Here is a 57,671-nt window from a genome sequence, read left to right on the forward strand (position 1 = left end):
AGATACTTACTTTCATGAGTTTGCATCCCCCCACTGCCCTCCTCAAACTCTTTTTCAAAAACCCCTCCGCTTATATTGTAGGTTCCAGATAATAAATAGGGCAAATTTTGGCCAGAAAACACAAGTTCCGCATTACCAGAAGACTTTACTTTTTCGGGAATATTTAAAGCTAAATTATCTCCTTTTAACTTCAGAAAAACAGGTATACGGTTACTGTCCATATATTCTAATTGGCCATCACCCTTAACTTGCCCACCCGCAAATTGAGTGGAAATATTTTGGAAAAACACTTTTGATTGAGAAAAAACTAAATTAGTCTTAATTCTATCAAAGGAGTGAATAAAATTTTTAAATTTTAAAAAAGCCTCATTGACTTGTGCCTGCCCCAGCACCTTAATTTTTTCGATACTTCCAGTGAGTGTGGCGCCTAATTCAAATTTACCACTTAGCTCTTCTAGGAAGGGAAATAGAAAGTGAAACAGCCTTAAGTCTGATTTTGAATTTACCTGAATATTTAATTTATCAAGCGTAAATTTTTCTCCAGTGATTTGAATTAAATTATCTTGTCCTTGTAAAACTAAATTTTTAAGATTTAAAGTTCCATTTTGAGCAATCAATTGAGTGGGCTCTTCAAGACTCAACTGAAGATCTCCTCTTTTTAAGTAAAACTTCTCGAAATAGATATCTCCATTTAAATCATTTAATTTGGCATTCGAAGCTGATAACTTCGTGTTACCAGTTAGAGAACTAAAATAGTCATTCTGAATACTCGTAGCCCCAATTAGAGGAAATAAATCAGTTACGTCAAAATTTGAAAACTCTGAATCAAAAATAAAGCTGGCCTTATCCTCTTTTATTGGGAATCGAGCCTTCATTAGTAATTTCCCAGCAAAAAAATTATTGTTAAAATCAATATAATTTTTATTTAGCAAGATACTTAATTGAGACGAATCAACTACTTTGTCCCCAATTAGCGAATCAAATATACTTATTTTAAAATCCATGTTGGGGCTTGTGACCTCCCCTTTGACGCCCATTGAAAACTTGAAAGAACCAGAAAACTGATTACTTATATTTTTAATAAACTGACTCTCTTCTAGTTTAAAAACATTACTTTCACCCTTCAAATCAAAAGTTTTGTTGCTATTGATACTTCCAAAGATTTTCAAATTTGATTTGTTTTTACTTAGACTTGTTCCGTCAAAATCAGCTGTCCCTTCTTTGGCATGAATGTTTATCTTTAGATTTTTAAATAGATCTTTAAAGATTACCACTTCTGAAAAATCGGCCATTAGAGAATAATTTAATTTCCAGAAATTGAGAGGGCCATTGAATTCGACTCTTCCGCTACCACTTCCCTCCAAATAAAATGGTATGGGAATTACTTGATCAAAAATTTGAGTTAAATCACTGATCCGAGACTTGCTAAAATCTACAAATCCTGAAATTCTTGAGTTAAGTAAATCTAAATCCAGATCTCCCTTAAAAATAGAGTCATGAATTCCCCCAGACACCTGTCTAAAAAACAAGGTTCCTTTGTCGTAATTTAGTAGGGTATTCAGATTTCCAAACCTATATTTTTCTAATTCAAAATTTTTACTTTGAACATTCATGTCAAAGACGGCAGAATGAGAATCCCCCTTAGTTTGTCCTTGCAAGGCTACTTGACCTTTGAATTCTAAATCAGCCAAGTTTTTAATATTTTTAAAATTAACATTTTTAGTGCTATACTTAATATCGAATCCTTTATCAAAATCAACTTCACCTGAAGACTCCCCTTGACTATCAAAAAGAACAATATCTGATTTAAAAATGATCTTTTGTGTGTTTAAATTAAAATCCCCGTTTGCTGAAAAATCTTCGATCTCGACAATTTTTGGAGTTTTATTTAAATGACTCGAACTCACAACCAAATGATTGCCAGTCACAGTTCCCTTACAGAACAAATTAAAGTTTTTAATATTTCCTTCACAACTTAAATTAGGTGAAAAATTAAGCCAAACCGGAATGTTTTTTAATTTTAATGACAGAAAAAGATTTTGCAAATCAATATGTTGTGCACTGATCTCTCCTTTAAACTCATGCGGACTTTCAATATTAAACTGACTTTTCTGGAGCGTCAATTTCCCAGAAGGATGTACTAACTCTATATTTGACAATTTAACAATATTATTTCTTATAACACCTTTTATACTTGCTGAACCAAAATCAAACTCGTCATATTTTAACTCATTTGTTTGAATAGCTAATTTACCATTTATATTTTTACTTCCAGAGAAATCAAATTCTCCATCTACCTTAAGATCTCCAGATAGCTCTTTTTTAAATTCAAAAAAATTAAACTGAGTTAAAAACTCTTTCCCTTTATGCAACTGAGTTTTGTTTTTAAAACTAATAGACCCCTCTGGGGAAATCAAAAGGCGTTGTATGTTTTTAAATTGTCCTTCAATACTGGCATCAACAATTTCACTTTCTAAATTAAACTGTCGAATGACTAAATTATTTTTTGTTAAGAGAAGATTCAGATCTAACTTGAATGGAACATTTGTATTTGACTTATAGTCTTTTATTTCATTTCTTAACAAAAGGGCGCGTAGAATAAATTTTTGGTTGATATAACTTGTTCTTATCAACCCATCTAGGATTTTAATTGACTTATTCTGTTTATCGAACTTAATTTCTAAAGAGATATTATCAAATTTAAATCTTTCAATGGGAACCTTAGACATCAAATTATAAAACTCATTCATTGGCAATTCTTTAGTGGCAGAGCTTTCCTGCAATAACGAATCTATATTTAGCTCTAGATTAATATTTTTTAGGGTTAAGAGATTAAAGCTTAATTTCCCTAAGATGAGTTGAAATAAATCGATCTGAAAATTTAACCTTTCGACCTTGGCGACTTGAATTACTTTTTCAAATTCCTTCTTTGAAATTATGGATATATTTAACACTTCTATATTCGGATCTAAAATATGAAAATCAAGTTTTTCAAACTTGATCTCAAACACATTATTACTTTTGGATATTCTATTCAACTCTTCCTTGGCAAACTCATTCACCAATGGGAAAAATAGAAATTTGAGCAGAAAATACAAACCCACAAAAATACTTAAAGGAGCGACAAAAAGCCAATAAACCTTTTTCATATTTTTTGCCATTCCTGAAACAGCACTTCCGCCGATCTGTAGTTTGGCCTTGAATTAATTAAAGATTCAAGAACCTCGAGTGCACTGTTTTTCTCTCCTAGATTCCAAAAACAAATGGCCCGACAATAGGTGGAAGAAGAAAATGTTTCAGGATCATCTGATAAGTTTTTTTCTATAATTGGAAGAATATGAAGAACCTCAAGAAACCGCTTGTTTTTCATTAATATCTCAACATATAGCCATACATTATTAAAATCAGCATGACTTCTTTTAAAAATTTTTAAAGCACATTCATAACTCTCTATGAATAGGCAGAGGATAACAAGATCCTGATATTCTTTAGAATACTTTTCAAGATCAGTTAATAAATTTTTCTCCAAAGCCTGTCTTGTTATTTCGACATCAGGATCATTCTTAGGTTTATTTATTGTTCCTTTTTTCTTTGTTTTATATTTTTCAAAAATGGCTTCAGCATCTTGTTGACTAAAACTATAGGAAATACGTTTAAGTTCGATATCTTTAGGGAAAATCTTTTCTAACCTTTTTAAAACCTCTTTGGCTGGCTCTATTAACTGCTGACTGCGAAACAATTCAAATTTATGTAATAGCTCTTCCCTTTTTTTATCATAGGTTTTTTTATGAAGTTCTTTGAGTTTTTTTCTAACTGTTTTTAGTTTTGGAAATATCTTGTCTGCAATTTTAGTTCTGGAGGCTTCTATCCAGTGCTGATCATTTTGAGCACTCCCCAAAGAAGATTTTATGATCTCTTCTAATTCTTCATCCAATTTCGGGTAAGATTTAATCAAGCCATAAATAAAATAAGCTCTATTCCAATAAAATTTTTTATTCTGAATATTGTGTTGATAGTACTGTAAAATTAAGTCCGAACGCCCTGACCTCATTAAAAATGACAAAAATTTATCATTATTTTTAGAATCCAATTTTTCATTATTAAGTACTATTTTTTGAAAAAGCAGATCCGCAATATCCTCTGGTCCTTTTTTTTCAATCAAAAATTGATTAATTTCTTCTTCAATATTCAAACTCAAAAATGACTCCAAGCCAGTTTCCTAAATTAAATAGCTTTTTTTGGCTATCTTCTATTTTGCAGAATTATCTTGGAGTTAATGAGACTTAATTTGCTGCGTTAATCAATATTAGACTAAGATTTAGCTAGGACCTCAATTACTTTTGACTGACTCGCTCAACATAATCTCCAGTTGTCGAATCCACCCGTAATAAATCACCCTCATTGATATGCAAAGGGACTTGCACGACGAGACCACTTTCAAGAGTGGCCGCCTTTGTCGCGCCTGTTACCCTATCACCCTTAATTCCAGGCTCTGTGAAAGCTACTTTTAAATTGACGGCCTTTGGCACATCAACGGCAACTGGACGATCGTTATAGATTAAAATAACGACTTTTAAATTTTCGTGAAGGTAATTAACATTTTCGCCGATATCTTCTGCTGTCATCATGATCTGTTCGTAATTGGTTTGATCCATGAAGTTATACCCATTGTCGTCTTTATAAAGAAAGGTCATTTCTTTATTCTCTACATTTGGGACTCCAAACTTTTCACCGGACTTAATTGTCATTTCTCGATTTTGACCAGTTAATAAATTTCTCATCTTAGTACGAGTAAATTGATTGCCTTTTCCCGGCTTAACATGCTGGAAATCAACAATCTGAAAAGGTTCATTTTCATATAAAATTCTTAACCCTTTTTTAAAATCTGAGGTTTCGTACATAGCGACTCGTCCTTACTGTGAAGTTTTTTGAGCCTGTCCCTAAAAGATCATCTACTTCGCTGGACTTTCAAAAAATTCGTTCCAACTTACATAAAGTAAGCCTCCACGATTCTATTGACGGAATCACGCCTTGTATCTGACCTTTTGGGGACAGGCTCTTTATTAATTTAATAACGCACCCTAACCGATTATAAACAAAAACCTGATTCGTCAAATAGTTCATTCATAGTCTAGTTAGACTTAAGTTTTTGCCGCGTCTAGACAGTTTTAAATGACTATTTATCATCCAGATCTTTTAAATTTTTAAATTTCTGACGATAAGTCATTAGAGCCACTCCTTAGGAGCAAACATGAAAATTTATTTTAGATTTCACCATCAAGTCATAGCTAATCCAACTTTAGATATATCCAAAACCTATACAGTGGGACGTGGACTTAATTGTGATATTCAAATCCCTATTAGCACCATCTCTCGTTTTCAAGGAGTCATTTATTTTCAAAATGGAAATTGGAATTTTAGAGACGAGACAAAAAGTCAGAAACCAGAGATCGTCTTAAGTGACACTGTCTGTGTGAATTTAAATAATGGGCTTGAGATTTTCTTAGATTCCTACTTAGGAAATGAAAAAACACGTATCAACGAACCTCTTTTAGAAAAATCAAACACAACTCCTCCTCGATTTTTATTAAAATTCCTTCAGCCTCAACCATCTTGGCGCTGGACAGTTTCATTTTTTCTTACTCTTTTGATAGTAATTTGTTCTGTATATTTCTATTTTCATTTAACAAGGCCCTATGATTCAAAGACACTTATGGGTCATGCCGAAAATAAAATTTTAAAATTTGAATTAAAAGTTAAAAAAGATGTTTTAGAGAAAATTAAAAAAGAAGCCGATCTCACCGAAGCCGATTTTAAAGAAACCGTCGGTTTTTGTACCGGCTTTTTAATTGAAAAAAATGTTCTATTAACTGCTCATCACTGTATTTCTCCGCCCCCAGGTATGTCCATAGAAAAAGATTTCATTCTTAAAACTTTTGATAACAGAGAAATTGTTCCGAAAAGAATTTTAGGTTTTGATTTTGTAAAAGACTATCTGTTTCTTGAAATCGAAGGATTTAACAATAACCCTTTCTTTAAATTCACTGAAAATGTGGAAATTGGGCAAAAAGTCTTTACTATTGGTAATGTTGCTGGTGAGGGGTTAGCGATCAGAGAAGGCATTATTTCTGGCGAGACTGAAGATCAAAACGATCCCTCAATTAAATACATTCGTTTTTCTGCTGCTGCCAGTCCTGGAAATAGCGGAGGACCTTTATTAAATGAAAAAGGTGAGGTGGTTGCCCTCGTTTCTAGAAAGAATATGGCAGAGAATTATAATGTAGGGATATCTTACAAAGATCTTAGAAATGGTTTTAATAATTTCGTTCTAAATCGAGATGTAAAGTCTGTTATTTTTGATTCAAAAGCCTCCGAAGGAAGTTCCAATGGGATTGAGGTGTTTTTGGCTAAAATTTTTAGACTTCCCTTGCTTGAAAAATTAGAAACAAAACCCTTACTTCAAACAGCTTTAAATAACTTTATCGTCAAAATTGAAGTCCCATTTGATTTCAAAGACTCTCAACAATTTTATTTTAACAAATTCCATGATGTTGCCACAAAGAAAATATTTGAATTAGGAACCTTAACACGCAAAGAAAACTTACCAGGACAAGATTGGGAAAATCAAACAACCAAAGACTTACCTTACATTATTCCGTCAGCGACAAGTGAAAATGGAGGTTTTTTTAAACTAATTAACAATCAATTTTTAGTTCCTAATTCTTTAGGTTTGATCGGCCATAGTGGTCAGTTTGGATATGAAACTACCTTGAACGAATGGAAAAAGGATAAGACCTATTATTACAGTGAGGGCTTAATGGCGACAAAAGGGATGCTCATTGAAAATCGAATTTCCAATACTCAAAAAGAAAATTACCTTGTCTATTCTTCCCTGAAAGACACAAAGGAATCCTTTGATATTTCTAAATTTTTTATGGCGAGTCCAGATTTTTCAATACTCTATTTAACTTCTGATTTTCCAATGAATCATCGAGAATCTATAATCTTGAAAACCATGAAAGATATTTTTATTGGTCCCGAAGGTGCCATTGTTTCATTAAGATTTTTCCCATTTTTAAGACCCAAAGCAAAAGCTGATTTTAAGATTAAAAACTTTCCCTCAGACATAAAAAAGATTAAAACTTACCAAGATAAAAATAATCGAAGCTGGGATTATTACGTTGCCGACTTCTATGATACTTTCTATATTGAGCTTTTTTGTATGAACAATCCAACGACAACCCATTGCTTGACCTTATTACAAGAGGGTTCGATCGATAAAATGAAAGATGAAATTGTTAAGAATTTTGTCCATTTTGAACTTAGTGAAAAATACCCTTTAGTCGACTTTTATAGTACCTCCGATTTGCAAAATGAAGAATTCCTTCAATTCTTAAATCATGCGGATCCGTTTAAAAATTATTCTTTTTCGAAAACCTCAAACCATCAACTTCTAGTAAAACTGACAAATTTTGACTATGATTTAAATCTGGGACCTGAAGCCGAAATCCTGAGCCTTCGATTTATCCCCGGAGTCTATCAAGAAAAGTCAGAAGATCGCGGAAAGTGGACGGCCTTGGGAGTTCAATTTATTAGAAAACATCATGAGAACAATCAATGGCATTATGAGCTGTGCACAGCAGGAATTCATTTTGAAGAATTAAAGTACAATGTGATGCTCCTTAAGGATCAATTAATTCAAAAATCAATTCGAAGTATGGCCAACGAGCTAGATTTAAAGAACAAAAATAAAAACAACAAAACACTGCTCCTTAAAGAAACGGTCTGGAAAAAAGATTTAGGTTTAGATCCCTCTCAGTGGAGAAAACAGGCCTATGGCACTTGTCAAACACTTGAAAAAGATCCCGAAAAACAAGATATTTACAAAACCGAAATGAAAGCACAGGCCTTTAAAGCAGAGTAGACTTTTAAACCACACTCTTAGACTCCAGTTCTGACCAACGATGATAAAGGGATTCAATTTCTTTTTCTAAAAATCCAATTTTAGAATAGTATTCATTAATTTTTTGACTATCCGACTGAGTCTCTGGATCATTAATTAATTTTTGCGTCTTTTGCAATTCCATTTCTTTAGACTGAATGACTGACTCCATTTTTTTAAACTCAATCTCTTCCTTATAACTCAAACCTTTTTTTTGAGGGCCTTTGGCTTTTTCAGTCGCTTCTATTTTTTCTGGTGATTCTAGAAAGTTCTGATCCTTATTTGTAAGTTGTTTATTCTGTAAGTACCAGCTTTCCCATTGGAAATAGTTACTGAATAATTCATATTTTTGATCCTCAATGGATAAAATTTGATTACAAACACGATCCATAAAGTACCGGTCATGGGAAACCAATACAATGCCACCTGGAAAGGAATCTAGTGATTGTTCTAGGGCCATAAGGCTTTCTAAATCTAAATCATTTGTGGGTTCATCAAGGAGCAACAATTGCGCTTCTGTTAACATCAGCTGTGCTAAGCGAAGTCTGCTTTTCTCGCCACCTGATAATTTTTCTGCAACCAAGTCCATTTGTTCATAGGAAAAACCAAATCTTTCCAAATAGGATTTAGCAAAAATATATTCCCCCTGATAATGAACATAGTCTCCTTGGGGACAAATATTTTTTAATAGTGAAATATCGTGTTTGATGGTGTCCTTGGATTGTTCAAAATAAGAAATATTTATATTTTCGGCAATATTCAGTTTTCCCGAATCCGGAACCAGCTCTTTCATGATCATTTTTAATAAAGTACTTTTCCCTGAACCATTTTTTCCCATAATGCCTAATCGTGATTTACTGGAAATTAAAAAATTAAAATCATTCCATATTTTTTGTTCCCCGTAAGAAAAATAAACATGGGTAAATTCAACTAATTTTTTGGGTCCTTTTTGTTCACCGAAATCAAAGTTAATATCTTTGATATTCACTTTGGCTTTTAGATCTTTGACCTCATCAGAAAGCACTTCATGACTCAAGATACGTGCTTTTTGCTTCGTCTGACGTGCCTGGGCACCGCGCCTCAGCCATTCGGTTTCGCGGGTCAAAGTATTTTTCTTCTTTTCAAGAGTGGATTTTTGCTGCTCGAACAACATGATTTTATTTTCCAAATGAGTGGCAAAATCAGTTTTAGAGTTTAAAAGGTAATTGGGGTTTTTCTTGTCCAGATCAAGAATCTGAGTGCAAGTTCGTTCCAAAAACAACCGGTCATGGGTGATCATTAAAAATGACAAATTTTGTTCAGTTAAAAAATCTTCTAACCAGAGAATAGAATCCACATCTAAATGATTTGTGGGCTCATCGAGGAATAAAAAATCAGGATTTTTGGCTAACTCTCTAGCTAAGGCCATCCTCTTTTGCATCCCTCCTGAAAACTCAGAAAACTTTCGTTCAGGATCTACATCTGACAAGCTTAATTTAGCTATCCACTCGAAAGCATGGGCATAGTCATCGGTCACTTGAAGAATGTTATCAAGCCAAGATTTACTTTCATCGAATTCAGGCTGTTGTTCCAAAAAACCAAAGGAGATTCCCGTCTTATGAACGATCTCTCCTTTATCAGGCTTAATTCTTTTTAATATAATTTTAAGCAAGGTTGACTTGCCCACTCCATTAGGACCGATCAAACCAATCTTATCATTTTCATTAATTCCAAAACTAATATTTTCAAAAAGAGTTCGGCCTCCAAAAGAGTGAGATAAATTTTGACAAGAGACAAGTAAGCTCATGATTCTCCTATATCGTCGTCTTCATTTAATTGCAAAAGAATTCGCTCTGCCAATATTTTGCTAAAACCTTTAAGCCGAGCTATCTCCTCAGCCGAAGCTATCCTTAGATCTTCGATGGAATCAAAATGAGTGAGCAAGATTTTTTTTCTTTTTTCCCCCAAGCCAACTACAAAATCGAGTTCACTTTCTAAGGTTTTTTCTTCTCTTAATTTACGATGAAAAGTGATAGCAAACCGATGTGCTTCATCCCTGATATTAATCAAAATATTTAAACCTTCTGAGTTTTTTCTAAAACTCACAGGATTTTGTCTTCCAGGAATAAAGACTCGCTCTTCTGATTGGGTTAAATTTTCCGCTCTGAAATCCGAATCGGTTCTGGCCTTGGCTAAACCCACCACTGGAATATGTTTTTTATTTAGCTCTTGTAAAATTTTGACAGCCTGGGACAGCTGCCCCTTCCCTCCGTCCACGACAATCAATTGAGGGTCTTCCCACTCGGTATGTTGAAAGCGACGGGAAATCACTTCGTACATAGAGGCAAAATCATTTTGCCCTTCCACGGTTTTTATTTTAAAACGTCGGTAGTTTTCCTTTGAGGGTGTTCCCTCTTCAAAAACTACTTGGGAAGCTACATTCTCACTTCCTTGAAAATTTGAAATATCATAACATTCTATGCGTTGAGGCCGAGAAACTAAACCCAACTTTTCCTTAATTTCATCCAGACCCAAATATTTTTCTTCATTTTTTTGAATTTCCTTTTCAAAATGAGATTTAGCATTTGCTGAACACATTTCCATCAACTGACGGCCCTTTTCATCCGTGGGAAAGCGAACCTTGATGACTCTGTCCGCTCTGGTTTCTAATACTTTAGCCAAGAGGACCATTAAATCCGTTCCAAAATCAGAACCTACAAGAACAATATCTGGAATGATATTTTCATCATAATATTGATTGATAAAAGAGACAAACCACTCCCTCTCGTCTTCATTGGGATCTTCTGGGTTGAGGGTTAAGAAATGAGATCTATTGCCAATAATATTTCCCTGTCGGATATGTAATGTTTCCACCACACAACCTCGCTCATCGCCGTGATAGGTGATCACATCTTGGTCCCTATCCGACTGGGCATTGATAACCGATTGCTTTTCTAAAACGCTTTTCATTGCCTTTATAGAATCCCTTAACTTCGCCGCTGGTTCAAATTTTTCTTCGTCGGCCAGGCTCATCATTTTTTCTGTTAAAGCTTTTATGACTTTTCTATTTTGCCCTTTCAAAAACAACAAAGCTCCTTCGATTTCTTGCCGGTACTCTGACTCAGAAATATAACCCACACAGGGTGCTGAACACCGTCCGATTTGATAGGTTAGACAAGGCCGTTTTCGACTTTTAAACATGCTATCTGAACAATCTCTGATTTTAAACGTACGATTTAAAAATCGAATGGTACCACTCACTGCGTAACCGCTGGTATAAGGTCCAAAGTAAATACTGGAATCTTTTTTGACTTTACGACTTAATAACAAACGGGGGTAATTCTCTTTCCAAGAAAGACGAATGTAGGGATAACTCTTGTCATCTCGTAACCGAATATTATATTTAGGTTTGTATTTTTTAATTAAAGAGGCTTCCAGTAAAAACGCCTCCACTTCGGTTTTTGTGATAATGTACTCAACAGCCCTGATGTTTTGAATTAAAATTTTCGTTTTTCCTGAATGATCCAGATTTTGAAAATAACTTCGTACTCGGTTTCTAAGAATTTTGGCCTTACCAACGTAGATCACCTTATCTACTTCATTTTTCATTAAGTAAACACCACTTTGAGTGGGAAAATCTTTTACTTTTTCTTTGATTTCATCAAAAATTTCACTCATAAGATTTATCAGCTCGACTCATCTGTACGGCCCAAATCATTAAGACTCAGTGATTCTCGTTGATTGAGATCTAGAATCTCTATCCGTTTTATTTCGTCACGAATTTTTGCAGCCTCTTCAAACTCAAGATTTTGAGCTAATTTTTTCATTTTTTGTTTTAATTTTTCTAAGTTCTTTTGTAATTCATTTGGCTTTTGCTTAAGTATTTCTGCTTTTTTATTTTCACTCATTAAATCATAAGTTCCCAAGGACCCGTCAAAAAGATTTCCAAGTCCTTCTCTGATTTTTTTCTTAATTGTTTCCGGGGTGATCCCATGGGTTTGATTGTATTTTTGTTGGATCATTCTTCTTCTTTGGGTTTCCGCCATGGCCTTCTTCATTGAATCTGTCATTCTATCTGCATAAAGTAAGACTCGACCCTCGGCATTTCTCGCTGCTCTTCCGATGGTTTGAATCAAGGATCTTTCTGAACGTAAGAATCCTTCTTTGTCTGCATCCGTAATGGCGACTAAACTGACTTCAGGAATATCCAATCCTTCACGTAATAAATTGATCCCTATAAGAACATCAAAAACTCCTAATCTTAAATCCCTTAGAATTTCCGTACGCTCGATGGTTTTGATTTCACTATGTAGGTACTTGACCTTAACACCTACCGATTCATAGTATTCAGTTAGATCTTCAGCAGATCGCTTGGTCAAAGTCGTGATTAAAACTCTCTCTTTCTTTGCCACCCTGATTTTAATTTCTTTTAATATATCATCGACCTGAAAACGCACAGGACGCACTTCAATTTCTGGATCCACCAATCCTGTAGGACGGATTATCTGCTCAATAATAATTCCTTGGGATTTTTCCAATTCATAATGAGAGGGGGTCGCCGAAACATAAACCACTTTATCCATTGTCTTTTCAAATTCGCTAAAATTTAAAGGACGATTATCTAGTGCTGATGGCAACCGAAATCCATGCTCCACCAATGTTAATTTTCTTTGTCTATCGCCTCGGTACATTCCACCAATTTGAGGAACGGTGACATGAGATTCATCGATAAAGGTGATAAAGTTATTTGGAAAATACTCAATCAAGGTCGGCGGCGGTTCGCCAGCTCCCCTGCCAGTAAGGTGTCGCGAGTAGTTTTCAATTCCAGAACAAAAACCCATGTGTTCGATCATTTCAATATCATAGTAGGTTCGCTGTTCCAGTCGTTGAGCTTCAAGAGGTTTGAGTTGTGACTTTAATTCCTGAAGACGCTCCCTGAGCTCGTCTTGAATTCTCACAATGGCCTTCTTTAAATTTTCCTCACTAGTTGCGTGATGACTTCCAGGATAAATTCCAATTTGGTCTAACTCTTCTAAGATTTTTCCTGTGAGGGGATCTACCCAAGAAATTTTTTCGACGTAGTCTCCAAAAAATTCAATTCGCAAAGCCCGCACATCTTCATAAGTTGGAAAAACTTCGACAATATCTCCTCGCACACGAATGGTGCCTCGATGAAAATCAATATTATTTCGTTGGTATTGAATGCGTATCAACTCTTTTAAAAAATCATCTCGTTTCAGTGCGGAGTTACTTACCACATGGACCATCAAATTTTCATAGGCTTCAGGACTGCCGAGGCCATAAATACAAGAAACAGAGCTCACGATAATGACGTCCCTGCGATCAAACAATGACCTGGTTGCTGAGTGTCGCATCCGATCAATTTGGTCGTTGATTGCCGAATCTTTTTCAATATAGGTGTCGGTCGAAGGTAAATAGGCCTCTGGTTGGTAATAATCATAGTAGCTGACAAAATATTCTACTGCATTTTCAGGAAAAAGTTCTTTAAACTCGCTGTAGAGCTGAGCTGCCAATGTTTTATTTGGAGCGAGAATGAGAGCTGGCTCATTTAATTGTTCGATCACATGGGCCATGGCAAAGGTCTTACCACTTCCTGTAACTCCTAAAAAGGTTTGATGTTGAATGCCCTTCTTAAAGTGCTCGATCATTTGTTCAATAGCCTTGGGCTGATCCCCGGCAGGCTTAAACGAAGAAATTAATTTGAAATTTTTTTTATACTTTTTATTCAGGCTCATTCTCTAAATTAAAATTTAGAGGTTTATTGAAAAAGTGCAAGGGATTTAAGAACCACCTGATAAATACCCCAACCTAGAGGTATTAAAACAAAAAGCCAGGAATAAACCAGTTGTGTTTTTTCAGACATCATTAACTCCTTATTTTTGATTCTCAGTCAGTGGTTTCACTAACATGTTGGCAATAAAACCAATCAATAGCACTATCAACATCACATACAATGTAAAAGAATAACTTTCAGCTAGAGGCACCCCTTGGGCCAACTGTCTTTCCTTGATATAAGTGATTAAAACAGGCCCCAAGATTCCGGCTGTTGACCAAGCTGTAAGTAATCTTCCATGGATGGCTCCTACGTTATAGAGCCCAAAAATATCCTTCAGATAGGCAGGGATCGTGGCAAAGCCCCCACCATACATGCTCAATATCAAACAGCAAGTGATCACAAACAACATCAATTGATGATTTTTTCCTAGTGTGGGTATCAAAGCGTATAACAATAAACCTAATCCAAAATAAATAGCGTAGGTTAATCTTCTTCCTAAACGATCAGAAAATGTCGACCACAAAAACCTTCCACTTAAATTGAAAATGCTCAAAAGCCCTACAAAACCGCCGGCGGCCGCAGGAGTCACCAACCCACCAAACATTTCCTGTATCAAGGGCGACGCCTGGGAAAGAAGAGCAATACCCGCCGTAACATTGGTACACAATACCACCCACAGCAACCAAAATTGTTTCGTACGAATTGCTTTTTCAACACTCACATTCAAAACACCCTTGGCTGTATCCATTTTATTTTCGTTGAGAGAGGACTTATTGACGACAGGCTTAAGCAACGCCGACTTAGGAATTTTAATATTCACCACACCAAAAGACATCATTACAAGGTAAATCGCACCCATGGCAACAAAGGTAGAAAGAACACCATTGGAGGATGCCGTTTTAAAATGATTCATTAACGTGATAGCTAAGGGAGAACCAATCATAGCTCCTCCACCAAAACCCATAATCGCTAGTCCCGTTGCCATTCCTGGCCTGTCAGGGAACCACTTCATCAATGTGGATACCGGGGAAATATAACCAAGGCCCAACCCGATACCACCCAGAATTCCATATCCCAAGTAAACCAACATAATCTGATGAAAATAAATTCCAATGGAGGAAAGAAAAAATCCTCCAGAAAAACAAAGTGTGGAAAGAAACATGGCTTTTCGAGGACCAACCTCTTCCAACCATTTACCAAATACAGCCGCCGACAAACCCAGCATCACAAAGGCCAGGGAAAAAATCCAAGTTACCGTCGAAAGTTTCCAATCAGCAGCATCGGCATGATCAACGCCAATTAATTGAGTCAAGGGAATATTAAAGACGCTGAAGGAATAGGCTTGGCCGATCGATAGATGAATGGCCAAAGCCGCTGGAGGAATCAACCATCGATTGAAATTATCTGGAGCCACAGTTTTTTCTTTTTCAAAATAAGACCACATGAACAAGATCCTTGAATAGAGGTTTAAGAGATAGAAAGCAATTCACCCGACCTCTTAACACAAAATCATCTGACAATATAGAAAAATTTTTTATGCTGCCTTTTCTTCAGCTTCCCAAATATCAAGCTGAATCTGTAGGTTCATCCACATTTTAGGACTGCTCTTAAGCACTTTACTAATAAGAACAGCAAATTCAGCACTCATGGCTCTTTTACCGCCTATGACCTCATTGAGTTTCGTTTGCAACGTAGACTTCTTTGACAATCCGCCCGATGCTTCAACCAGAAGTTCTGCAAAATAAGACTGACTATAGCCCAGCTCATCCAGCCACAGACTTTTTAGAATCTCTCCAGGATGAGAGGGCTTTCTTGTGGATCGTTTTTTAGGGTATTTCTCCATCAGTTCCTCCTAATGATAATCTTCAACTCTAACATCAAAGAATTCATTTTGTTCAAATCTAAAAGTAATTCTCCATCCTGAGGTTTTATGAATGTCTATCGCCCATTGCCCTTTACGTTTACCTAAAAGCGGGTGAAGTCGGACACTCGGTGGGAAGCCATTCATCTTTAGCTCTTCAAAATTCTCAACGGCCTCCATAACCTCAAGCAAATGAATAGCACGTTGCCAATACTGCTTGGGCAATCCCTTACAAGTTCCATTGTGGTAAAGGTCAGAGGCGATCTTGTTGCCAAAGTCCCTAATCATGTGGCCATCCTTTAAACCTCCTTGAAATATACTATATTACGGTAATGTAGTAAAGATAAATCTTGCGACAGTCGATGCCGGCCATGACGAAATCATCACGAGGCAGCCGCCTTGACTATAATCGCACTTTTAACAAAAAATGTCTTGAAAAGCCCCCTTTTTTAGACAATTATTGTACAAAAAAGGGGGCTTTTTTGTTCAGACAGCAGGAAGAATACATTCACGCATGGTTCAATAAAACTATAAGTCGTAAGCCTTTGATTCTTTCTATTTGCATTAAATAATCCCACAAAAATTATCGATGTTATTGAAGATATTTTGAATTTACAATTAAGTAAATCAAAACAGAAACTACTTTTTTTAGACGAAATCCAAGCAACCCCCGCAGCCCTGCCCTGCTTAAGATATTTTTATGAAGAAATTCCAGAGTTACCTGTTATTGCAGCTGGGTCTCTGCTCGAGTTTATGCTAAATGATCATAGTTACTCGATGCCTGTTGGGCGAATTGAATTTTTGCATATGGGGCCGATGAATTTTAATGAGTTTTTAATAGCAAAGAAAGAAACTTATTTTTTAGAAAAACTATCGAAAATTAGCTTTAATCAGTTAGATAAAATCTCTGATGATTTTCATAAAAAAGGACTAGAATTAATTCGTGAATTTTTATTTATTGGTGGTATGCCAGAAGCCGTAGCCAATTATATTGAAAATGGGGTTGATTCCGTTGCTCCAATCCATGCGCAAATCCTTCAAACCTGCCAGAATGATTTTGTTAAATATGCAAAAAAAACTCACCTTGATAAGATTCAAAAAGTATTTCGTTATTCATTTCTTAATCCATGTCAAAAAATTAAATATTCCAATATCTCAAAAGACGATCTGACGAGGAATGTAAAATTCAATTTACACCTTTTAGCTCAGGCAAAAGTAATAGCCAAAGTACTGCATTCCAACTGTTCTGGACTTCCACTAGAAGTAAGTGAAGATGACTCTATTTTTAAAATTTTAGCTCTCGATGTTGGCCTGATGAATCAGCTGCACGGCTTAATTTTGAAAAATTTTAAAAACTTTAACGAACAAGAAATAATTACAGAAGGCTTAATTGCAGAGCAGTTTGTAGGGCAGCATTTATTATATCGAAATCAACCCTATATGGAACCCAAACTTAATTACTGGTTGCGCGAAGGAAAAGAAAAAAATGCAGAAATTGATTTTATAATTGAAAAAGAAAATAACATCCTAGCCATTGAAGTCAAAGCTGGAGCTGCTGGAAAAATTAGATCTCTTCATCAATGGATGAAGGATATTCCCTATAAAAAGAAAAAAGCTATTCGCTTTAATTTATCTAAAGGAACCATTGAAAAGGTAAGCTATCAAATGGAAAAAGGGAACTTAGAATACTCACTTTTAACTCTTCCACTTTATTTGATCCAACATTTTATCGAATCATAAACCCATTCTTTCATTGAAAATAAATGTCTATTCAAACTGGATTAGTTGATTTTTTGTACCTTCAATCAGGCAAGTGTGATTTGTGTTTTTTTGAATATCTGAAGCCAGATTTTGGAAATATATATTCATTTCGTCTAAAAGCTCTCTTTGACTGACAACTTCACTGAGCGCTAGTGCTGCAACCTCTGGATCGTGAATGTGGCCAATTCTGTTCCATAATGTTTTAAGACCAGAGATTTGAATGCGGCTAATTAACGAATGTATCACACTTGCTCCAACAAGATAACTTGGATGATAGCCATCTTTATCAAAAGTTCGAAATAGATTATTATCGAAGAGGCGAAGAATATTTCCATTTAGGTTTTTACTTGCAATCTGAAGATCATGACAAAACAGAGTTCCTACTTTTTCAAATGGGATACCATCATGCCAAACCTCTTGAAGCTGAACCCATACAGCCAATCCTTCGTTAAGGATGGCATGGGGAAAATGCCCATGACCTTTCCACCACTCTCCGGGGTAGGAGGTATAAGAATGTACCAACTCGTGTAACAAATAAGACGGTGGAAGGTTTTGACCAACAAACACAAGATAATTGCCTCGTGAACCGCCTGATACGATTGGATTAAATTGAAAACCAACATTCTTTGCAGTTTTAAGATCGTTTAAAAAATACACGTCTTGAGTTTTTTCCTTCTTAATAGAAAAAAGAAAAGTAATCTTTTCGAACCAGTCCTGCATTTTTTTAGAATAAAAAGCTCGCATATCCGTAGTTAGCGGTTGGGCTGCAATCAATCTTCCTGAGTAAATCGAGGACTTACTCCATTCGTTTGAAAATTGAGACCATACCGGCTGGAGATCTAGGCCTATTCTACAATTGTTAGAGCTGCAAATATAAGCCAAATTTAGAAAATCAAAAAAACCAGAAGGACCATTACTGACCTGAAATTTTGAATTGATTTTTATTGAATTTCCAAAAGCATAATACCAAGGCAACTGGTGACAAATCGATAAAGAGTTTGGTTCCCAGAATTGGCGACAGAATCTTTTTATGTCGAAATTCTGATAGGAAAACTCGGCATTGATGTCAACCACTAACCTATCAGGCCCAGTTAAAATAGAGTCGGCGATAGCCCCAAGCGAAATCAAAATAAAGAAAAAAAATATTGCGATTTTTTTATTGAGACTCAATTTTACCTTCCGAGTGTTACGAGCTTACGACAATCATTTAATAGCTTCTAACCTTGTTTTTCGAAGTATGTTGAGTGGAGTTCCTGAATTGCAGTTGGTTCCTGATAAACCACATTCCCACATCACTGCATGTACAGGATTTTCCATCGTTGCTAAATTAATTTTTCCTGTTTGCCGGTCAATATGTAGTACTGTTTTAACAACCTCAACCCCTGCTAAAGCCTGATATTTACCGTTAGGTTGCAATTCAACTTGAAAGAAATTATTTTTCTGATCATCTGAATTCATCTCCAACCAGTTCCAACCAAGTGGAAAGTCAACCTTGCAGCCTTTTTTGGGTGGAATATTATTAACTATGAAAATAGCGGACTCAACACTTAGTTCCGCAAGTTCCAATTCAAAATCTAAACAATCTTGGCCAAAAAGTACATTTCGTTCCCTATTGGTCCATGAGTTGGCTTTTCCTTCCTCAGAAACAAAACTTTTATCCCCCGGCATTCTTAGATTGATTTGTTTAAATGCAATCATTGCGTTTGCATAAAAGTTCAGAGTATCTAACAAAGGACCTATTCTCATATTGGCGGGTGGAACTTCCATTGAAAAAGATGAATCTAGACTTAAAATCTGAACATAATCTGGGGGCAACGGAAAAGGATTATGATTCATTGATATTTCGGACCATTTCCACTTTTCAACATTTGACTTTACTTCAATGGTTGCCACTCCCTGATATTCAAAAATGGAATGAGCATTTATTTCTTGAGTGTTCGAAATTCGATAACTTAAAGTGTTACCCTCAACGTACTTACGGGTAATTACTTGCGCTTCAACAGTAAAATATTTAATTAACAAGAAAACTAAAACAAAGGCTTTCATAGAAAATGAGTACCTGATACCTTGAATCCCTGTCAAAATATTATCTTTTCTAACCTATTTTCATAGGAAAATAATTCATTCCAAAATACTGTTTTTACTTTACTGGCAAAAACCCCTAAATGAAGTATTATTTTTGACTCTATACTCGCATAGATAAATGCAAAAAGTTGGAGGTAGAAAGTTGGAGATTTATTGAAATGGTGAGCAAAGAAACGATTGTTTTTTTACGAAATTTTTTTGAATATAAAAATGGTATTCCTTCTCATCTGGTTAAATCTCATTCCAGCAGCTCAAATCTTGGAACTTCTAGGAAACAAAAAACCTTCAGTAAGTACGACCCCATCGAATCAGTATGGTGCTGGCCAAAATTCCACTACTGCCTCTCTCGAAGTAACCTATTAAAAGCAAAGTCTTCCATGAGGATCAAAGGTTTTTTCAGTCTCTGGGTATCGCTGTCAGATTGGAGGCTCTTGGCAAAAGCGAACTTATCCTGAACCTATGACCTCCGTATCTGGATACACTTGGCAAAGAAAATTTAAAGCTAATGTGGGCGATCGCTATAGTGGATATTGCGGTCACTATGAATTTGTTTTTCTGGGACAAAGATTAAAAACATTTCGAGATATTAAAAGGCTTTAAGCGTCAGAAGTGTTCTGAACGAAGGTTTTGTATTTTTAACTGCCCTTCTGTGTTATACAATTGTTCTACATTTAAAATGCGGTGTAACTACACATGAAGATAACAGACTTCAACCAGATAATGAAAGAATCATGGACAATTCGAATAATCGATCAGGGATAGAGGCTGCCCAAAATCTAATAAATGAGAACAAATTCAATATTGAAAATCTGGAACAAAAAGGCTTAGACGCATTAAGAAAAAAACAACTTAATGTGATTAACCCAAGTTTGACCATTCCCGAGGAGCCAAAATGAAAAAAATAATCTTTAGTTTTTTTATCTATACAACTCTATTGTACTGCACCTGTTTCGGCGACACATTTTGGGGATCTGACTTTTTAACGGTCAGCGAGGCTCAAAAGAAATGGGGAATTTCAACATTCGTAGGTGAGAAGTTTAGAAATGCTTCAGAAAAAGACAGGGGCCCCATGGCAACAGATGCAATCAAAAGAAAAGTATATGTGGGCACAGATATGCTCGCAGTTCGTAAAATTATGGGTACACCCAACAGCTATTTTTTCAGCGACACCATTTACGCTTATAAAATTACAGAGCCCGCAACAAATAAAGAATCATGGCAATTAATTTTTGTTCCCGACGATAAATTAGAGAAGGTTAAGGAAGTTAAAATTCGAAAAAAGTGTTGCTACAAATCTCCATTATAAATGTCAGCCAAAAAATCAGAAAAATAAAATTTTATGAAAATAACTAAAAAAATTCTCGCAAACAATTTGCATTAAGTTTTTTTGGTTTCTATTCTAGGAAATAAGGGAGTCCCATCACTCAAATGAAATTCTTTCATCACAAAATTTAAGGACTCTTCTTTATCCATTTGAGCTCCTAATAATTTTCTCGCACTTTCGGCAGAGTCAGGAATAAAGGCCGTCAACAATACCGTGATAAAGTTTAAATTTAACAAGGCCGTGTACATCACACGTTGAACACCTTGCGGGTCATCTTTCATTTTCCATGGCTCTTTTTGGTTGATGTACGAATTCAACTGCCTGACTCCTGACCAAATGGTATTCAGTGCTCGGTGATGTTCTCGCTCTTGCATCTCTTCTTTGACTTTGGCGTAAAAGTCCAATTTAAAATCCACAGCACCGCTGAGATTCACAGATTCTTTGGATTGAGTCTCGGGGGATTGAACATCGCTAGGTTTCACTATGGAGCCTAGACTTCGCAAGGAAAGCTTTACAACCCTCATTAATAAGTTGCCATATTCATTGGCTAGCTCATTGTTATGAGCCCTGATCACTTCATCTGTCGAGAAAGCTCCATCCTGTCCTGATGGAATGGCTTTTAATAAATAATACTTTAAAGAATCAATATGAAATTGTTCTAAACACTCTTCGGGAGAAACCCCATTCCCTGCCGTCTTGGACATACGTTTGCCATCGGAACCCAAGACCATGCCATGAACATAAACCTGCTTAGGAATTTCAAGACCGGCCGATTTCAACATGGATGGCCAAATCACCGAATGAAACCATGAAATATCTTTTCCTATGACGTGCATGCTGGCTGGCCAATTTTTTTGAGCTGAAATATCTTGAGAGTTCACATCTATAACAGCACCCGTATAATAATTTATAAGAGCATCAAACCAAGTGTAAACTACCATGTCTTTGTCACCAGGAACGGGGATTCCCCATCCTTGATTGGGTCGAGAAATAGAAAGATCCAAGAGCTTGTCGCCATCGAGACGGCTCAATAATTCACTCCGAATATTCGAAGGAAACAAGAACTCTGGATTATTTTTAATATATTCAGTGATCCAATCTTGGTATTTAGAAAGGCGAAAAAAATAACCATTTTCTTCCATAAACTGAAGATCGGTCTCGTGAACTGGGCACTTCCCATTTTTGGATTGGGTCTCTGTATAAAAAGCTTCGCAGGCAAGACAGTAATGACCACTATAGCGATCTAAATAAATATCCCCATTGGCTTTTAATTTTTCCCAAAACCAAGCGACAATTTGATAATGCCTTGGTTCAGTGGTTCTAATAAAATCATTATTTGAAATTTTTAAATCTGCACACAACTTCCTAAATTTCAGGACATTCTCGTCCACATAATTTTGGGTAGAGGAAGCCCCCGCTTGCTCGGCCGCTTTGCTTAACTTCTGTCCATTTTCATCAGTTCCCGTCAAAAAGAAAACGTCATTTCCCATCAATCGGTACCAACGAGCATAGCAGTCTGAAACAACTTTTTCATAGGCATGCCCTAAATGAGGAGCTCCATTGGGATAGTCAATTGCTGTGGTGATAAAGAATTTCTGCTTCATTCCGATTCCTTGTTACATGTAAAGATCTTAAGAATTTATCATGATGAATCTACAGACCTTCGCTTTAGGGGTCAAAGCATAATGCAAGATTGCTGACTGGTCTCTCAATTGCGATGTATAAAAAATATGTTGAAAATAATGACAGGCTATTTTTGATCAGAACACAGGCAGGCTTTGTCTTTGACTAATTATGAAAATCAGAGGTAATCCTAACTTTATGAAAAATCCCAAAATCATCCCGGCAAAACCATCTTCAACCTCTGCTTTAAATAGACTTAAACTCGCGGCCTATTCAGCTCAAAAAAGTGCCTACGCCCCCTACTCTGGATATTTTATTGGTTCTGCCCTCGAAGATGCTACTGGAAATGTCTTTTCAGGTTGCAATATAGAAAACTCTTCCTATGGAGGAACGGTTTGTGCTGAACGGGTGGCTATCTGGAAGGGGGTTTCTGAGGGCATGAAACTTCCCATTAAAACCTTGATGGTTGTTTCATCGACTAAAGACAAATGGCCACCTTGTGGGTTTTGCCGACAGATCATGGCAGAGTTCTGTGATCCAAAAACCATTATCTACTTTGGAAATAAAAATAAGGAATTTAAGAAAATGACTTTTGCAAAGTTATTGCCTGAGGCCTTTGGGAAAAATTTTCTCTAATTTCTGCCATTTGACTCGCTATCTTTAAACCAAATTCTTTTTTCCTGCGTTATCGAAGCTTCATAATCTTTCAAACAAGTCTTGGCTGTCAGAATATCAACCTTTATTGGCAGATTAGATTCCTCACACCTTTCCCTGAGTAAATTAAGTTCTCTTGAATCCAACTCAGGCTCGCAGTCAATCCAAAGATCGATATCAGAATATTTTTTATGCTTCCCACTCGCTCGGGACCCAAATACGAAGATACTAAATGTTTTTTTGAATTTCATGGAATCTTTTAAGATTTCCTTAAGTTCCGCTTCAGCATTGGGAGATAAACCAAAATTAGTTTTCATTTATTTTTTTTTGCAAGATTGAAAACAATTCTTTAGCTAAGGGTAAGAATACCTTTGCCAGTTCATAACTTTTTTTCGCCAGTTTTTCACCGTACTCATGACTGGTTTCATTCCTTGATTTTTGAAACTCTAACCAAGCTTCCACACTTGAGATCCAACCCAACCGTCCCATCTCTCTAAAAGTGGCTTTGGGAGACTCCGCTTCGACTTCATAGTTTTTCAATGTACGTTGAGCTAATTTCCACATTAATTCATAACAATATTCAAACCTTTGAATTGTCCCATCTCTTTCCAAATCCGACGGTTTTTTTATACTTAAGGCCAATTCTAGATGAGCGAGTGCCTCTTTTGAGGGATTTAAAGATAATTTCATTTAATCAATCCTTCTTCATAAAAACTAAATCCCCATTTCATTTCTGTCAATAGCTATAAACTCAATTGCTTTATCGAAACCATGACACTTCCTCTGGCTTTCCAAAGATCTTGGAACTGAGTTATCTTTAGTTGTTTATCCTTTCCCTGACGGGCCTCCCATGGATCCATTAAGAAAATGTAATCCTTATTGATACTCTTGACCAAGCCATAATGACCAGCATCTTCATCCCACCAAGTAACAAATATAACTCGTTGCTCATGAAGTTTTTCATTTAACATTTCAATTGAGGCTTCTTTAGCTAGCTCGACAAAAAATCCATAATCAGCAGCTAGCTCTGCAATTCTCTCTGGTTGAGTGTATCCTAAAGCGAGAGTTCCTAATTTTTCTGCGAAGTGAAGTTCACCTAAAGAAATTCCCTTAAAATAACGATACATACTTTCAAAACAAGCCGCTCCACAAGTAAACTCCAAACTTTGTGGAACCTGAGGAAGATCTAAAGCTTCCACTTTATTTTTTTCGTTCGTTAAAATAAAATACGTAGTGATAACAAAAAGCAATGAAATTAGAAAATCATATAGAACAAAATCTTGGTGAAACCATAGTGACTCCAAAGGCTGAATGGCTAAGGCTGATATTAATGTAGGAAATTCAGCTGTGGCTATATCCGTTTGAGCATAGAGTTCCATCGTTGAATAATAGGCCCCGAACATACCAACACCCGATAACGTAGCCAATAAGATTGAATAGAAATCCCAAGAGCGAGACCAGGACAAGGAAGTGGACATGCCCATTTGCAAAAAACCATAGAAAATAATCGCCAGGGAAGGAGTTAAAATAGTGATGACTCTATTTTCATCATGCATGCTTTTTTTAATAAAATAATAACCAAAACAAAGTAGAAAAATTCCAGATCCCAAAATAGAAACTCCTAAGAGCCAATTTTTTTCGTGCTGAATATTTGTTCCGTAAATCACAAGTAAAACAATTGAGACCAAGGAAAGTAATTTTGATCTAAGTGTCGAAACCTGCCCTACCAAGGAGCCTAACAAGATCAACATGGGAACATCTATGTTTGAAAGTACGGATACGGCCGAGGCCGACAACCAGTAATAACTTATTGAAAAAAATGATAAGGCCAAACCTGCAATGAGCGCACGTAGGAACTGGGTTTTGATTGATTTGGGAATCAACGAAATATGATGATTAAACGCCCAAGCAAAAACAAGTAGTAAACAAATAACTCCTCGAAAAATTAAACTTTCAGAAACGGGGATTCCTTGTAGGGCTAGACCCCTCATCGATAAACCCGTAGCTGTCAAACACACAATCATCACCGTAGACCATTTTAGAAATGAACTCTTCATTCTTATGGGATAACCCATTTTATTGATGAATAATATTGATCTATTTTCACCGAAATCATTTATTTTTACTAACCATTTAATTTGACTCAAATCCTTTATTTGAAATGAGGTGACGCTGCCGTGACTACTTTTTTAGTAACCAATGAAATCAAAAGGTCCAGGGCCTGGGTACGAATTCGGTATTTAGGCCAGACGGCAACAATTTTATAATCGGCATCCCAACCACGGGGAATATAGGTTTCTATTTCAGAGCGATGGCTGTAAGCCAGAAAATCAGGAATCAGCGTCCAAACCTGACTGTGCCGCATGGCCTTGATAGCCACATCATAACTATCGTACATATTTACGATTTTTGGTTGCATCCGCAATCTTTGAAAAGCGGGATGATTTTCGCAATTCTCGATACCTTGTGCGGCCAAGGCCGCAATATAAGGATATTTTTCTAGATCCTCGATCCGTCGCTCATGCAAAAAGGGATGTCTTTTGCTGAAAGCTATGACCAGCTTTCCTTGATGCAATTGTTCTTGCTCGTGGTGAGGGCCTGACTGGGGGGAAAAACAAATCCCCATATCAATCTCTCCAGTTCCCACTCTGGCCAAAACCTCGCCCGATCTGAGAGTCTGAAGGGTCGCAGTTAAGGCCGGATGGGCTTGTTGAATCCCCATCCATGTCGGAGTTAAGAATTCAGAACAAAGGGTATGAGTTGCGGCAAGACGGTAATGCCCTCGCATGGAAGAAATTTCTGAAGATAACTCTTCACGAAGGCGCCCTGCTTCTGCCAGCAGAAACTCCGCCCGGTCTAAGAGGAGCTTTCCATGTTGAGTGAGTTTAATTTGACGGCCTTGTTTTTCAAAGAGAGTTCTACCGAACTCGTCTTCAAGGGCTGCGATGCTGTGGCTGATGGCACTGGGGGATATATTCAGAAATCGCGCGGCCTGTCCTATGTGTTGGCGCCTTGCTGTTTCGACGAAATATTGAAGCTGATCCAATTTCATGAAGACTCCTTATTAAATATTCAATGGTCACATCCATTGAAGTCTTTTTACCAATCATTCTATTTTTTTCAACAGTTATTCTGAAAATAGATCAGTTTTATTCATATATAAATTAAGGTACACCTTTTTTAAGTCATCACAGTTGTTACGCCGATGACTCAAATCCAGAAAGAAGGTGATATGGATATTATATTTAAGAATCAAGTCGACTATAAAGAAGCTTATGGAATCCTCTGTGGCTCTCTGCCGAAAAGGAATCTTCACCAGGGCCTTTCTCCCACATTCTGTCAAATTTTAAAAGACGGAAAAACCACTCCTCATGACCATTTCGAACCAGAAATTTTTTTCATCATGAAAGGCTTCGGGAAAATGATCATTCAAAATAAAAACCAATTAGTGTCTAGCGGTGATTTAATACAGATCCCCCCCTTTGCGAATCATCAGCTGATCAATATGGGGGATGAAACTTTAGAATTTTTGTCAGTTTATAGCGAAGATTATGAGGTTCCTGAAATTCCAAAAAATGTTTTGTTAACCGTAGCTCCACCGACTCCCAATGGACCTCTGCATTTGGGACATATCAGTGGTCCTTATTTAGCAAGTGACATCGTCGCTCGCTATCACAAATCTCAATCTGTCTCTTTACATTCCCACTGTGGAACGGATGATCATCAAAATTATGTTCATGAAAAATCAAATAACTTAGGAGTCCCTGTGGATGTCTTTCAAAAAAACACCAGGAACCGAATTTTAAAGGGATTGAGCCATCTGCAAATTCAGTTTGATGACTTTATCGAACCAAAATCAAATCACGCTTACCAATTCCAAGTTTTAAATTTGGTTAACAGAGCCGTCTCAAAGGACGTGATTCAAAAAGAATTTATTTCCCTGCCCCATTGTTCAAATTGTGATATCACCCTTATCGATGCTTTGGTAAAAGGAAGCTGTCCTCACTGCCTTTCGGCCAGCAGCGGAGGCTGTGAAAATTGCGGCATCGTCGTTCCCCCTCATGAATTGCTTTCACCCAAATGCAATCGTTGTGGGCGGAGTGCTCAGACAAAAAACATTGAGGTTTACACTTTCAATCTCGGCCACTACCTTCCCTTGATTGAATCGGACCTTAATGCTCTTCCTTTGTCCCCAAAAATCAGAGAGCTCGTTGGAAAGGTTCAAAACTTAAAGGAGGCTAAGGTTTTAGTTTCTCATCCTTCGAACAGTCAACGGGGATTAAAATTTCCTGAGTCCGATCAAAACATTCATGTTTGGTTTGAAATGGCGGCCCAGTATGAATCCTTTTCTCTTGGCTCTTCAACGTGGGTTCACTTCTTTGGGTTTGATAATAGCTTTCATTATTTATTATTTATACCCTCATTGCTAAAGGCTTTGAATTCAAAAACTAAACTACCAAATGCAGTGGTCACCAATGAGTTTCTATTGCTCGACGGATTAAAATTTTCAACGAGCCGGGACCATGCGATCTGGGCTGATGAATTTGCGGGAAATACAGATCATTTACGATTTTATTTAAGCTACCTTCGTCCCTCACAACAAAGTTCAGATTTTTCACTGAGTGAATTTCAACTATTTTCTCAGAATTTAGAAAAGCTTTTGCAGACAGCTAGGCAACGAGCTATCCATTTAAGTCGAGAAACCCATCCTGACTTGTCTTCTTCAGTAGCCCTTGAGTGCCACCGCTTAAAAAGGGATTTAGATTATTTATTGAGCCTCAATCAATTAGACATCCGACAGGCTGCTCGGAGGATCTATCAGTTTTTGGATCACACCGTGAACTCTTTTGGATTGCCTCAGGATGATTTCTTAAGGCTTCAGTCATTGGCAAATCATTTAACTCCCTTTATGCCAACAGAAGCCGCCAGGCTGTTGCCTGAGATTTGGAAAGACCAATTCTCAGGGAGTCCAACCAACGAGAACGAAGAGCTGGGGCAAAGTCATAGCCCCGGGGAGACCTCTGTATGAAATCCATGGAGTTTGATATGGCTATCATTGGTGGCGGATGTATCGGAAGCAGCATTGCTGCCGAATTGAGCCGCAGGGGATTTCGAAATGCCGTTTTAATCGATCAAGGAAGATCTACACAAAGCGCAACTGCCAGTTCCGGTGGAATTCTCAGAGTTTTCCATGAAAACCTTGATCATATGGAGTTAGCATTAAATAATTTAACTCATTTAAAAACCTATCAAGAGGAAGAGATTCTTAAAGAAAAAAACCAATTCAATGGCAGCCTTTACTTTTTTGCTTCCCATCGATTAAAATCCTTCGAAAAAAATTTTCATTATCTTGAATCTAAAAATTACCCATTTGAAATATTGAATTCAGACACAGGCTCAGAAAGATTTCCTGATTTTCTGTGGTCAAAAAATCAGCTTGCGGTCTATGAGCCCCTGGGCTCTCATCTTTCGCCTTTGCAATTTGCAACTGATTTATTGAATTTCAGTCAGAATTCAGGACTTACCCTTGTTGATGATTTCTCTGTTGAAAGATTTTGTTTTTTTCGTGATCGTTATAAAATTTTTAGCAGTGATGCCGTGATAACGGCCAAGACCTTAATTTTAGCCGGTGGAGCGCGCCTGGTTCCGCAGATGAAAGATCTGGGAATTAGCGATACCTTGAGTATTGAATCACTCAAAATCTATCGTTCTTCAAAACCAAATACTGATTTTCAACTTCCAAATTATTTTGACAGAGAAAATTTAGAGTTTGCTCGATTAGGCCATGGTTCTGAAATTATTCTATCCCATCTCAAGTCTCAACGACTATTAAATGTTTCTTGGAATGAAAGTTCTTTTACCGAAATCACGGCCAATGACTGCTATTCTCCAAACCGTCAAGGAGCCGCTGGCTTTTTAATGGGACACCCTCGCTTGTTACTGGCCACTGGCTGGGGAGGCACCGCCTTCAAATTTGCATTAGAAATTGGCCATCGAATAGGAAATCTCTTTTATGTTTGAATCAAATCGAAAAACCATGGTGGTGATTGGGGCTGGACCGAAGGGCCTGGCGACAGCGGTGAAAGCCAAGGTCCTTGAAGAATTTGGACTCCCTGTTGACCGAGTTATTTTGATAGAAAAAAACAAGGTCGCTGCCAATTGGTCAGGTGATTTTGGCTACACTAATGGAGAAATGAAATTAGGAACCTCACCCGAAAAAGATGTCGTTTTCCCTATCGAAACAGATGTGGGAGATCCCATTTTAAATCAGCAGATTCGCCACCGACTTTTACAATTTACATGGACTTCATTTTTGGTTGAAACCAATTGTTTTTCTGACTGGGTCGATCGTGGCCGTCCGGCCCCTTGCCACTTACAATGGGCAGGCTACTTACGATGGGTCTCTGAAAAACTGGAGCCACAAGTAAAAATACTTGTAGGTGAAGTCACGGCCATTGACCTTAATCCCACGGGCACTCGGTGGGAGCTTCAACTAAAAAATTCTCACGAAAAGATAGAGGCCGATCGATTGATGCTCACGGGGCCAGGACAAACACGCAAGGACTTTCTAGCCGAAGCTAAGACGCAAGATTTGCCTTCTGTTTTTGATTTGGAATCTTTTTGGGAGGCCATCAAAAATAATCACTTTCCATCCTATGGCCCCATTGCCATTGTAGGAGCCGGTGAAAATGCCGCCTCTGCATTGCTAGCTCTTTCAAAATACGCTCCGAATTTGCGAGTGGACATTATTTCCCCCAAAGGATTTATTTCTACACGCGCAGAAAATTACTATGAAAATCAATTTTATAGTCAGCCAGAACGACATCACTGGAGCGCTCTGGAAATAAAGGACCGCATTGACTTTATCGAAAGAACGGATTTGGGTGTTTTTTCAGTCCATGCGATGAATCTACTCAATGAGCAAGTCAGGCACGCCATTATTCCCGGCCGGGTGGTGGGAATATCCCACCAAGAAGAAAACGTTGAGGTGAAGATCAAGCAGGCTCAACAGATCTCCCTAAGATGCTACAAAACGGTTATTCTGGCCAGTGGATTTGATCAAGTGGCCACTTTAAAAAGCTATTTGTCGGAACGGGCTCTTGAAGCTTTAAAGAAGGCTTTGGGCGGACCTCTGATCCAAAAAGACCTGATGATGAAAATTCAAAATGATTTATCTGTGGAAGGAATGACCCCTTCCCTGCATTTACCCATGCTGGCAGGTCTCAGCCAAGGACCTGGTTTTACCAACCTAAGCTGCCTGGGGAAATTGTCTGACCGCATTTTCTTACGAGCAAGCTCCGAACAAAGAAAGAAGGTTTCTCATGAGTCATAAAATTGGCTTCGCAACTTCCCAACAACAATCCCAGATTGAATCTCTGCGCCTGCAAGAATACGCTCAAGCCAAGGGCTATTCTGTCGATCTAACAACGCTTAAATGGAAAGCCTCTGATGAGGACAGTTTTGTGATGTACGCCCAAATTGGAGAGACCTTGGTTTCGACCATGCGAGGTGAAATCATCAATGATCAAAGCCTTCTCGAGAAAAAATTAGAATGTCCTTTGGATTTTAAAGCCAAACTAGAATGGCCCGTTTTGTTATTGAGCCGAGCCGCCACTTTGAAATCACACCAATCCATCGGAATGAATTTACTCCTACGATATTGGTTTTTAAAATTCGCTGATTTTCACCAAATACCCTTGGTCTTAGGAACCTTTGTTGACGGCTCCCCCAGACAAAATACTCTTTTGAAAATGGGTTATCAATTTTTTGAAAACAAACTCGGTTGGCAACAATCTACCTACCGCTCGCACCGCCCCGTTATCATTGCCGCTCTCAATATGAAAACCCATGGAGTACAGGCTCAAGATTTTTGTAAAGCCCAATTATCAACAGATGCACAACAATTTAATTTTAAGGGAAACTTCCCAGAACTTAGATATGTGAGGAATATATGAATCGCCATAGCAACCAAAAAGGTTCTTATCAATTTGAAAAATTAGAAAGCCGTACCATGGAGTCCCGCATGTTAGCCAAACGAGCCCAAATGCGACTAGATGGTTTTCCCGATCTCTTAAAACGACATGGCTATCCTGGAAAGGGAAAGATCCTTGAAGTAGGTACGGCTCAAGGAATCCGTGCCCGAATCATGGCTGAACAATTTCCTGACTCTAAGGTCGTAGCCATTGATCGGAGTCCCGAATTATTAATCCCCGCCATTGAGGAAAATAAAGATTTAACTAATTTAAAATTCAAACAAGCGGATATTTATGATTTACCCTTTCCTGATGAAAGTTTTGATTTTGTCTATGCCCGTTTGGTTTTCATGCATCTTGACAATCCCCTTTTGGCCTTAACAAAATTGAAACAAATTTTAAAACCAGGAGGTCGCCTTCTCATTGAAGACGCTGATCGAGATTGCATGTTTTTCGAACCAGCACCGCAAAGCTTTCCAGAATTTTGGCGTCAAATTCAAGAAGGACAGCGACGCCTAGGCGGAGATCCCAATGTGGGGCGAAAGCTTGGCCCCTTGCTCACTCAAAGTGGATTTAAAAACACTCTCATTGAAGTCCAGCCTATACTTGGAAAAGGTGCTGATATTGATTTTTTAGTTCAAACATTAATGCCCAGTTTGAACGTCTATCTTGATCCCAAAGACCGGGATTTTGGAAAATCCGCCATCGCCGATCTGGCTCTCCTTGCAAAAAATCCACTGGCCCAGTTCTATCACTTCTGGTTTGTCGTCAGTGGAGAGAAATAGGCTGGCCTCGTCGAATACAAAACTGCATGTAAGCAGCTTAACTCGTACAAGCAAATATCCAAACAACTGTCTTTTTATTCAACATTATCGTCGGAATATTTTTGAAAAAGCGATAGCCCTTGTTTCAACTTGAATTCCCACCTAAATCTTTGGTTTTTGTCCTCACTCCGAAGGACTCCAAAACGTTTTGATAAATATAAGTCGTGATAATGTTAAACTCCCTTCCCCAACTCACGATTCTTGAATAGATCCGAGTCTCCCAAAACTTATTCTCCCTCACCGCCGGAGGGGCACCGCGTGGCTGGGGACACTTCGCCGTTTTCTGGCCGCCCACCGGCACTGACCCATGCCCCGCGGGCTGGCCTTTTTCCCCTGGTTGAAGCGGAAAATCTCTAAGGATATTCTGGGCTATATGACCAGCGGTCACACGAAAAAAGTTCTGCAAGGACTCGCGGGTCTTCCCTCTTACCAGCAGATGAATATGGTTGGTATTGATGGCTTTCTCATAAATGGAAATCTTAAACCGACCGGCAGCTTTCTTTAAGATACCCTGAATCATCGGTTGGTGTTTAGTCAGCTTGCGGGCACCGCGCGCGTAATCACTGCGCAGAACTAAATGCAAGGGTTCCTTAACAGATAGGGGTCGTTTCCTGCGCTGACGAGCCTTAGGAGTCTGACCTCCGTGCTCTTTGTAATTTTTCAAACGTTTTGGAGTGATGAGCGTTCTGGGATTTTTCAAAGTATTAATCAGTGACTTTGAGTTTGCTTGTGATTTCTTCATGAGGCTTTGGCAATGCAAAATTCAAAAACCTGCGCGGTGCCCCTGGGGGAAAGCTGAGCCACCTGGAAAACCGAAAAACGGAGGCTACCCTGCCCGAAAAAGCTAAAGTCCTTATTTCAATCTGAGAACTTACTTAAACATGCCTCTTCGCTATTGCAAATGGACAGATTGAGTGAAAGCTTCTTGCAGTGCCAGTTCATTGAAGGATCCATATTCAATTCCAGCTTCATCGGTTTCAAGATCTGCGATGAGTTTCCAAGGCCGAAAGAAATTCTCTCGCTCATAGATTCTAAGCCTTGCGGCTCCATTAAGAGCTTCATAGTCTTTAAAGAGCTCTCCCTGAGGGGTCGTAAAAGGAAGCAGCATAAACTTTTCTTTTGGAGCAAAGGCATCGATGATGACTCTTTGATTTTTTTTATTAATGGCATCCACATGCCATTTGCCAAAATGAATATCTAATTTTATTTTGTCGCCATCAGGAAACCTAAATTTATAATCCCGACCGAGATGGGAAACTCCTAACGTAAAGCCTTCAAAAACTTCACCAATACCCTTAATGTTAGGCATCCCTCCACCACTAGCTAGTTTCGTCGTTGGAGAATCTTTAAAATTATTTGAAACAATCCACGCCCACCATTTAGGAAAAGAACGTCCCCAGTTTCGGTCCTGATAACCATGAGCTTTATCTAATTCAATTCTTTCTCCATTAAAATTTATCCAACCAGTCATTTCCATATTTGCTTGGGCTGGATACCAATATATATTTGAGATCTCTGGAATAAACATGGTCCATCCCATAGCATTGAAACTCCAGGTTTTTTTAGTTTGAATGGACCAACTCACGTGTTCACTGGTCTCTGAAATAATATCTCCATGAAAAGAAGTGGGGGTGATGAGATTACCTGAGCTTGCCTTGAAAATAATATCGTCTTCTTTTAACTTACCCACATTGGCAACGAATTGATTGGGAAGAAATCGCTCCTCAACAATTTTCCTTCCTGAAAAATTACCGGCATTCACAAAAACCTTAGAGGACTCACGAGTTCCTAATTTATCCCAAGGATTTACCAACCCATAACAGAAGTAAAAAGATTTTTTTGTTTTTGGATCTACGACCTTAAAATACCACCACTCATACCAGTCATTGTGATCTTTTTCATTCCATAACAATTGATTGTATTTATCCTGTGTAAAAGACCGACTGGCTATCGATTCCTCTGTTTTAGATTGAGCTTTTGCCGATAGCGATAGCCATATTGGTAGTTGTAAAGCACTTGATAAACTCGACACTAACATTAAAGAAATAACTATTTTCATGACCTCATTTTTAAGTTTATGAAAACAAAAGTAAATCAATCCTTAAGTGCCTATTGAGTATTTATACTACATCTAGACTTTTGGCTTAATTTGTACTGATTTCTGGAATGAAGAGATTCTTTTTTTTCTGGCCACTCACTTTCAATAATGCTGTAGAGGTCTCCTATTTCTAATTTTCGTATGATGACATACTCGGGGGGTGCTAGCCAAAGTTCTAAATTATTTCCTAAACTTATTCGTTTTCGATTATTGAAAGCCCATTCGTGCAAGGGATCGTTGGCATCAAGATAAATGTCAGCTTTTAATCCACTCGCAATTGAAATAAGGTTGAAATGTCCATAGGGGCGACGTTTAGATTCTATTCTAATAACTTCTTCTGGCGGACAATAGTATTTTTCTAAGGGAAAAAATGAAATTAATTTTAAAATCTCACTTGGAGATAAATGAATGACTATATCGATATCATGAGTGAGTCTTGGTTCTCCATAAAAGATGGAGGCTATAGATCCAGTTACGAAGTAAGGGATGTCAATTAATTCTAGTGGGGCGATAAACTCGGTGTAAAATTCAAGTGGTTGCATATAAAAATATTTTCCTTACTTCTGCTTGAACCTGCTCTTCACTCCAATCAGGATGAATGGCTCTTATTCCAGCAGTTTTCAAAACCCATGCAGCTTCTCTTAATTTATGGAATTCTTTCCATTTCTGAGCATATGACATTTTTGAATAAATCTCTAATTGAACGGATTCTTCTTTTTTATAATTTTTTATATTATTGATCATAAGAAATTAATTTTCCATTCCAGTTTCAAAAAGGCCCCAAACCATTATGCAGGAAAAGTTGGCCGTAGACAATTTAACTATGACTTATCTTGCATAACTTGCATAAAAAGATAAACAGGAGGGCCCTGAAATGACTCTGGGAGTTGCTTTTAAATAGTTAGTAAGAATTAAATCCAATTGGGAGGCCCTTACTTTCCCCCAAAATACATTCCCATGGGGATCGATCTCCCCGCTTGGCAATTTACTTGTCCTTAAGTTTTCAAACAAGCCGTATTGAAGCAAAATTGGCATCGCTTTGACTCCACCGAGAGACATAAAACGACGACGGACTTTATCTGGAATCATTGGATGAATTCGTACCACAATCGTGGGATCAGAATTTCCGCCGTTAAGACCATATGGAGTAAAATAATCCATCGTGATGGGAATAATGTTTACTTTTCTTATTCGTTGAAGTCTGCGAATAGGACCATTCAATTGAAAAGGGCCTTCGCGGACGGGAGAAGCGGCGTTGTCTCGTGCTGGTCTCATCCCCTGAGGAAATAGGATAACCGATCGGCTACCCGTGGTCCCGATGATATCCATCAATTTATCAATGGGATCAATTGGGTTGGGATTATTTCTATTCCCAACGACAACAACTCCTTTATTATTGTTCAAAGCTTGAATAAGCCCAGGGGCAATTTTATCTGGCAAGAAATTTCCAGCTGCCATAAATAATATGGCATTATCTAACTTCAATTTGGCTATTCCATGCATATCAATGGAAGCGTCTCCATGATTAGGAAAAATGATATTCACTGTATTTGGGTCATCCAAAGGAGGCAAATTTTCTTTACCAACAACGGAAACTCGCTCACCTTTTATCGCTCCTAACAAACGAACACCTCGATTTATAACCGCCGTGATAGGTACGCTTTTTTCGTCCGGTTGATGATTTAGAATATGGTTTTGAGCGAAACGAGCCGCAAGTGGTAGCATAGACATACCTAGTTTCTTTACTTGTTTTAGAATGGCTTCAACAAATACTTTTGAAATACTTTTGGTTCCCAATTTATCATAATGATGAATATCTGTGATTGTTGCTCTCACTTTTGCGATGAACTTATTAAATGGAGTGACTCTATAAATATCTTTGGCTTGACCATATTGATTTTTATTCTCCACATAGTCGTTTTTATATTTGATAATTTCATCGTAGGATTTTTTCAATAATTCTAAACGACGACCTTCGACAGGACTTGATCGTAAAAATTCTATTTCTTGCCGCAAAAGCTTTAAACCAACAGCTATTTCCAAGTCCTGTGATTTTTGGTCGTAATCTTCAAATTGGTCAATAAATTCACCACCTAAATGAACTCCCACATTGACAAGATTGTAAAGGCTTCGAAATTCAACCGATCTGCTATTGCTTAATTCAAAAGGAATGTCTTCTCCTTTGTCGAGTAGCTCTTTCTCATCTGATGATAAAAGCTCGGAACGACGATGAAATTCAGCCATAAAACCTTCCGCAGAATATCCATGCTGTTCCAAAAATTTTTTGTTTTCAAATAACTCCTTTTCCAAGACTGTAATTTCTGCCATGGCTTGTTGAATTCGTAATTCCAGGGCTCGATTTTGTTCCCGCAAGGTATCTAATGGGATGTCAAATGGAGAGGACAATTCCGGAGTAACTAAATAGTCCAGATTTATAGCAGTCTCATTTTTGGCCCAATTCGTGGAACTAAAAATCAATAAAGAAATGACTAAAAAGAATTTATTAAAAAATGCCATAAGTTAACTACCGATTGCGAAAATCATTCCATTTCAATGATAATCAATCGCAAGTGAAGTTCAAAAATCAGTTTACCCATGGTGAAAAGTGTAGAACATTTAAACAGACGACTTAATTTTTAACACCTTTGTTTGCCTATAAGTTTAAACAAATCTTATAACTCATTTGGTGCTGATACTTGGGGTGATAAATCCTATAAATTCGCTCGATCGATTTTGAGTTTGTTTGAAACATTCTTTGTAGCAAATTGAAACATGAAAGAAATTTATCTAAAGAATATACAAAAAATTCCGATCTTAGTATCATGATAAAGGATTTCTACATGAGTCGCCTTATTGTAGCTTCACGCTTTCTGACTTTGTGTGTTTTTATGTTCCTAGAAATCGGCTGTATGTTGAGTTCCAGCCTTGTAATCGAAAAAGGGGAATCAACTAATCCTGAGAATCAGTCTCCATCTTCTCCAATCTCCTATGATCCTGATATGATTGTAATTGGCCAACCGAATTGGTATGCCGTCCAACCAAACTTCACCTATGATCCAAAAGTGAACACTTTGTCCAGTCCAAGAGATATGGTTAAAATTGGAAATAAATATTTTGTAACTGATAACAACAACCATAGAATAATCGTATTTGAGAACTCAATTTCTGGCACTCCCTCAATTGTTCTTGGCCAACCGAATTTCAATTCTGGTATCATTAATAATAACAATGGCTTTCACGAAACTTCAGCAAGAGGATTTTTGAATCCAACTCAAATAACCTCAAATGGAACCCAACTCGCCGTAGCTGACGCGAATAATAACAGAGTACTCATCTGGAACTCCATACCAACTACCTCCTTTCAATCTGCTGACATCGTCATTGGACAGGTTGACTTTCAACAACGTCTTGGAAATCGAGGGGAATCAACTCCAAACGCAGGAACTCTTTGGGGTCCCACAGGGGTCATTTTTGTTGGTCAGAAATTGGTCATTGCTGATCAGTCTAACCATCGTCTTCTTATCTACAACTCAATACCCAATACCAATGGCGTCTCTGCCGATTTTGTTGTTGGACAAGCAGACTTCAACGCTAACTCTATCAATCGCACAGGAAGCACTACTGTCCCTTCAAATAAAAGTTTATATTTTCCATATTATTTAAGTAGTGATGGAACCAGATTGTTGGTTGGCGACGTTTATAACAATAGAGTCCTCATTTGGAATTCCTTGCCAAATAGTAATGATGCTCCTGCTGATGTTGTTATAGGACAAACATCATTTACAAGTAACACCGCCTCCACTTCACAATCAGGTCTCAACCGTCCAAGACATATGCTAATAGTAAATGGTTCCTTATATATAAGTGATACAAATAACAACCGAATTGTATACCATTCTACGATTCCATCGTCTCCTGGAGCTTCAGCCACTGCAATATTTGGACAGGCATTATTTACTCAGTCTTCAGCAAATAGAGGGCAACTTCTTCCGACTTCAAATACTTTTTCCTTACCAACTTTCCTTGCTTACATTGACGGCTCCCTATGGGTTTCAGACTCGATGAATTCTCGTCTTCTTAAGTTTTCAAATCCGCCCACTCCAGGTAATATTGCCGAAGGCGCCTTAGTCAGTGCAAGTGAGGTTTGGGGGCAACCTAGTATGACAACGGGATATCCAAACCAAGTTACATCTCCAAATAAAAATGGATTTGGCAGAGTTTCAGGGGTCTGTGCTTATGCTGATTGGCTTGTGGCTTCAGATGTAGCAAATCAACGTTTCTTGGTTTTTAATCGATCTGATATAACCTCTGGCGCTATTTCGGTCATTGGACAAATGGATTTTAATTCGAATCTCGCTAATCAGGGGGGTGCCTCACCTGCTGCAAATACATTGTCGGTAAATTCTTCTGGATTAGATCCTTCCTGCGCCTTTGACTCTAAGGGCAGATTGTATATTTCTGATAATGTAAATAATCGAGTTTTAGTTTGGAACCAAATTCCCTTAACCAACGGAGCTAATGCTGATTTTGCCTTTGGACAGACAAATTTTACAACATCAACGGCACAAGGCTGTACTGACTCTGGACTTAACAAACCGACAGGCCTTGTTGTCGTAAATGATAAATTGGTAGTGAACGATTATGGATATCATCGAAGTTTGATTTTTGACGTGTCACTAACCAACTTAAAAAGGTCAGCGGATTTGGTTATAGGAGCTCCAAATTTCACTTCTTGTTCAGGAGGAACCTCCTCTACGCTCTCCAAATATCCTTGGAGTGCAACTTGGGATGGAAACCGTCTTTATGTTGTCGAATATGGAAATAATAGAATCATGGTTTATAATTCCTTTCCTTCTTCTAACGGTAAAGCTGCTGACTTTGTTATTGGCCAACCAGACTTTACAAGTGTACTTTCCGGCACTTCAGCAAACAGATTCCTGAAAGGCACTTCCGGGGGGGTAAGAGGGAGTCCTACCGTTTTCAATGGTTTTCTGCTAACGCCTGATTATTATAATCAAAGACTGCTTGCTTTTGATATCAATCTATTAACCAACGGAATGAATGCGAGTTATGTTTTTTCTCAACCTGATTTAAATTCGGGGCTTCCGACAGTTTCACCTGGAAATAATTCCAACACTGCTTTTAACCAATTTTGGCTAATCATGGGCATTCATAATTTTCCAGATGATGACTATATTTGGATTTCAGATTCTATAAGACTTATTCGAGTAAAGAAATCCAAACTCTTTAATTATTCAAATTAACTGCACACATACTAGCAGCAGGGTCTTTCGTGCATACATAATCCTTCAGGGTTTTCATTTCGGTTTTCAGCGCTTTGGATTCTAATTCAAGCTCTTCAATTCTTTTTTTCAAGACATTATCAACTGAATGAAGCTGTTGAATTCCTTTTGCTAGGAGAGCCACCATTTGCGAGTATTTAACGCCCACAATTTTTCCAAGACTAGATTTCTGAGCAAAACGTTCATCGATTCTGATTGCCTCTTCAGCAATAAAACCAATTTCCTTATATCCATTCGATTTCAATTCATAAGCTACGGGTTGCAAACGAAGGATTTCTTCCAATCCGATATCAAGAGGTTGAATGTTTTTCTTAAATTTTTTAAGGGAAACACAAGCGTCCATGACTCCAGTTGTTCCGTCATAACAGACCGGAGCCGTTGTGCCTCCGTGAGTTCCAGGGAAACCGCCACTTATCGTCCCCGCATTTAAGTCAAGTTCTGTTCGTGGAGCGGTAGTCCCAATTCCGACTTTTCCGGCATTATCAATTATCATCCGATCAGTGCCATTCACATAAAAGTAAAGGTCGGCTTGTGGTTGATTGTTAGAGTGAATCCTTGCTCGAAGCGTTCCGTTAAAATCTTTCCATTGCAGGTCGCCGGGATCATTCGGGAAGGCTGCCAGCGCTTGGATAATAATACCATTTGCGCCAGAAGCATTCACGCGAATGTTACCATCGACTTCAAACTTTTCTGATGGCGTCGCCGTCCCAATACCGACGTTACCTGACTCATTGATGACCATTCGATCTATTGAAGCTGTGGCCCCGTTGGGTATCGTTTTAAATACGAGTTTTCCTCCATTGCTTGTGGCATCCCAAGTTTCAGTGGATTGAATGGCCATACTGGTTGGCGCTGCGTGGTTTGTAAATCCAACACCATTGTACCCACTTCCATAAAACCAGCCCAGATAGTCTCCGGCTTGAACGGCTGTGGGTGCTGCTTGTGTCCCGCGAGAACCTCTGACTTGTACGGCTCCTCCCCTAGGACCAACCTGCCCATATCTCGTAGCCGTTATCCCTCTTCCTGCTCCTTCCACAACTTCCAGAGCATCTTCTGGGGCTACGGTACCAATGCCGACTCTTTTCAAGGCTGGTTCCTCAAAAATACCCGAGTCCATCAACATCCCTGAAATTCCACTCCATTTTGCTAAATAATTCGTGGTTCCTGTCCCCGTTGAAATCCCATTACAAGAGCTTATCAATGCAATCGAGGGATTGGTGTCATCTATGGTAAATTTTTGAGTCACAAGAACAGGCGGACTAGGTTTACTCAAAGAGCCCGGGCCTACTTTAAATTGAATTTGCCATTGCCCCTGCCAGTCTCTGGGATTGGCTCCTCCTCCACTGGGCTTTAAATTTATCAATTTAACGGTGTCTACAATCAAATCTCTAGCTCCATAGAGAGGTTGATTATTACTAGCCAAAAGCAATGGAGAGCTCAATCCACCAGAGCAACCAGAGTAAAGATTTGTAACAGCAATGATTTCACTTCCCGTCGTGTTTGTACTATCAAAATGAAGAGCTGCAAAATTGGCTAAATTTGGATTGGTTACATTGTTTTGAAATTGGCAACTGCAATTTGAAGGTTTGGCAAATGTAGAAAGGAGAGTATTGGTAAAATCAGTAATCTCCATTTTTTGGGATAAATATTTTTGATCCTTGTACTGGAAAATGATCATTTCCGAAATAAACCCAATAATGATGGCTCCGATTCCTGTGGCTACAATCACTCCTGCCAGACTAAATCCTTTTGGTCTTCTCAATCCATCCCCCAATTAAAGTTTGATTGTTCTTACTTTTTAACTGCATAATTATGATTTCCACAAATTATTTTGACACAGCGATAAGCGTAGTTCTTGTCATTTTCTGAGTCAAATTGATTCAGTTTAGAAAAATCAATTTCATTTTTTGGATCGAAATTTAATATTCTAGCTTCATTTCAAGAAAACCACACTATTTGTGAAAGACTCAAATATTTAAAATTAAATATTAATTTTCATTTCAATCTACCTGAAGTTTCTTAACTTCTCAGAACTCGCGCGAAGAGCTCGGCAGAACTAGACCAAAATTTAAATATTTGTTTCCAAAACGTAAATCATCTGGCGTTTGTTTCAAAATGAAATTTTAATTAGTTGAAGCGAAGTATTAACATGAAATTAATGGCCATTGGCTAAGCCGAAATATTTTAAACTTTTTACTTTTCAAACGAGGATTTTATGAAATTAAAATTATTTTATTTATTATTTATTTCCTTATTTGCCCTAGTCAATTGCTCACAAAAAAAAGACAATGGAAGTGGTGGACCTGTTGAAACAGTGACCAAATATGACACTCTCATTCAAGCTTTGGCGGAAGCCACTATCCAAGCTAATTCTACAGAAGAAATCAATAGTTATAGATCCTGCGATGGCTCGGCGGGTGCTCTTCTTTGGAATGATTCACCCGTTTGGAAAAATGGAGTAAAATATGGATTTCTTTCTGGGGGATGGTCAGAACTATGGGTTCAAAATTCAGATTGTAATAATGGGTTCTTACTTAATGGCAATGATGTTCTGCGCACCACCACTTCTTCGCTCCTGACGCTGCCAAGTTCTGGGCAAATTAAAACTGATACTTTGGGTGGCGTCTACCAAGGCATCACTTTTGAAAATGGGGGCGTTAAAATCACAAGGTTAGGGGAATCGAGAACCGTCGAGATGTCCCCTTCAGCCTCAGCACTCCATAAGACCTATACGGATAAAGCTGGAAGTACACTTTTTGATTTTTATATTCAACTTGATTTGACGATAACGGGAACACAGTTAAATCGAATCTATAATGGATTGGGATCATCCTCTAGGACTATAAATGGAACAGTCTTGGTCTATGATGCAACTTCTAAATATATAGCTAATAACTTATTTAGTGCTGTTACCTGGGGTGATGAATCCTGCTGTTACCCAACGAACGGAATGATTTCAACTTCATTTTCCGGTGAAAATATCCCAGCAAATTCATCTGTTTTAACTTTTACGAACGAGTGTGGAATTGGCAATCTCACTTTTTCGAACAATTCATCAAACGAAAGAATAGAGCTAAAAAGTTGTCAGTAATCAGTTCGAACCAACGTAATACTCTCCAATGGCATCTAATCCATTTTGTTTATAGACAAAATAAAAAGCTTCTTTTGAAGAACTTGTCCATTCCAACGTTTTTCCTCTGGTGCTACAACCCATAGAACTCGAAGGTAACATTAGCTCTGTAGCGGTACCAGAACCATTAGCTCCACTCACAACAAATTTGTAAAGTTTAGCGTTGCTAGCACAATAATAAAATACGGTTTTATTATCTCCAGTCTTTTTAAAATTATAATTAAAAATACTATGCGGAAGGGCCGCAGCTATGGAATTGACCCGACTGCCAATTATGACATTATCACCAGCTCCTACAACACTTTGCCTGACAAAATCTACCTTGAGAATGGAGTTCGAACCTCTCCAGCTCATAAAAAGAGAATCTTCCCCAGGTATGAATCGATGAGGTATAGTTGTCGAATGCCAGCTTGGAAAATTATTATCACCGGTTAGAATAGTGCCACCGACATTTGAGATTCTTTCAGTCACGCCACTATATCCAGCACAGTCTCCATCTTTTCCCATGACATGTTGAACCAGGGAAGTAGACAAATTCGTAGAGGTGATAGGGTTCAAATCTGGAATGCTTGTTGGAAGTCGCAGGGCTTTCATATAGCACTGTTTATAAGACCCCAGTTGATTACCCTTTGAATCTGTGTTTGCATAACTCCAGTCATGGGTAGTCGCTAAAATAGTTTTATTTCCCGTCCTATAGTCAATACCAAAGGCTGGTATCACCGCAGGGTATGCAGATGAGAAATAAGGAGATCTTGAGACCGTCGAGATATCACAGTTCATACCATTGTTATTATTGCAGGACGATGTTGCATTTGATGATAAAAAAGTCTTTGAATTATTATAAGCCCCCAAAATCATTTGACCAAATCTATCTCCTGAAGCGTTTCGATAAAAACGTGCAATTCCATTTCTGGGTCCACCTGAGGATTGCGAAAAAATATCCCCATTATCAGGATCGACAACAAAACCTGTGCTCCAATCCCAATATTGAATTTTATATACAGAGCCAGACATTTTCATATCCCCAGCTTTGGTACTTGAATTAAAGGAATTCCCAATGGCTGAATTTGAAGTTCCCCATGAGTAAAAACCCGTTTGACAGACTAAATTCCCATCACCCGGATTTATATCACATTTTCCTTCACCTTCATTTCCCATAATGTGGCGGATTCTTTGTCCTGGTTCAATTTCCCTCATGGCATTTTCTCTGGTATCAAAAACAATGATCTTTTGGTTTCCACTGGCTCCCCAAACTCCAAAATGTTCTATCATATTAAATCTAGCGGCAAAGGGACTTCCCTCATTGCCAAATTTTCTAGACTGCCCTAGTATCGTCCTGATCTTGTTATTGACAATGGCTCGAACTCGACCTCTATCATAAAAATAGGAAATATTGTCATCGGTTAAATAATAATCAAGTATATCCACATAGCAATCAGAAGCACGAGTTTCATCAAAACACTGCCCTCGACCATCTCTAAAGACTTTTTCCCATGTATTTAGGCTCGCATTATACCGAAGCACACCATAAGCATCTTGCATCACATGTAAGGCGCCTTTTCTGCTTTGTAAATGACTTGCATACCCCCATTTTCCAATAGGATTAGGATAAATCGTATTGGATCCACGAGATTTTCCACTTCTTGGGTTAAAGGTGAGCCCCGAAGGAATGATGGATTTATTATCTGCTAAAGGGACTCCCCCTCTAACCGCGATGGACTCGATATAGCTATTTGAAGGATTGAATAAAAGACCTGGCACACTTCGTAAATTGGTTTCACTCAAATTAAAGTATGGGTCTTGTTTAGAATTGTAAGCGCCGACGCCGCAAAGTCTTATTGGATAAATTCGATTCACTAAATTACCCTTTAAATCTTTGTTTTTAAAAACGGTAATATAAGGAGCCTTCCCAACTTCAGACTGTACCTTCTTATCAAACAAAGGAGCCGATGAAAAATAAATATCCCCATTTGGTAATGGCCACATGAAAGTACTATAAGCATCTGTATTTAAAAAATCATAATATAAAGAAGGAATTCCCTTTGTGTTGGAGGTTGAAAAACAACCTTCACTTGTTAAATATTTAAACTGCCCATCGGCGTTCTTATCAAACCATCCAACCTTATCCGTACCAGAAACCAAACCACTATCTTTAAATCTCTCCAACCCAGGTTTGACTCCAACAAGGGTTGAAATCTTTCCATCTTTCTCGACTCGACGGATTCTGTTTTTTTCCAAAATTAAAAGTCTATCTTTATAATCCAATGCAATTCTTAAGGGCACAGTTTGCGCTTCACTGATATCCTGATCCTCACCGGGTTGAACATTTAACGATGGATTTCCTTTTTTAATATATACTTTGCTCTCGCCATCAGACGGATCAACAGAAAGAATTCCAAACTTGTCATCCCTGATGTAAACACGTCCCCAAGAGGTGACCACAATAGATCCAGGATTTGTTCTTTCGGTACCACCACCACCAGCGTATGAAAAAATAGCACTCTCTCCACTATTTCCAAGACTGTTATCCGTATTGCCTGCCACATTTCTAAACACTCCACTGTTCATAGGTGGGGTCGCTACGGAATTCACTAATCCAACATCATTGACAGCACGAACCCTCACACGAAAGTAGCCTCCCACAGGCAGATTGGCTCCGTTCCAAATATAACACCCTGAATACTTTTGATCATCTCCATCTGCAAAACAATTCCCATTTTGAACATTTATAATATTATCAGTGGTAACCGGTAAAAACGTTTCTTCGTCGATAGTATACTCTAAGACTATCCCTTTGGTTTCTTTAAGCTGACCTTTTCCATTTGGTAAGATTTTCCATTTTATAAAAACGCTTGAACCAGAAATAACACTCAGCTCTTCCCTTGATGGAGGGATCGACGGGCTCTTCGTATTTGCCGCAATCACTTCTCTGATTTCAGGGGGTTTCACAATCACTAAATTGATTGAAGTTTTATCTTTATTTTGAAGACCAGTACCATTTTCAATAACAGAAATATTTCCCGCCGAATCCTTTACCCAAACTCTTATTTCATGAGAATAAGGAACAAAACCAATAAAAATAGGGGCTTTGGTGACTTTTAAATTTTTTGAGGGCTCGATATCGACATTTGCAAAAATCTTCCAACATTCAGCATCCTCGGTAGGAGCCACTGAAGAATCCACTTTAATACAGTATTCAGTTACTGGACTGAAAGAATCCGAAGCTTCAAAAGACACGCCCATATAACTTCGATTTACTTCAATTTTAGTAAAACCCTGACCAAGATTTTGAGAAGTCTGATCATTAACAGATAAAGAATTTGCTAAAATGACTGGTGGCGAATTATCTACTGTAAAGTTGCCATCAGTCTCCTTGGTGTATCTGGTTCCAAAAGCATTTGTCGTTGTTAGTTTTATCTTGTAGGTATTAGATTCCCAACTTAATAAATCGCTGACTTCCCAATCATACTCCATGAGGCTCGCCCCCATGCTCGGAATCGAATCGGCGACAACTTCCCACGTCGCCCCATTCGTTCGACTAAACTCTATTTTCGTTGAATAAAGTCCTTCATCTTTTGCATCAACGGGTTCAAGGTACCATTTAATCTTGTGCGTTTTCCCACCCTTAACGTACTCTCCACCCAAAAATGATTTCATATTTAAACCAGGAACGTTTATTTCAGGATCAATAGGATTATTCAAACCAGGATCCCCCGTCACTGGTACTGATGGCATTAGTGAAAAAAGTTTCTCTGGGTCCCCGTCTTGGACCCGACTTGAGCAGGACATAAGTAATAGTAAAACACAGCTGCCTACGATTTTGTGTAACTTACAAGTTACCCTTTGATTAATGAAACTCATTATTCACCTGCCTTAAACGACAAGATAGATTTTACTTTTCCATCATCATCAATAAAACGAAGTCTGTTTTGATCTACAAAAAAGACTCTTCCCCACTCCGTTACAAAAAAATCTTTAATACGAACTTGGCAATTTCCTGAAGGCGTATCATTGGCACAGTAGCTGGCACCTGCGCCAAAATCAGAAAGAAGTGAGAGCCAACTCGATCCCGCTTCATTACTTGAAATTTTACTTAAAGTTCCCTGAAGAGCGTTCATCATAAAAATTTGCCCTGAACGATGAGAAGAGAAAATGACATTTCCCCAATGCCAAGGAGTAAAAGATTGGATCTGCTCTAGAAACTGTCCCTTGCCATCAAAGACAAGGCTCACCAAATCATTGCAAGTTTTAGATGCGCCAACACCGGTTGGAGCGCAAGCTCTTAAATATATTTTTTTAATCTCGCTAGTTTGAAAATCAAAAACAGCAGTAGAAACTCCATAGACCTCTAAATCTTTTAACGAGTCCCCATTTTCGGTAGTTAATTCTTCACCTTTACTGTTGACCGTTTTCATTGTCAGGGTGCTGATTCTTAGGCTTTCAGACCGATTTGGATTATAAAAACGAAGACTAAAAACATTCCCACTGGCAGGTTTTAATTGTTTCACCGGATCTTCACTAGAGAACATCAAGGACCCGTCTGGCAAAGAAGAAAAACTTCCAAACCATCGCAAGTTATCAGAATAGGTAATTTTTAAATCCGTAGCGGATTTATCATCAGAAGTTATTTGACTTCCGCCACCAATGAGATCGTCAAAGTGAGGACTAGCTGTTGATAAATTGGTTACTTTTGAAATAAGGACGTCTCCAGTTTGGGTTTTATCCATGACCCATAAATCCTCATTTGAATCCAAAGCTATACGAAGTGGATCATAAACCCGAGCTGTTGCCGTTCCCCCCGTCAGATGATTTCCTTGAGGGATTAATACCGAATAAGTGCCATTATTTAAATCAAAACGAAGAATTCCTTTTGGTGTGCCATTATGTTTTATATAGGCCACTCCAGCGGAGGTAACAACCAAAGATCCAGGATCCCCCATATTAAGAGCACTGTCTCCACTGGCGTATTTGGCAATGGTTCCAGAGGCCGAAGCATTTGAATTTAATGTTAAATCAGCATCAAAAGTAGGAGTCAGGGTGTGAGTATCAGGGTTCCAAAAAGAAGACCCGGAATGAGAAACTGAGCTTTGCGAAAGAACCACTTTGTCTTTACCTGCTAAACCATAGGTTGTCACGTCATCAACCGTGTTCGATGTCATTGTGGATACATTGCCTGATTGATCTTTTATCCACAAATAATAATTAAGACTTGCTTTGGCGGTAAATCCTAAAAAAACAGGAATGGATACAATTGTCATATCTTGTTGAGAATTTACAGAATACACAGGGTTAAAAGGCATTGTTGAAACCCAACAGGAATCATTCTGGTCGGGAGTTGTGGTTTCTAATTTAAGACATAAGTGACTCACTCTATTTAAATTATCACTGGCTGCATATAATTCTAACTCAATAAAACCATTTAGATTTGATTGCTTAATTCCAAAACCTTTTTTAGGTGAGGGTTGAGACGTGGCCAAACTTGGAGAAATGGAATCGATAGTAAAGTAACCGCTAGACTGTACTGTTCCAGATTGATTATCCAGTCGCTTACTCGTAACTCGAATTTTAAAATCAAGACCATTTAATAAAATAGGATTTCCGGAAGCATCCAACAAACAGTTTTTACCTTCAACATGAGGACAAATATTCCATTTGTAGGAAACAATTTCGTTATCATTTGACACTATTTTGTCGGCTATCAACTTCCAATCAGCATCTGATTCTCTTTTAAATTCCAACTTGCTGTAAACAGATTTAAATTTGGCATAAGAAATATGAGTTCTATATTTAACATAGTATGAATTTCCACCTTTTAAAAACTCATTATTATTTAAATTCAATAAATCAACAGAAATAACTCCATTTACATTAGGGTCGCCAAACTTATCGCCTCCCTCCGAAGTACAGGTTCTGCCGATGGAAGGATCTTCATAGCAATTTCCACCCGTTCCGCTTCCTCCGCTTCCAGGGACTGTTGAATTTGAATCAGAATTTTTTGGATTTTGAGTGGAGCTTCCATCTGAAAGTAAACCATCTTTAGGATCGCTAACACGAGAATCACAAGCACCAAAGAATAAGACTCCTGATAACAAGAAAAAAACATAAAAATAGAGTTTCTTCATTTTTACCTCCCCACGCAACGAACACTCAGTTCAGAGGTTTTTGGTTGAATCCTTCGATATCCATTTCCAATATTAATAACCCATGCCTTATCCACTTCCGCCGAAGAACTCGTTGCCGTCCATTCCTCACTTCCGACAGAAACATCGGGTAAAACGAATCTGAGTCCATTGTGATTTGCTAACATGTAGTCGTACATTGTAGGCAAACGCCAAAACACCCTGCCATTATTTTTTTGAGCTACTGGCAAGGTGGCAAGCCCAGCCTTACCAGATTGATTTGTCCCCGTACTCATAAATCCATATGTGGCCGAGGCATCATCAGCGATAAATCCATTAAAACCTTCAATACAAGCGCTGATAGGGTGCTTATTTAAATTATTCTGGTATCCGTCAGAAGAATCACATATATTTGCAGGGTCATCTTCACGAAATTTCTCATCAATGAGATTGCTATTGCTATTTCCAGAGGCCTTACACCAAGTAAGACCGATAGTTCCTGATACCTTGGAGCTCCATAATAATCCTGTAGAATTGTCTTTCCAAACTTCATAGTTAACTCCAGGAGAAATATTTTTTCGAGAAATTAACGTCCACTTTCCCTGTCCTGCATTTCCTTTTAAAATCCCATCCCAAGTGGTGTTTACACTCCCAAGAACAGTCCGACAGTTGGCTTCTTTAGCATCCATAGTTCCGTTATTTTGACCGCAACTGGTATCACCCCATGGGGTCACATTATCATTTAGTTTTCGATTAACTTTATTGCTATTAGAAATTTCTTCAGAGTCAGTAGCAATTTTAGGAATGAACCGATAACTTGTAGGAGCTGCCGACAACGGATTATAAGAGGCCTCAACCTCACTAAAGGGAGGCGATGGTGGCCGAGGTCCTGGTGGTTCTTGATAGACCATCCTCTTTATTCCGGGATCCCGATGGGCTCCAGAACCCCAGTAAAAACCTTCCGTAACAAAAGTTCCCATGACACCATATATTTGCTCACCGGCCTTGATGTTACTTGCTACCAAATAACCAGTTGATTGATCTTTGGTGGAAAAATTAAAAAAACAATTTCCAGAATTATCATCATCACAATTTTTAGCTCTTCCCCCGTAAGGCTGATCATAAACCCAATTTCCAATTTTACTTGGAAAACAGGCTACCTGGTTAATAGCATCATCAACCGCAGGATCTTCATTACAAGTTTTTACTCTGTAAACTATTTTATAGGTACTCGGATTGGCTGTATCTACTTTGACCCAACAGGCTGAAGTGAGAACCTGCCCAACGACACAATCAGCAGCTCTTCCACCATAGGCCGTGGTATGTAAATAATCTCCTTCTTTAACTTCGCAGTAGTTTTTCACAATAGAATTGACATCACATTTTTTAAAATCAACTTGATTTGGATAAAAATAATTATTACCACTTTGATACCAACAAGGCCCGGAAAAACTAGTCCCTGTTTCCGCTGTAGTTACCGGTGTGCAAACTTGGGATCTCCCTCCGTAGGGAGTCTGATAAGCGTTTTTATTATTTGTTTTTAAAATACAGGTAGAAGGATTTATCATTCCATTGACTAAATTTGATGAAACACACTGAGCTAACGATTGATTATCCAGATCTCCGCTCACTCCAAAAATGGATTTACCTTTGGCAATATTTGTTGCTACTAAATCTAAATCATTCAAAGTGACCGTTTTATTTTCATAAAAACCTACGGGCACAGTGACGCTTTTACTTCCTGTTGACCCAATAAGATTAGTTCCTATCTGAGTATGACCATTAAATTCAGAATCATAGGTATAACTTCCTTTTTGATTCACAATACACTCACCTGCGGCACTTGCACCCTCTATACATTTTTGAGAAGTGGTAGGAACAGGCACAACAACGGTGTTGTTATTTGAAGGTAAAACGTTGGCATCTCCGTTAACAGCGGCAGTTTCTTTTTTTTCAATTTGGTCTTTCTTTTCACAAGAAATTTGTAGAAGAAAGAAAATGGTTATTCCAATATATTTGTACGACCTATACATCGAACCCCCGCTGTCATCCCCCGGTTGATAAACTTATGGTTTCCGAGTTTAGTTGAAAAGGCCCATGCCTCTGCTTTATTTGAATTATTTATTGTGGCCGTCCATTCAAATAAACTTGAATTACCAGAAAGCGCTTTTCCCATGTCAGGTAAAACAAATCGAATCCCATTATACTCGGCCACTTCATAATCATAAACACTTGGTAACCGCCAACCTACAGCTGGTGTTGATAACGAAGAAAGACCACTTTTACCTTCTTCGGATGGATCCAATTCAGTAAACCCTGTCCCTTCATAGCAGGCACTTATCGCATTTCCAGAGGTGTTTTGATAAAGTGAATTATCGCAATAATCGTTTGGATCGTTTTCTTGGGCAATATTTCCAGTTATATTATTATTACCTGAAGCCTTACACCAATTCGCATTCGTTGAGATAAGAGAACTCCACAATAAGCCAGTATTTTCATCTAACCAAACTTCACGGCCTCTATTGGCAAGACTTTGGCCACGGCGAGAAACCAGTTTCCATTTAGATTGCCCCGCATTTCCACGATTGGTACCATCCCAAACAGCATTAATACCAAAAACGTTGGCACAGTCAGAAATTCGAGAACGCGTGGTCCAGGAGTTTCCACTGGCATCTTTGGCTCCAACACCGCAAGAAGCGTTTCCCCAACCGGATCGATCGACGCCAGAAATTTCGGTAGCATAGGTTCCATCATTATCCAATCTAGCCATAGGAACTTCGCGATACCCATCTGATAACCCTGCATCTTTATCGCTAATTCCTGAATAAACAAAGGTTTCGTCAGAAATAGCCAGAGGGTAGGCGTAAGAATCTCGATGGGCACCGGACTTCCAAGAACCTTCGCCTCTAAATTTGCCTTTGATACCAAAAATAGTGACACCAGCCTTAATAACACTAGGAATTAAATTGGGCTCCAAAACATTTTTTTCAACGGTCAACCAACAAAAACCATTCTTATTTTTTAAACAAAGCGCTTCTCTACCTCCATACTTTTGAAGGTATACATATCCTGCCGACTTACTAACAATGCTAGAAGGATCTTCAGAATTATTGCTATTGATTCGAACTCGACAATCTGAATTTGTTTGTGAATTCCAGGAACACCAGTTACTCAAAAGATTCGAAGTAACAAAACCTCTACTTACTGTATTTATTTGATCGGCCCAACACGAAGTAGAATTTTTGCTTTCATCTGTTTTACACAAATTTGACCTTCCTCCATAGGGTGAATCATAAACAAAAAGACTTGGTCTGGCCCAACACATTCCTCCTACAGGAATAGGTGTTAGTGAATTTTCCATAGAAGTAGCACACTGAGGAGAAACCGTTTTTTGGACTGGAGAAGTATAAACTTTTGATGCTGAATCAACCCAACATCCGTTCTGAGGAATGGTGCTATTGTTTAATGAGCACAGATTAAATCGCCCACCAAATAGAACATCATATATATACAAATCTTTTGAAAGGGCACACCCGCCTACCCCAAAAGTGATAGGATAATTTCCTATATCACAAGCATCCGATCGCGAAATATCTAGGGTGCCAACAACACCAAATAAATTAACATCTTTCTTAATATTCCCAGCAACTAAATTCGCATCTGAAAAATTAAGATGCGTCCCTCCAGGAAACCATCCCACTGGAATTAAATCTGATGATTTATCGCGAATCTCGATATCAGTTAAACGATCAGGCCCCCTCCCACCATTTTCAGCTGAATAAAAATACATGTTCGTGGAAAGTTTGCAAATTTCACTATTAAAACCGTTCACTATACAATTAATTATTTCTTTTCCTGCCGGAATATTCACAGTGCCGTCTTGATTCTCACCTATTTCCGTTGTCTGACCTGAATTTGCTTCAGGTAAAGAATCTGAAGTACTATTGTTCGGTGAGCAAGCACTCATTATGAAAATCAAGCCGATCAAAAAGCTGGATAAAGAAAACTGAATTAACTTTTCAAATAAAGTAATTTTCATTCTTCTTCCCCCTCTAAAAATTTGCAATCTCGTCTCAATTTACCTTAAATTGTCTCTTTAAGTTGCTGTCCCTCAACTATGATATCAATTTTTATTAACACTTTCTACAACTCTGAAATTATTGAAAAAAGAATGTTCAAAGGTCTGTATCAAAATGATTTTTCAAAGATCAATACGCCTCAGTTCCTGGCTATTTCCATTTCTACTTTACATAGGCTAGGTCAAGATAGGAAGGAATCCAATTGAAACGTATCAAATAGATCCATTAATTATGGATCTATAATTCAAGCCATTTTAAACAGGCTATTAATACGGGTTCTAAGATTAAAATTGAAGATTAAACATCAACTGATCTAAATCAGCTTTTCGAGAAAGACCCGAAGAATTGCGAACATTTAAAGATTGTTTTTCGTAGTAGATTCCTAACTCCCATGGTTTAATTCCAATAAAAGTATAGGAATAACCAAGCTTCAACATAGTATGACCTTTAATAACATTGGACCCGAGGGATTGCGATCCTACGGAAAAATCGACTTTATGAAACTCGTTAATATTATATGAAAAATGAAGACCTAAACCCATTTGCCCCACCTGAATCGCGGTGTTACTAAAAGGATGAGAAAAACTTCGATAGGAAGTTAATAGATTTGCAAGAATATTAAATTTTTTCTGATACAACAAATATCCAAAATTAGTATTAAAATCAAAATACTCTAGCTTTTCTTCACTTACCCCATATGGCAATGTGGTTGAAGACCCTACGCTGACTTGATATTTATTAGCCAAGAGTTTACTCCGAGCGTAAACCTGAGCTGCAAAAGAAGAACTACTTTTCTTGGTATTTCCATAATCCGCATTTTCAATCTGTAAAGATAGCGAGTCCATTCCCAGTGCGAAGTTGACATCAAAAGTCGAAGATATAAATGCCGCCAGTTTTAAAATATAAGATTTTTCAGAGGCAGATAGGGTTTTATTTTTATCAGTCAATGAATCTATTTTTTCTTTTAAGTTTACAATTTCTGTTTGAAGTCCCGATATAAATTTCTGATTTTTATCATATTCTGCATTCGCAGCCAAAATCTCAAACTTATAATCTCCCTTATGTTTAATAAGAATACTGCCAATAACTCTATCAGCATTATTTGTATTTGGAAGCTCATACAAACGCCATCGTTCACCTTTTCCTTTGTAATCAAAAAAAGAAGATGAAACAATTTCAGCATCCTCTGGCACTGAAATAACAATAGCTTTAGGTTTCTGTGGTCTTTCGATGCAATTTACTCCTACAGCAAAATTCGGCGAATTTTCCTTTTCGACCTTTAATTCAGGAAATGCGGATCCACATTGATGGTAGAAAATCTGAGTTTTATCAAATTTATGAGTCAATTTAATTCTTAACTTAACACCCATACTATCTTTGATTTCAATTTCATTTTCTAAAAAAGACGAAGTGAATTTTATATTTCTTCCCGACCAAGAAATTCTTCCGGTTTTAGCTGTAACTTCTTCAAGAGTTAATCTTGCAGGAACTTCCAATTCTACATAAAATGAAAATGCATTCAAGGGAACTCCTATATCTTTTGAAACCTCCTGAAAAAGTTCTTTTTCATTAATAACCTTAAAATCTTTCATGAGTTCTACGTCCAAGGGGTTTTTATTCTTTATTTTATAAAGTTCAATTTTAGCAAAAGAACTCAGCGGTGCATAACTAAAAAAAAATAGAATGACAAACCAAAGACTTTTCTTACACATTTTATCTCCCCATCTTAATTTAATAAGAATAACCAAGGCCGACACTGAGTTGCGAATTTCCCAAAATATACTTTCCGGAATTGTTATTGAAAGAATAATCAAATTGATGATACTGACCACCCCAATACAAGGTAGAAGACCATTTTTTTGAAAAAACTCTAACAATTCCAATCACCCCATCAAGAGATACCCCCGAATGAACTCTTAATTCGCCATGGCTTCGAACTGGTACCTGCAATCTATTTCTCCATATAAATGTTAAATATTTAGTCGCAAAGATATCAAAATGAAAACCAGCAGATAGGGTGTCAACACCTTCATTATTTATAGTGTAACCAGATTCATTTTGAACCATAAAAGGCATCGAATGAATTTGATATGAAAAAATAATTCTTGGTTTCCATTGATACTTTAAAAAAACAAAGTCCTCAGGCATCAAGTACTCACCACCAATATTTGTGTAAAACCACTTAACATGATTATTATTTAATACCAGTGAGTTTGAATTCATGTTGGAAGTAGGATGATTTTGATACTCCATTTTATATCTAAAATCTTTATTTATCTTGATGGTCGCTTCAACTAAAAAAGAGGGTCCGCCAAAGTTTCTAAAATCTACAGGCTCTATATTTTGAGGTGGTTTTTGCTGAAACACTAAATAATTAATACCTGAACCAAAATAAATACAGTAATCACAATCTGTACCTAAAAAATCTGTATTCACTTTTTTACTGGAGGTGTTGCTGACTGGTGATTTAGGAAGGACTTCAGCAGAGGAAAAACAAAACACCATTAAGAAAAAGGAAATTAATTTAGTCACATTTATATACTACAGCACTAGACTAAAAATGGTCAATTGGTAATTTATTTTACAAAAGCACTTCCATTTTACCTAGCTCACTCACTTTGACTTTATAAATAACTGTTTGGTTTTTACCAAGACTCAATTTAGCTTCAGGGAAAATAATTTTTTCTAGACCAATGATAATAGTTGTATTAACGACAGCATCCTGTTCATTTCCATACTGATTATAAAGCGTCACCTTTACTTCGTATTCGCCTGGAATAACTTGATTTGATGTCCAAATCTCAGCTCCAGGACCATATCTTGAGTCTAGAACAAATTCCCCAGACATCCCTTCATACTTTCGATTTTTAAAGTTAAAGAGTTTCCCTAATGGATTTTTTACTGTTAAATCAATGTCGTGCTTTTCTGTCTCCCACTTTGAAAAAATGAGCATATAGTTTTTAGTTTTCAATTCTTCATTTGTTTTTTTAAGCCTAAACAAATCTTGCTCTGACTTTTTAAGCTCTTTATTCATTTCTTCTAACTTCTGACTCAGTTCTTTCATTCTTTCAATCGGTTTGCCGTCTTCACCAATGACATTATTTTTTGCTTCTAAATCATTAATTATTTGTTTTAACTTTTTGTTTTCCTCTTCTGTTTTATCAAAAAAAGCCACCTTGCTTTTTAAAACTTTTATTTCATCTACTGAATTGTTTTTTTCTTTTTCCATATCACTTGTTTTTATTTTTAAAATATTTAGCTCTTTCTCGATTTTATCGAGTTCTTCTGAAGTTATTTTTCTATTTTGACTCACTTTTTTAGTCTCGCCATTTAAAGAACTTGAAATTGCCAACAGTTTTTCAGTTGAATTCCCGGTATTTTCTTTCGCTATTGAATACATTAAAACAAAAAAACCAAATAGCAATGTCATCAAATCAGAATAACTAACTAGCCATTTTTCATCGTGATGCATCTGGTGGTTTTTTTTTCTGTGACCTGAATAGTCAAATGGCATATCTATTTCTTTCTATTTGCTACTTTTTGGAAGTCATAAACTTCCAACGCAACTGTTTTATCGTTATCACCTATATGTTCATCTGGGGTTTCATCTTTGCCGTCTGAAGCATCCAATAGAACTATCTCTTTGATAACATCTTTAAACATTATTCTTTCCTTCAGGGGAAATTTACTTAACATGAAGTCATAGATATGAATTCTGGAGTATTTTTCTTTTATCAAATAAATAACATCAATTACAAATTCCCTCACTTTTTGTTCTTCTTCCGCTTGCCGAAGTGCCAAATCACTGAGTGGTAGAATGACAAAATTTGCACCTGCAATCCCCCAAAAAGTAGCAACTAATGCCGTGGCCATGGCCTTTCCAATTTGCTCCGTTCCACCCGCAGATCCCACTTGCTGCATCATTTCGATCATCCCCGTGGAGGCTCCTAAAAGACCTAATGCTGGAGGAAACTTTGAAATTGCATTCAAGGTTTTTGCATCATCAAAATATCTATCTGTAATAGAATCTTTTAAATTATGCAGGAGAGCCATCAATTGTTTTGTAGAAAGTTTTTTTTTAGAAAGAGCCACAAAGCACTCTTTGGTAAATGGATGACTAAATTCAAAATTTGACATATTAGATTGTTGAAAATAGGACTCAGTGGCTTCAACAAGCTCGATGGCCATTTGAAACTGGGTTCTATTTCTCTTTCTTCCCGATAGATAAACTCCAAAAATAATAAAATCAGCAAGATCGGCAAGCTTTTTAAAAGGATAGGATACCAACGTGATCCCAACCGTTCCAAAAATAACTATCATGAGGGCATGAAAATTTAAATATAAAGCAGGATTGACGGCTGGCTCTATAACACCAAAATACAAAACATAAAAAATGATCAACGAGCCTAAAAAAACGCTCGATCGGTTTGGCAAAACCATTTGAAATCCTCCCAGGATCTTGAGGGTCCATTCTGAAACTTTCCTCAGAAAACTCTCGGTGATTTTACAGCAATTATTAAGTCCAGAACTAAAATTAGCTCCGTTCTGGGCCATGGTCTTTGACTTCCTTAAAGATAAAATTAGCTTAGAAAAAATTCTATTTTTTTAAAATCTCAGATTGATTCAATTAAAATACGGTTAAAAACAACTATTATATCTCAAAATGGGAAATATTACCATTACTTAAGTAATCAACTTAACCTTCCGATAGTCCTGATAGGATTAATTTTGATTGATCCAGGAGGAACAATGAGAACGTTAATGAATAGTTTCCGCCATTTAGTGTTGGTTACCTACTTGCTTTCACTGGCATCTTGTGTTTTACCAAAAAACGAAAATCTGAGCCAAACCATCTTACAAGAGATGAACCAGGATACAGGAGCTTCAAAAGAATTTGCTGGATTGGCTTCAGCGCAAACAATTTCCTCCAATAAAGTGCAATTAAGTTGGGTGCCATCAACAAATCCTGATGTTATTGGTTATGCCGTTTATGATACCAGCTTAGCCTTTAATCCAAAATTAATTAAAACGGTAAAAGCACCAGCAGAGGGAGTGGCCATCACCAATTTATCTCCCCAGACTTTCTATTCATTTAGGGTGAATGCATTTAAAAAAGACC

Annotated in this window: 43 protein-coding genes (2 of these 43 cut by a window edge); 12 read left to right on the plus strand and 31 right to left on the minus strand. The window is 37.6% G+C overall.

Annotation, left to right across the window (positions count from 1 at the left end; all coding sequences use genetic code 11):
* From J0M15_05785 to efp, 3 genes are all read right to left on the minus strand, one after another.
* Positions 1–3,149, minus strand: the 5' portion of a protein-coding gene (locus J0M15_05785; GenBank protein ID MBN8536543.1) for a translocation/assembly module TamB domain-containing protein. Its footprint begins 808 nt before the window's first position; 3,149 of the gene's 3,957 nt are visible here — the first part of the coding sequence; it begins with the start codon at positions 3,147–3,149; its stop codon lies beyond the left edge, outside the window.
* Complete coding sequence (locus J0M15_05790) at positions 3,146–4,198, minus strand: hypothetical protein (protein MBN8536544.1); 1,053 nt, start codon at positions 4,196–4,198, stop codon at positions 3,146–3,148. Before J0M15_05790 ends, J0M15_05785 begins: the two co-directional genes overlap by 4 nt.
* A 136-nt stretch (positions 4,199–4,334) precedes the next feature.
* Positions 4,335–4,901 (minus strand): elongation factor P, encoded by a 567-nt coding sequence (gene efp / locus J0M15_05795; GenBank protein MBN8536545.1) that lies wholly within the window; start codon positions 4,899–4,901, stop codon positions 4,335–4,337.
* 350 nt (positions 4,902–5,251) lie between these two features.
* Here efp and J0M15_05800 point away from each other — a divergent pair, with 350 nt between their 5' ends.
* Positions 5,252–7,924, plus strand: coding sequence for a trypsin-like peptidase domain-containing protein (locus J0M15_05800; protein MBN8536546.1), 2,673 nt, complete (start codon positions 5,252–5,254; stop codon positions 7,922–7,924).
* 4 nt (positions 7,925–7,928) lie between these two features.
* On the opposite strand, the gene J0M15_05805 is transcribed toward J0M15_05800, so the two are convergent.
* From J0M15_05805 to J0M15_05835, 7 genes are all read right to left on the minus strand, one after another.
* Positions 7,929–9,728 (minus strand): ABC-F family ATP-binding cassette domain-containing protein, encoded by a 1,800-nt coding sequence (locus tag J0M15_05805; protein MBN8536547.1) that lies wholly within the window; start codon positions 9,726–9,728, stop codon positions 7,929–7,931.
* Positions 9,725–11,599 carry an excinuclease ABC subunit UvrC gene (uvrC, locus tag J0M15_05810; GenBank protein ID MBN8536548.1) on the minus strand — a complete coding sequence of 625 codons (1,875 nt, stop codon included), beginning with the start codon at positions 11,597–11,599 and terminating at the stop codon, positions 9,725–9,727. The genes J0M15_05805 and uvrC overlap by 4 nt, the downstream gene beginning before the upstream one ends.
* Positions 11,600–11,607: 8 nt before the next feature.
* The gene (gene uvrB, locus J0M15_05815; GenBank protein MBN8536549.1) at positions 11,608–13,677 is read right to left on the minus strand and encodes an excinuclease ABC subunit UvrB; all 2,070 of its coding nucleotides are present in this window, start codon (positions 13,675–13,677) and stop codon (positions 11,608–11,610) included.
* A gap of 23 nt (positions 13,678–13,700) precedes the next feature.
* Positions 13,701–13,808, minus strand: coding sequence for an oxalate:formate antiporter (locus J0M15_05820; GenBank protein MBN8536550.1), 108 nt, complete (start codon positions 13,806–13,808; stop codon positions 13,701–13,703).
* A gap of 7 nt (positions 13,809–13,815) precedes the next feature.
* Positions 13,816–15,162: an OFA family MFS transporter gene (locus tag J0M15_05825; protein ID MBN8536551.1), complete on the minus strand. Its 1,347-nt coding sequence runs from the start codon at positions 15,160–15,162 to the stop codon at positions 13,816–13,818.
* Positions 15,163–15,252: 90 nt separating this feature from the next.
* Positions 15,253–15,561 (minus strand): HigA family addiction module antidote protein, encoded by a 309-nt coding sequence (locus J0M15_05830; protein ID MBN8536552.1) that lies wholly within the window; start codon positions 15,559–15,561, stop codon positions 15,253–15,255.
* Between the two features lie 9 nt (positions 15,562–15,570).
* Positions 15,571–15,867: a type II toxin-antitoxin system RelE/ParE family toxin gene (locus J0M15_05835; protein MBN8536553.1), complete on the minus strand. Its 297-nt coding sequence runs from the start codon at positions 15,865–15,867 to the stop codon at positions 15,571–15,573.
* A gap of 318 nt (positions 15,868–16,185) precedes the next feature.
* On the opposite strand from J0M15_05835, the gene J0M15_05840 reads away from it, so the two are divergent.
* Positions 16,186–17,319 (plus strand): ATP-binding protein, encoded by a 1,134-nt coding sequence (locus J0M15_05840; GenBank protein ID MBN8536554.1) that lies wholly within the window; start codon positions 16,186–16,188, stop codon positions 17,317–17,319.
* 27 nt (positions 17,320–17,346) lie between these two features.
* Here J0M15_05840 and J0M15_05845 read toward each other — a convergent pair whose 3' ends face one another.
* Both J0M15_05845 and J0M15_05850 read right to left on the minus strand, forming a co-directional pair.
* Positions 17,347–18,510, minus strand: coding sequence for a hypothetical protein (locus J0M15_05845; protein ID MBN8536555.1), 1,164 nt, complete (start codon positions 18,508–18,510; stop codon positions 17,347–17,349).
* Between the two features lie 33 nt (positions 18,511–18,543).
* The gene (locus J0M15_05850) at positions 18,544–19,422 is read right to left on the minus strand and encodes a hypothetical protein (protein MBN8536556.1); all 879 of its coding nucleotides are present in this window, start codon (positions 19,420–19,422) and stop codon (positions 18,544–18,546) included.
* A gap of 895 nt (positions 19,423–20,317) precedes the next feature.
* Here J0M15_05850 and J0M15_05855 point away from each other — a divergent pair.
* A complete protein-coding gene (locus J0M15_05855) occupies positions 20,318–20,731 on the plus strand; it encodes a hypothetical protein (GenBank protein ID MBN8536557.1) in 414 nt (137 codons plus the stop codon).
* Between the two features lie 71 nt (positions 20,732–20,802).
* Here J0M15_05855 and J0M15_05860 read toward each other — a convergent pair whose 3' ends face one another.
* Positions 20,803–22,353, minus strand: coding sequence for a methionine--tRNA ligase (locus tag J0M15_05860; protein MBN8536558.1), 1,551 nt, complete (start codon positions 22,351–22,353; stop codon positions 20,803–20,805).
* 217 nt (positions 22,354–22,570) lie between these two features.
* Here J0M15_05860 and cdd point away from each other — a divergent pair, with 217 nt between their 5' ends.
* Positions 22,571–23,008 (plus strand): cytidine deaminase, encoded by a 438-nt coding sequence (gene cdd / locus J0M15_05865; protein ID MBN8536559.1) that lies wholly within the window; start codon positions 22,571–22,573, stop codon positions 23,006–23,008.
* Here the strand turns inward: cdd and J0M15_05870 are convergent.
* From J0M15_05870 to J0M15_05885, 4 genes are all read right to left on the minus strand, one after another.
* Entirely contained in the window at positions 23,005–23,343 is a 339-nt protein-coding gene (locus J0M15_05870) for a nucleotidyltransferase domain-containing protein (GenBank protein ID MBN8536560.1), read from the minus strand. The two genes, cdd and J0M15_05870, sit on opposite strands and share 4 nt — an antisense overlap.
* Positions 23,333–23,716, minus strand: coding sequence for a nucleotidyltransferase substrate binding protein (locus J0M15_05875; protein ID MBN8536561.1), 384 nt, complete (start codon positions 23,714–23,716; stop codon positions 23,333–23,335). The genes J0M15_05870 and J0M15_05875 overlap by 11 nt, the downstream gene beginning before the upstream one ends.
* Positions 23,717–23,769: 53 nt before the next feature.
* Positions 23,770–25,083, minus strand: coding sequence for a hypothetical protein (locus J0M15_05880; protein MBN8536562.1), 1,314 nt, complete (start codon positions 25,081–25,083; stop codon positions 23,770–23,772).
* A gap of 95 nt (positions 25,084–25,178) precedes the next feature.
* A complete protein-coding gene (locus tag J0M15_05885; protein ID MBN8536563.1) occupies positions 25,179–26,078 on the minus strand; it encodes a LysR family transcriptional regulator in 900 nt (299 codons plus the stop codon).
* A gap of 180 nt (positions 26,079–26,258) precedes the next feature.
* Between J0M15_05885 and J0M15_05890 the strand changes: the two genes are divergently transcribed.
* Genes J0M15_05890 through J0M15_05910 form a run of 5 tightly spaced genes read left to right on the plus strand, consistent with a single transcriptional unit; the run spans position 26,259 to position 31,784 of the window.
* Complete coding sequence (locus J0M15_05890) at positions 26,259–28,055, plus strand: class I tRNA ligase family protein (protein MBN8536564.1); 1,797 nt, start codon at positions 26,259–26,261, stop codon at positions 28,053–28,055.
* Positions 28,052–29,047 (plus strand): FAD-binding oxidoreductase, encoded by a 996-nt coding sequence (locus J0M15_05895; GenBank protein MBN8536565.1) that lies wholly within the window; start codon positions 28,052–28,054, stop codon positions 29,045–29,047. The genes J0M15_05890 and J0M15_05895 overlap by 4 nt, the downstream gene beginning before the upstream one ends.
* The gene (locus J0M15_05900) at positions 29,040–30,359 is read left to right on the plus strand and encodes a SidA/IucD/PvdA family monooxygenase (GenBank protein MBN8536566.1); all 1,320 of its coding nucleotides are present in this window, start codon (positions 29,040–29,042) and stop codon (positions 30,357–30,359) included. The genes J0M15_05895 and J0M15_05900 overlap by 8 nt, the downstream gene beginning before the upstream one ends.
* On the plus strand, positions 30,349–30,981 hold the full coding sequence (locus J0M15_05905) for a hypothetical protein (GenBank protein ID MBN8536567.1): 633 nt from the start codon (positions 30,349–30,351) through the stop codon (positions 30,979–30,981). The genes J0M15_05900 and J0M15_05905 overlap by 11 nt, the downstream gene beginning before the upstream one ends.
* Positions 30,978–31,784: a methyltransferase domain-containing protein gene (locus J0M15_05910; GenBank protein ID MBN8536568.1), complete on the plus strand. Its 807-nt coding sequence runs from the start codon at positions 30,978–30,980 to the stop codon at positions 31,782–31,784. Before J0M15_05905 ends, J0M15_05910 begins: the two co-directional genes overlap by 4 nt.
* A 124-nt stretch (positions 31,785–31,908) precedes the next feature.
* On the opposite strand, the gene J0M15_05915 is transcribed toward J0M15_05910, so the two are convergent.
* The 5 genes from J0M15_05915 to J0M15_05935 form a co-directional block, all read right to left on the minus strand.
* Positions 31,909–32,565 (minus strand): transposase, encoded by a 657-nt coding sequence (locus tag J0M15_05915; protein ID MBN8536569.1) that lies wholly within the window; start codon positions 32,563–32,565, stop codon positions 31,909–31,911.
* 150 nt (positions 32,566–32,715) lie between these two features.
* Positions 32,716–33,882, minus strand: a complete 1,167-nt coding sequence (locus J0M15_05920; protein ID MBN8536570.1) for a hypothetical protein — start codon at positions 33,880–33,882, stop codon at positions 32,716–32,718.
* Between the two features lie 50 nt (positions 33,883–33,932).
* Positions 33,933–34,463, minus strand: a complete 531-nt coding sequence (locus J0M15_05925; GenBank protein MBN8536571.1) for a hypothetical protein — start codon at positions 34,461–34,463, stop codon at positions 33,933–33,935.
* Positions 34,450–34,665, minus strand: coding sequence for a hypothetical protein (locus J0M15_05930; GenBank protein ID MBN8536572.1), 216 nt, complete (start codon positions 34,663–34,665; stop codon positions 34,450–34,452). Before J0M15_05930 ends, J0M15_05925 begins: the two co-directional genes overlap by 14 nt.
* An 84-nt stretch (positions 34,666–34,749) precedes the next feature.
* Positions 34,750–36,438, minus strand: a complete 1,689-nt coding sequence (locus J0M15_05935; GenBank protein ID MBN8536573.1) for a hypothetical protein — start codon at positions 36,436–36,438, stop codon at positions 34,750–34,752.
* 323 nt (positions 36,439–36,761) lie between these two features.
* Between J0M15_05935 and J0M15_05940 the strand changes: the two genes are divergently transcribed.
* Positions 36,762–39,185, plus strand: a complete 2,424-nt coding sequence (locus tag J0M15_05940; GenBank protein ID MBN8536574.1) for a hypothetical protein — start codon at positions 36,762–36,764, stop codon at positions 39,183–39,185.
* Here the strand turns inward: J0M15_05940 and J0M15_05945 are convergent.
* Positions 39,169–40,986: a tail fiber domain-containing protein gene (locus tag J0M15_05945; protein MBN8536575.1), complete on the minus strand. Its 1,818-nt coding sequence runs from the start codon at positions 40,984–40,986 to the stop codon at positions 39,169–39,171. The genes J0M15_05940 and J0M15_05945 overlap by 17 nt on opposite strands.
* Before the next feature lie 453 nt (positions 40,987–41,439).
* On the opposite strand from J0M15_05945, the gene J0M15_05950 reads away from it, so the two are divergent.
* On the plus strand, positions 41,440–42,315 hold the full coding sequence (locus J0M15_05950; protein ID MBN8536576.1) for a hypothetical protein: 876 nt from the start codon (positions 41,440–41,442) through the stop codon (positions 42,313–42,315).
* On the opposite strand, the gene J0M15_05955 is transcribed toward J0M15_05950, so the two are convergent.
* The 8 genes from J0M15_05955 to J0M15_05990 all read right to left on the minus strand — a co-directional run bounded on the left by J0M15_05955 (position 42,316) and on the right by J0M15_05990 (position 57,106).
* Positions 42,316–46,089, minus strand: coding sequence for a hypothetical protein (locus J0M15_05955; protein ID MBN8536577.1), 3,774 nt, complete (start codon positions 46,087–46,089; stop codon positions 42,316–42,318).
* A gap of 125 nt (positions 46,090–46,214) precedes the next feature.
* Positions 46,215–48,476 (minus strand): hypothetical protein, encoded by a 2,262-nt coding sequence (locus J0M15_05960; protein MBN8536578.1) that lies wholly within the window; start codon positions 48,474–48,476, stop codon positions 46,215–46,217.
* A gap of 2 nt (positions 48,477–48,478) precedes the next feature.
* The gene (locus J0M15_05965; protein MBN8536579.1) at positions 48,479–50,506 is read right to left on the minus strand and encodes a hypothetical protein; all 2,028 of its coding nucleotides are present in this window, start codon (positions 50,504–50,506) and stop codon (positions 48,479–48,481) included.
* On the minus strand, positions 50,476–52,512 hold the full coding sequence (locus tag J0M15_05970; GenBank protein MBN8536580.1) for a hypothetical protein: 2,037 nt from the start codon (positions 52,510–52,512) through the stop codon (positions 50,476–50,478). The genes J0M15_05965 and J0M15_05970 overlap by 31 nt, the downstream gene beginning before the upstream one ends.
* A gap of 324 nt (positions 52,513–52,836) precedes the next feature.
* Positions 52,837–54,264 carry a hypothetical protein gene (locus tag J0M15_05975; GenBank protein ID MBN8536581.1) on the minus strand — a complete coding sequence of 476 codons (1,428 nt, stop codon included), beginning with the start codon at positions 54,262–54,264 and terminating at the stop codon, positions 52,837–52,839.
* A 19-nt stretch (positions 54,265–54,283) separates the two neighbouring features.
* The gene (locus tag J0M15_05980; GenBank protein ID MBN8536582.1) at positions 54,284–55,084 is read right to left on the minus strand and encodes a hypothetical protein; all 801 of its coding nucleotides are present in this window, start codon (positions 55,082–55,084) and stop codon (positions 54,284–54,286) included.
* Positions 55,085–55,133: 49 nt separating this feature from the next.
* Positions 55,134–56,066 carry a hypothetical protein gene (locus J0M15_05985; protein ID MBN8536583.1) on the minus strand — a complete coding sequence of 311 codons (933 nt, stop codon included), beginning with the start codon at positions 56,064–56,066 and terminating at the stop codon, positions 55,134–55,136.
* Between the two features lie 2 nt (positions 56,067–56,068).
* The gene (locus J0M15_05990; protein ID MBN8536584.1) at positions 56,069–57,106 is read right to left on the minus strand and encodes a MotA/TolQ/ExbB proton channel family protein; all 1,038 of its coding nucleotides are present in this window, start codon (positions 57,104–57,106) and stop codon (positions 56,069–56,071) included.
* A 195-nt stretch (positions 57,107–57,301) separates the two neighbouring features.
* Here J0M15_05990 and J0M15_05995 point away from each other — a divergent pair, with 195 nt between their 5' ends.
* On the plus strand, positions 57,302–57,671 hold the 5' portion of the coding sequence (locus J0M15_05995) for a fibronectin type III domain-containing protein (GenBank protein MBN8536585.1). 5,546 nt of this gene lie beyond the right edge of the window; the window shows 370 of its 5,916 coding nt (coding positions 1–370); the start codon lies at positions 57,302–57,304; its stop codon lies off the right edge, out of view.

Source organism: Deltaproteobacteria bacterium (assembly GCA_017302835.1).
In the GTDB taxonomy this organism is placed as follows: Bacteria; Bdellovibrionota; Bdellovibrionia; order Bdellovibrionales; family Bdellovibrionaceae; genus UBA2316.

Bases quoted from the DNA above. Each gene is read 5' to 3' on its own strand.
- efp (MBN8536545.1), bottom strand. From the start codon at position 4,901: ATGTACGAAACCTCAGATTTTAAAAAAGGGTTAAGAATTTTATATGAA.
- J0M15_05800 (MBN8536546.1), top strand. From the start codon at position 5,252: ATGAAAATTTATTTTAGATTTCACCATCAAGTCATAGCTAATCCAACT.
- J0M15_05805 (MBN8536547.1), bottom strand. From the start codon at position 9,728: ATGAGCTTACTTGTCTCTTGTCAAAATTTATCTCACTCTTTTGGAGGC.
- uvrC (MBN8536548.1), bottom strand. From the start codon at position 11,599: ATGAGTGAAATTTTTGATGAAATCAAAGAAAAAGTAAAAGATTTTCCC.
- uvrB (MBN8536549.1), bottom strand. From the start codon at position 13,677: ATGAGCCTGAATAAAAAGTATAAAAAAAATTTCAAATTAATTTCTTCG.
- J0M15_05820 (MBN8536550.1), bottom strand. From the start codon at position 13,808: ATGATGTCTGAAAAAACACAACTGGTTTATTCCTGGCTTTTTGTTTTA.
- J0M15_05825 (MBN8536551.1), bottom strand. From the start codon at position 15,162: ATGTGGTCTTATTTTGAAAAAGAAAAAACTGTGGCTCCAGATAATTTC.
- J0M15_05830 (MBN8536552.1), bottom strand. From the start codon at position 15,561: ATGGAGAAATACCCTAAAAAACGATCCACAAGAAAGCCCTCTCATCCT.
- J0M15_05835 (MBN8536553.1), bottom strand. From the start codon at position 15,867: ATGATTAGGGACTTTGGCAACAAGATCGCCTCTGACCTTTACCACAAT.
- J0M15_05855 (MBN8536557.1), top strand. From the start codon at position 20,318: ATGAAAAAAATAATCTTTAGTTTTTTTATCTATACAACTCTATTGTAC.
- J0M15_05860 (MBN8536558.1), bottom strand. From the start codon at position 22,353: ATGAAGCAGAAATTCTTTATCACCACAGCAATTGACTATCCCAATGGA.
- cdd (MBN8536559.1), top strand. From the start codon at position 22,571: ATGAAAAATCCCAAAATCATCCCGGCAAAACCATCTTCAACCTCTGCT.
- J0M15_05870 (MBN8536560.1), bottom strand. From the start codon at position 23,343: ATGAAAACTAATTTTGGTTTATCTCCCAATGCTGAAGCGGAACTTAAG.
- J0M15_05875 (MBN8536561.1), bottom strand. From the start codon at position 23,716: ATGAAATTATCTTTAAATCCCTCAAAAGAGGCACTCGCTCATCTAGAA.
- J0M15_05880 (MBN8536562.1), bottom strand. From the start codon at position 25,083: ATGAAGAGTTCATTTCTAAAATGGTCTACGGTGATGATTGTGTGTTTG.
- J0M15_05885 (MBN8536563.1), bottom strand. From the start codon at position 26,078: ATGAAATTGGATCAGCTTCAATATTTCGTCGAAACAGCAAGGCGCCAA.
- J0M15_05890 (MBN8536564.1), top strand. From the start codon at position 26,259: ATGGATATTATATTTAAGAATCAAGTCGACTATAAAGAAGCTTATGGA.
- J0M15_05895 (MBN8536565.1), top strand. From the start codon at position 28,052: ATGAAATCCATGGAGTTTGATATGGCTATCATTGGTGGCGGATGTATC.
- J0M15_05900 (MBN8536566.1), top strand. From the start codon at position 29,040: ATGTTTGAATCAAATCGAAAAACCATGGTGGTGATTGGGGCTGGACCG.
- J0M15_05905 (MBN8536567.1), top strand. From the start codon at position 30,349: ATGAGTCATAAAATTGGCTTCGCAACTTCCCAACAACAATCCCAGATT.
- J0M15_05910 (MBN8536568.1), top strand. From the start codon at position 30,978: ATGAATCGCCATAGCAACCAAAAAGGTTCTTATCAATTTGAAAAATTA.
- J0M15_05915 (MBN8536569.1), bottom strand. From the start codon at position 32,565: ATGAAGAAATCACAAGCAAACTCAAAGTCACTGATTAATACTTTGAAA.
- J0M15_05920 (MBN8536570.1), bottom strand. From the start codon at position 33,882: ATGAAAATAGTTATTTCTTTAATGTTAGTGTCGAGTTTATCAAGTGCT.
- J0M15_05925 (MBN8536571.1), bottom strand. From the start codon at position 34,463: ATGCAACCACTTGAATTTTACACCGAGTTTATCGCCCCACTAGAATTA.
- J0M15_05930 (MBN8536572.1), bottom strand. From the start codon at position 34,665: ATGATCAATAATATAAAAAATTATAAAAAAGAAGAATCCGTTCAATTA.
- J0M15_05935 (MBN8536573.1), bottom strand. From the start codon at position 36,438: ATGGCATTTTTTAATAAATTCTTTTTAGTCATTTCTTTATTGATTTTT.
- J0M15_05940 (MBN8536574.1), top strand. From the start codon at position 36,762: ATGAGTCGCCTTATTGTAGCTTCACGCTTTCTGACTTTGTGTGTTTTT.
- J0M15_05950 (MBN8536576.1), top strand. From the start codon at position 41,440: ATGAAATTAAAATTATTTTATTTATTATTTATTTCCTTATTTGCCCTA.
- J0M15_05955 (MBN8536577.1), bottom strand. From the start codon at position 46,089: ATGCCATCAGTACCAGTGACGGGGGATCCTGGTTTGAATAATCCTATT.
- J0M15_05960 (MBN8536578.1), bottom strand. From the start codon at position 48,476: ATGAAGAAACTCTATTTTTATGTTTTTTTCTTGTTATCAGGAGTCTTA.
- J0M15_05965 (MBN8536579.1), bottom strand. From the start codon at position 50,506: ATGTATAGGTCGTACAAATATATTGGAATAACCATTTTCTTTCTTCTA.
- J0M15_05970 (MBN8536580.1), bottom strand. From the start codon at position 52,512: ATGAAAATTACTTTATTTGAAAAGTTAATTCAGTTTTCTTTATCCAGC.
- J0M15_05975 (MBN8536581.1), bottom strand. From the start codon at position 54,264: ATGTGTAAGAAAAGTCTTTGGTTTGTCATTCTATTTTTTTTTAGTTAT.
- J0M15_05985 (MBN8536583.1), bottom strand. From the start codon at position 56,066: ATGCCATTTGACTATTCAGGTCACAGAAAAAAAAACCACCAGATGCAT.
- J0M15_05990 (MBN8536584.1), bottom strand. From the start codon at position 57,106: ATGGCCCAGAACGGAGCTAATTTTAGTTCTGGACTTAATAATTGCTGT.